The sequence below is a fragment of the Shewanella benthica KT99 genome (assembly GCF_000172075.1).
Lineage (GTDB): Bacteria > Pseudomonadota > Gammaproteobacteria > Enterobacterales > Shewanellaceae > Shewanella > Shewanella benthica_A.
In genome coordinates this window covers 57672-100196 of record NZ_ABIC01000013.1, presented here as the reverse complement: position 1 = coordinate 100196, position 42525 = coordinate 57672, and the positions used below count along the sequence as shown (strand labels likewise).

Below are 42525 nucleotides of genomic sequence, written 5' to 3'. Positions count from 1 at the left end.
CCGAGTAAGTATCTGATCATTCAGCGGGAGTTCAAAGCGCTGTAGGCAAGGCGAATGTTTGAAGCTAATAGTTATTCTCGGCAACAGGCTCCTGCGTTGCTCTACCTCCTGCATCTGACCTCCATGGAAGGAGGAAATGTCTTATTTTGTATGGAACAAAATAGACCATGCAGTCGTATATCGAGAACATTCAACGTAGCATAAAGGGCTTTGCCCTTTGCTTTAAACATCGGCCGTACTGCGTGAGGCTCTCAGTGTTTCCACTTCTGTGTTACATTGACTTAAAAGGGAATAACCATTTCCTCATCAATGTGCCTTGAATTGAAAAAACTGAGAGCCTCTGAACTGACCAGATACTTATATGGAATGGTATTAATCATTAGACATTGGCCTGATAGACAATCATGTCTAATCAGACCACATAGGATCGGTTTATTATGTTTGATTTTAGTACTGAATTTGAACTCAATATCAATACAATAAACTGTATAACTTACGGCGATACTGATTTGCCAGCTGATGTCCCTGACCTAATGCAGTCAAAATTTCCAGAAACAGCTTTTTAACATCACCATTCTCAATCGAAATATCTTTAGATAGAGGAGCAAATAGGAGTGCCAGTGCTTCTTCATCTCTTTTTGCCTGATGAAGCCCCTTAACTAAGTCTAGCAATAGAGAGACATTATCAGGCTCACTATCACAAGCCAGCTGTAATTGACGGATCTCAGGGGTATCGGCAGCATCCAGTGCCAGCGCTAATTTAGCTTTCAGAGTTTGATAGTAGCCGTCCTGATCTGCCAGGCCCACACAGCCTAACAACTCCACCACTAAGGTAAGATCGCCTGCCATCAGCTCAGCATCGGCGTACACTAAGGCGATTTCAGCATTTGGCGATTCGCTATAAGCATCCCTTAACAAGTGAAGCGCCGCTTGAACATCTTCATCCACGAGCAAAGCCTTGGCTTGGTTTAGCTTAAGCTGCCACTGGGCCGGAAGATGCTTATCTAACATCTCGGTGATCTGCCTCTCATCTTGCGTACCCGAAAAACCATCTATTGGCTTGCCTTCGCTGAGCACTAAGGTCGTGGGGATGTCCTTAATTTGAAAATAATTGGCGATCTCCTTCTCGCTGTCACAATCAATTTTTGCTAACACAAAACGGCCAGCTTGTTGCTGGGCCATGGAGACCAATGTCTGACTTAAAGTGATACTTTCCGGACTTTGATTAGACCAGAAACAGAGCACAACAACTTGCTCTGCCGACGCATCGACGATTTGCTGAATATTCTCTTTGGTTATATCTAGAACAGTTTCCATAACAATCCTTTTATCTGTTTATACGGGCACTCATTCTCGTCTCCATAATGCTGACCTTCAAGGAAACGCGTGATAAATGCCGCAGATATAAAAAAGGCAGACCCCTAATACTACCCGAGTACTAGATGCTCTGCCTTCTCAATGATTAGGGCTGATTAATTAAGTTTAGCCAACAACATCTGGTTCATCAGCTTGATGAAGGCTGATGGATCTACCAGGCTACCTTTCTCTGATAGCTGGGCCTGTTGCAATAATAACTCGACCCATTGAGCAAATACGGCTTCATCTTGCTCATCATTAAGACGCGCAACCAGAGGATGCTCAGGATTAATCTCAAATATAGGCTTACTTTCCGGTGCAGCTTGTCCGGCAGCCTCCATCAATTTAATCATCTGAGTCGACATATCACCTTCACTCGCGACGACACACGCTGGGGTATCGGTAAGACGAGTGGTCACTTTCACTGCAGACACCTTGTCACCCAGTGAATCTTTAACACGTTTCACCAAACCTTCCGACTCAGTTTCTAACTTCTCCTGAGCTTCTTTTTCAGCAGCATCTTCGAGATCACCAAGTTCAAGATCACCACGAGTCACCGAGTGCAGCTGCTTACCGTCGAAATCTGTAAGGTGATTGACCAACCACTCATCGATGCGCTCAGACATCAAGAGGACCTCGATACCTTTCTTGCGTAGCAACTCAAGATGCGGGCTATTGGCAGCCGCGTCATGGCTATCTGCGACTATGTAGTAGATCTTACTTTGACCTTCCTGCATACGGCCGATGTAATCGGCGAGAGAAACCGTCGGTGTCGCTTCTTGGGTATGAGTCGATGCGAAGCGTAACAAGCCGGCTACACGCTCCTTGTTTACCATATCTTCGGCTGGGCCTTCTTTTAGCACCTGACCAAATTCAGCCCAGAATGTCTGATACTTCTCAGCATCATTCTTAGCCAGCTTCTCCAGCATGCCGAGTGCGCGCTTAGTCACCGCGGTTCTCAGTGCTGTCGTCACCTTGTTTTCTTGTAAAATTTCACGAGACACGTTCAAGGGTAGATCGTTTGAGTCTATTATTCCCTGCATGAAACGCAGGTAACTCGGCATAAACTGCTCGGCATCATCCATCACGAACACGCGCTGGACGAACAGTTTCAGACCATGCTTACGGTCACGGTTCCACATATCCCAAGGCGCTTTCGATGGAATATACAGTAAGCTGGTGTATTCCTGCTTGCCTTCGACCCGGTTATGGCTCCATGAAAGAGGCCCAGTAAAATCGTGAGAGATATGTTTATAAAACTCCTCATACTCCTCTTTGGAGATATCGCTCTTGTTACGGGTCCAAAGGGCAGTTGCCTTATTCATCGGCTTCCAAGAACCTTCTACTGCGGCCACAGCTTCTTGATCTTCTGACGCTTCAATCGCAGGCGTACCCTCTTCGAACATTTCCACAGGGACTGAGATATGATCTGAATACTTAGTGATGATCGAACGCAGACGATATTCTTGAGCAAAATCTTGCTCGTCTTTGCGAAGGTGCAAGACGATTTCAGTTCCACGAGTCTCTTTAGTGATGTTTTCTACGGTAAAATCACCTTCTCCCGCCGATTCCCACAACACACCTTCATCGGCGCTGTGACCAGCGGCACGTGTACGCACAGTAACCTTATCGGCAACGATGAATGAGGAGTAGAAACCCACACCAAACTGACCTATGAGTTGTGAATCCTTAGTATCATCACCGGATAGGGTATTGAAAAATTCCGCAGTACCCGACTTAGCGATAGTGCCTAGGTTCTCAATCACACTGTCGCGGGTCATGCCTATGCCATTATCGCTGATAGTGATAGTGCCTTTATCTGCATCGGCACTGATACGCACTCTTAGCTCACCATCGCCTTCGTAGAGGGCATCATTAGTCAACGCTTCATAACGCAACTTGTCTGCAGCGTCGGCAGCGTTAGAGACCAATTCACGCAAGAAAATCTCTTTATTGGAATATAAAGAGTTAATCATCAAGTTTAATAGTTGTTTGACTTCAGTTTGAAAGCCATGAGTTTCTTGTTGTGACATGGATTGTTCCTTTATTGTATTTCACCAAACCTAACTCTTTATGGAGTTAAGCTTTATATGACGCAAAGTGTTTTATGAAAATAGAGATGGGGCTGGAATTTTGCATTTCAAGGGGAAAGAGGTAACTGGCGTTTAAATGGCTAAAAAAAACCAGTATTGTCGCAACAAATACTGGATTTATCTGGATCTGAAAACCTAAGACGGGGAATAGCATAAAAATTACAGCGGAAGACGACCATTAAAAGAAAGCGCTAACGTGGTACTATCGACATACTCAAGCTCACCGCCGACAGGGACTCCGTGAGCGATACGACTCACGATAACGTTATGACTCTTAGCTATATCGGCAATAAAGTGCGCCGTCGCATCCCCTTCCACCGTAGGATTGGTCGCTAAAATCAACTCGGCCACCTCACCAGAGGCTAAATGTTCTTCCAACAAAGCTAACCCTAGCTCATCAGGCCCAACACCGTCTAAAGGTGACAGGTGGCCAAGCAGAACAAAGTAACGCCCAGAAAAATGTCCACCGGCTTCGATAGCAAGCACGTCGGCAGGGGTTTCAACCACACAAATCACCTGAGATAGCCCGCGTTTGTGACTGGCACAAATCGGACAATGAACCTCTTCGGTGAAGGTGCGGCAGGATTGACAATGCCCCACATCACTCATCGCCTTTGACAGTGCCTGACTCAGGGATTGCCCCGCTTTTCGATCCCGTTCTAATAACTGAAATGCCATACGTTGAGCGGATTTAGGTCCAACGCCAGGTAAACATTTCAAAGTTTGGATCAACTCATCAACCAGGGGACTAAATTTCATTATCTAATAATACTCAAATTAAAACGGCATCTTCATGTCTGAAGCATAAAGAGCACTGATATGTGCTGATATGTGCTGATATGTGCTGATAAGTTATAAATAGGCATTGCTAAGCATCTCTCATCAAATTTAGCGCTGGATATTATCATAGAACCCTAAGGTTTTGGCCCCTATTTGTCCCTTAGTTAAACATCTATAACCTCTACTTGCTCGTAAAGTACGCCACTTATAGCAAAAGCCTGCAGCCTATTAGCCCTCTCGATACCTGCATACACACTCTAAAAACGAAGTAAGATAATTGGCTTCAAGTTCATAGAGTGTATAAACCTTAAAGATCACTAAGAGGGTAAGGTTAGACACGGAAACCGACTGTATAATTGCGTAACTGTTCTCCCATCTGTGAGAGATTGTCCGCCAGTTCCTGATTATTCGAGGCATTGTCACGAGTTTTCTGCGATGCGTCGGCCACATGTACGATACGCTGATTCATCTCCTCAGCGACACAACTCTGTTCTCTTGAGGCCGTTGCAATATGAGCATTCATCTCATTGATTGCAACAACAGCTTCGACGATTCGCTCTAGGGCATCATCAGCCTCTTGTACGTGCTTGACGCCTATAGATGCCTGCTTCTGGCCAGCGCTAATAGCCTGCACCGCTTGTTGTACTTGGCTTTGAAGTTTCTCAACCATCTGCTGAATTTCACTGGTCGATTTGGCTGTCCGTGCTGCAAGCCCACGCACTTCATCGGCAACTACCGCAAAACCACGACCAGCCTCTCCGGCCCGTGCAGCTTCTATGGCTGCGTTTAAAGCCAACAGATTCGTCTGATCTGCAATGCTGGATATTACATCTAGCACGGTACTAATCTCCTGACTATCGGCATCTAAGGTATGAATCACAGCCCCCACCGCTTGAACCTGCTGATTGAGTTTATCAATGGTTGTGGCTGCTCCGCCCATCACCTCACGTCCACGGTTAGCCTCCTGTTCGGCACGCTCAGTGTAGTCTGAGGCATGGGCACTACTACCCGCTACTTCTTGAATTGTGGCGGTGATCTCATTCATAGCCGTCGAGATCAGCTCGATCTCCTGATATTGTTGATCCATGCTGATGGCATTTTCGGTCGCGGCCCCTTTTAGTTGTAAGCTGGAAACACTTAACTGCTCGCTTGTTCTAACCACATTTATCAACATATCAGAAAAATCGTTTCGTGCCTCGTTATAATCGCGGTAGAGAGCCCCCATTTCATCATCATCATTATCATCCGCAGGTAACCGCTTGGTAAGATCTCCTTTGGCAATCTTCTGCAATCCTTCTCGTAGTGGCAGTAAGGGAGTCAGCAGGTACTTGTGCACATAAAGATACAGAATTCCAGAGAGCAGCATCAACAAGAAAATCAAGCCAAGGATAAGCTGCATCTTGCTAGTCGCACTGGCATTACTGGCTGTTTCCATCATAAGGACAACTTGATTCATTTCCTTTAGCAAAATAGGTGCACGTTGATGGAGCTCACCAATTAAATGACTCCGTTTTTCATTATGCTGATCTTTATCTCCTAGCAGCAGCAACGCTTGAATCCCCTCACGATATTTACTCCACAGTTTATTAACCTTCCCGAGTCGGCTCTTGATCTCTGGGGTCATGGGAGCAGAAATACCACGCTTTGTATCACCATTAAGTAACATGTTCATCGAAGACTCAAACAATTCAATCGCCTTTTTCACCCCTGTATCCCGCCCTACGCCAAACTGCAACAACAGAACTTCTTTGGCTACCAGTTGTGACAACATACGCTGTCGACCTGCAATATTAATGGTCGCAGCATCGGCTTGCATGTCATTGTATATAATCGCCATGGCACTAAATCCGAACAGAGCTAGAATGATATTTAGCATTAATAATTGTGCACTGATGCTCTTGAAGCCCATAGCTTGTAACAATCTTCTAATTATGTTCATTTTCTTTCTCTACAAAATTCTTTATTAATGTCTTCATTTTAGGTGTCGCCACAACATTGCCTTACTGTTCAATACAGTAGACACGAATTTTTCATTCTAATCTTATGGAGCCATCACAAAAAAATAATAATGAAAAAAAGACACGGAATATTTTCATGCTTATGAATAATAAGATCTATTCTGGTCTAATCGAGGTGAATACGAAAAGACAGTACCGCACTTATGCCAAAGAGTTTAAAGAAGAAGCTATCGGTTTCATCACCGAACAAGGCTATAGCGTCCCAATGCACTAAAGAGTACATAGAAATGAAGTTAAATTTAGGTATCTTGTGAAAAATAATGAGTAATACCAAATTAAGAATATAAAAAAGCCCAAGATATACTCGGGCTAATTTTGCCCCCTGTTAGACCCCACAGAATCAAACTAGGATAAGCAGTTGTTTACAAAAACTATTTATTAGAACGGCATCTTCATGCCTGGTGGTAACTGCATGCCACCTGTCACTTCAGCCATTCTCTCTTTTTGGCTCTCTTCGACACGGCGTGCTGCATCATTGCATGCTGCAGCGATAAGATCTTCTAGCATCTCTTTATCATCTTCTAACAGGCTAGGATCGATATCCACTTTACGTACACTGTGAGAACCTGTCATGGTAATTTTCACCAGACCCGCACCGGCTTCACCGGTCACTTCCATACGCGCGATCTCTTCTTGCGCTTTGGCCATTTTGTCTTGCATCTGTTGCGCCTGCTTCATCAGGTTACCCATACCGCCTTTTCCAAACATATCTATTTCTCTTCAATTAAGGGTCGAATAAAGTGGGCTCATCTTACTTAAATAATGTCGATAATCAATCAAAGCCGTACAAACTTATGACTGAGGTAACGCCTTAAAGTTCGACTTATCGATAAGCTCAATGGTATTTCCTTTTAAACTCAATAGCTCAGGTGCATAACTTAAGCTATCGTTTTCAAGCTCTGCTCCCATTTGGCTCATTAGCCATTGGACATTGGTGTCGGTTAACAAGCCTTGGCGCGCCTGTGCTTGGATCTCCCGATGAAAACGCTGACGCACTTCCAGTGGTGTCTCTCTGTCGCCATCGACTCCAACAGATATACTGACCTTAATCTCGGCGCCTAACACCTTGCCTAATGCTTCCTCTAACTGCACTATAGCTATCTCAGCAGCCAAGTGCTTCTGGATAGGTTTTAATAACAGAGACAAGGGCTCGGTAAACTCATGGCACACTGAGTTCACCGCTAATTGACGCACCCTGCCGCCGACATCGATAGCAGACATCAATCGATACCAGTTGAGATCGACCTCATTGCCTGTCACCTCGCCTTCACCCAGCGGGGGAAGCGGGTCAAATGACTGAGCTTGTATTTCAGTTTGTACCTGATCTTGTACAGGTACCTGGGCTTCTACTTGACTAGATACCATTGGATGAGTATCTGTGCCTTGCTCATCGCCACCTGAAGAGGTGGTATTCTCAGTAGCCGCGACTTCGACAGATTCCTCCCAGGGAGGCCTGTCTTCAATGGCTGTAGCTAAAACAGGCTGAGACTGAAGTGCAGCTTTAGCGTCTGACTTAACTTCAACTATAGCCTGACCGCCTAACGAAGACGGTGCTGCATCATCATTCTCGGCTTGAGGTTGGCGCTTAGGAGGGGCAAAATCCTTGCGCTGAACTTCAGGCTTTTTTCCAGCACTCTCCTCAGGCGTTTTGGCCAGATCGGTGAGCAGTGAGTCTCGCGCCGCTAAGACGGCGGCTAATATATCGTCTTCCAACTCAGTTCCAGCTTGAAAATCAGGCCCTTGGCCAGTAAGGCCAGAGCCTACATCTGACTGAGGCGAAGGAGTCACAGTCTGCTGAATAGGCTGTACATCATCGGCTACGGGCGTCTGGTAATCCCCTAGCTCTTGTTCATCTTGTTGAAAACCATATTGAGCATCGAAGTCTGCATCTTGGGCTAGCTGCTCAGGGCTCAACTCAGGCTGAGATAATTCAGATTGATTGCTGCCAGGCGGATTGACCTTACTAGGGTCTTCAGGCGGACTTAACCTTACTGCTTTATCGTCTAAATGAGTGGTCTCGGCTTGGCTATCAGGCTCGGCAGTGTTTAGACTACTCGGCTCCACCCCCTGGCTCGATGCCTGACTTAAAATGAGGGCTTGTTCGCTATTAAGCGCAAGTAAATCATCGGTCTCATCATCTGGCTCAGCTTGAGGAATTACGGCGGCCTCAGGCTTAGAAACAAGCTCAGGAACTGGCTCAGAGACGGGCTCTTTTTGAACTTCAGTTGGCTGGCCATTTGAATTATCTTGACTAACAGGTTTGTCTTTAGCTTCCGGCTGTTGAGGATTATCCTGTCCGGTTACGCGTTCTGGGATGATCACTTTAGCAGGTTTATCCACGACCCAACGGGTCACCGGCGTTTCAGGCACGAAGGAGACGGCCCTAAGCAGCGCCATCTCTAATCCAGATTTTGGGTCTGGCGCATGGGGAAGATCTTTTCTCCCCGTTAACAATAACTGATAATAAAGTTGTACTTGTTCGGGACTGAGTTGCTCTGCGAAAGCCTTAATCTGCTCACTATAAATGGAAAGCTGAGCCGCTGCGGGGGCAAACTGACTTAAGGTTATTTGATGTAATAATTCCAGTAGGCTTCTGAGCACTTCCTCTGGGTCGGCGCCAAAGGATAAAATCTGGCCGATCATCCGCATCAAATTCTCGATATCCCCTTGAACTAAGGCGTTAAACAAGGAAAGTACATGTTTCTCATCGATACTGCCAAGCATGGTCTGTACCTGAGTCAGCTGTACAGTACCGGCACCAAAAGCAATGGCCTGGTCCGTAAGACTCAGGGCATCTCGCATACTGCCATTGGCCGCTTTAGCCAACAGTGTCAATGCAGCGTGATCGAAGGTGAGCTGCTCTTGAGTAAGCACATAGGACAGTTGCGCTGAAATTTCATCCTGAGTCAGGCTTTTTAAATTAAATTGCAGACAACGAGACAGAACCGTCACAGGCAGACGCTGAGGATCTGTGGTCGCTAGTAGAAACTTTACATGCTCAGGTGGCTCTTCGAGCGTCTTTAACAATGCATTGAAACTGCTGCGCGATAGCATGTGCACCTCATCGATGAGATACACCTTGAATCGGCCTCGACTAGGACGGTACTGCACATTATCGAGCAGTTCCCTAGTATCATCGACTTTAGTTCGCGAAGCCGCATCGACTTCGATAAGATCCACAAAACGCCCTTCGGCTATTTCAACACAGCTGGAACATTGACCACATGGAGAGGCTGTGATCCCCTGTTCACAGTTTAACCCTTTAGCGAATAGCCGAGCTAAGCTGGTTTTACCCACACCTCGAGTGCCGGAAAACAGGTAAGCATGATGTAATCTTTGCTGAGTGAGCGCATTGGTTAATGCAAGTAAAACGTGAGACTGACCAACCATTTGTTCAAATGTGGCAGGGCGCCATTTTCTGGCCAACACCTGATATGACATGGAACTCCCCAAAGTGTCGTTGAGTAAATTCGGGAGCACGCTCCTGAGTAATCTGCACCATAACATGCCATGTTAAAAGGCGCTACTGAGGAGCATTTTATAACCAGAACCAAGATGATTAACTTGACCTGCTACCTCTGGAATATCAAGATAAACCAGAAGCAACATGGTTAACTTGACCAGCTACTTCTGGAATATATTGTACGCTGGATTATTCACCATCAAATTCACACAAGGTAACCAGTTTAAGATCCATGGCTTCGAGACGCTTCTCACCACCGAGATCGGGCAGAGAGATAACAAACGCAGCATGGTTAACTTGACCACCTAGTTTACGGATCAACTTGACAGTCGCTTCGATCGTACCGCCCGTTGCAAGTAAATCATCGACCACTAACACTTTATCGTCAGCTGAGATTGCATCGACATGCAGTTCCAGAACATCTTGACCATATTCGAGATCATAGCTCTGAGAAATCGTCTCACGTGGTAATTTACCCGGCTTACGTACAGGTATAAAACCGACACCTAATGCCAAGGCTAAAGGCGCCCCGAACAGGAAGCCACGAGCTTCTGTACCCACTATTTTGGTAAACCCTTGATCTTTGTACTCCTCAGCCAGGAGTTCTATGCTTGCTCTGTAAGCTACAGGCTCTTCAAGCAAACTTGTCACATCTCTGAAAAAGATCCCGGCTTTCGGGTAATCTGGAATTGTTTTTATGCTCTGTTTTATCAATGCTAAGCTGTCTTTGTTCATGACCATCATCTTTTAGTTTGGCCGGCAAATCTCGCCAGCTTTAAAAAAGCCGGCTAACAGCTTATGTGTCTTTGGGCATACTTGCAACAATCTCCCCGACTAATTAGGACAATAATTACGCATTGGGTCACAATTTAGCGATATATTCTAAAGAAAAAGCCGATACTGAGTTTTCTGTATAAAGATGACGTGTAAAAGAGTGTCTGGTATTAATCGTCTAGTTCGGGGATCTGCTTGAGAAAAAAACCTAGGCCGAGGGCGAAGCAAAGCAGCATCAGTTTTACCCATATTAATGGCACTATGGCTATGCTAACGGCAAAACTGAGTCCACTGACAATATAGGCCTTCTTCTTTAGCCCTTTACGGATCCCTCTGTTCTGCGCCCAATCATGCAACGCTTCTGAAAACCAGGGATGAGTCATCAGCCAATTGTGTAGCCGATCGCTAGAGCGAGCGAAACAGAAGGCGGCGAGTAAGATAAAAGGTACGGTAGGTAGTATTGGAAGCGGGATCCCCAGCAAGCCAAGCGCCAAACTGCATAATCCACAAATCAAATAAAAACCACGTTTAAAAGCCATTATTTCCCTTACTCTACTTACTCAAATATTTACTTAACTAGTTTTGTTAAAATCAAAAAAGTCCAAAAAAAACCACTCCAAAGAGTGGTTAGTTTACCCAAACAAGTGCCGGGTATCTAGACTTGTATTACGCTAATTATACCATTCCGAGTAAGTATCTGATCATTCAGCGGGAGTTCAAAGCACTGTAGGCAAGGCGAATGTTTGAAGCTAATAGTTATTCTCGGCAACAAGCTCCTGCGTTGCTCTCGATAATGGCTCCTGCATTATTCTACCTTCACCCGTCCATGGGCTCGTACCTCCTGCATCTGACCTCCATGGAAGGAGGAAATGTCTTATTTTGTATGGAACAAAATAGACCATGCAGTCGTATATCGAGAACATTCAACGTAGCATAAAGGGCTTTGCCCTTTGCTTTAAACATCAGCCGCACTGCGTGAGGCTCTCAGTGTTTTCACTTCGGTGTTACATTGACTTAAAAGGGAATAACCATTTCCTCATCAATGGGCCTTGAATTGAAAAAGCTGAGAGTCTCTGAACTGACCAGATACTTATATGGAATGGTATTAAATTAGTCCGGAAATTTTCAACCAAGCTAAGGTCGCAGGCAACGTTGGGATCATCATGACTAAGATGAAACCAATGAAATAGATGATGTTAAATGGATCTTTAAATGGCTGACTCATAACTTCCTCGCTCAATCACTCGGGTAATTTTATTGATCTAGATCAATTTTTGGCAATATTATAGAGATTTGTCCATAGTTTAGGAAGCAGTATTTAATCTTTTACCGACTTAAGTAGCTTCGATTATGATTTTATTAAGAATAATGATAGCTATTAATGTCAATCAGCTACTCTAGCTTAATGAACCAAGCCAAATCACCTCATTCAAGTCCATTAAGCCAAGTATTGTTTCACCACCCCCTTGGCAGCGAGATCAGCTAACATCTGCCCACAACCTTGAGTTAATACGTCATCAGCCATCTGTGGGTAAGTCTGTTTTAGCCAAGTCAGCAGATGGTCGAAACTGACAGTTTCATGTTGGGACAGGTAACCCAGTACTTGTGCTGTTAAGGGGTTGAGTTGCAAAAAAATCACGACCTCTTGCCCATCGCGATATAAGCAAAATTGCTGCGGACTCTCGGTGGGGGTATCGGGTCGATAATCTTCACTTACTCGCTGAACATCGAAGCTATATTGCAACACTTTAGCCGTATCAGACAAACACAATGCCACTTGCGCTATCGGCCCTTTGATATCTTGGTGCAAGGGATTATCTTTAGCGACGGCCACGACCAACTCCATATATTCATAATGAGCCAGTTCGATAATAAATACAGGATCACGGTCTGTTAACTGATATTCAGACTGAAGAAAAATGACAAATTCATGAGCTATTTCAATAAATATCGGTGTCTGACAATCATGAGTCACAAAAAAATCTTGGATCAGTGTCAACCAGTCTTCTTCAGAGTATAAACTGTGCAACACGGGGAATGCACTGGTGACAAATCCATTGATATTATTGAAAAACAGATCCCGATATATCTTCATCCGCCGGGCTTCTGTGCCCTTAGGTAATGGGCGTGAAGGTTGCTTGATATAATCGATAAATGACTGTTGAATCACATCAAATTTCATCATACGCTCCTTGAAAACTGAGACAAACCTGTCTCTTGGTATCGATGAATTTTATCTATTTCCTTAAGCAACACCTGTGTCTCAGGAATATTAAAATCCCTCTCTAGCAAGGTAGGATGTACTCCGTGTACTTGATAACAGGTTTGAAGTAACTGCCATACAGGCGATACAATATCGGCTCCATGGGTGTCAACTAGGATATCTTTTGCTTCTTCAAAATGGCCAGCTATATGGAGATAGGCGACACGCTCCGTCGGCATGGCTCTTAAGAACTCATCGGCATCGTACTGATGATTAATTGAGTTCACATAGATGTTATTCACATCGAGAAGCATTTTACAATCAGCTTCACCGAGCACAGCAGTGACAAATTCGAGCTCACTCATCTCGGCACCTGGCGCCGTGTAAAAAGAAACATTCTCCAGGATAAGCGGCCTCTCTATAACATCTTCAACTTGCTTTACACGCTTGACAACATGCTTGACCGCCTCCTCGGTAAACGGGATTGGCATAAGATCATACATGTGTCCCGCCCCCGAACAGTAGCTAAGATGTTCAGAGTAAATCTCGATATTGTGCTCGTCCAAAAAGGCTTTCACATTCTTAATGAACTCCATATCTAAGGGTGCAGGCCCACCGATAGACAAAGATAAACCATGACAGAAAAAAGGCTTACTCTCAGTAAGTTGCCTAAGTTGTCGACCATACTTTCCTCCTAATGTCATCCAGTTCTCCGGGGCAACCTCGAAAAAATCGATAGCATCTGCAATAGAGTCGCAAAATTCATCCAACATCTCACGCCTCAAGCCTAATCCCACCTTGGCTCGCTCTGTCATATTCACTCCAAAAAAACTTTGCTGACTATAGAAAATTTCAGTTTTATACTTGGATAAAAACAATTAAGGCCAGTATACACCGGCCTTAAATATCTATTCACTATCGTAAAGGCTAAGCCTCAACAGATAAAATTGACTTACATGTCACCGCCACACTTACCTTCTTTAGCTTTCTGCATGTCGCCGCCACACTTGCCTTCATTGGCTTTCTTCATGTCACCGCCACACTTGCCTTCACCACATTTTCCCTCTTTACCCTTCTTCATGTCACCGCCACACTTGCCTTCATTGGCTTTCTTCATGTCACCGCCACACTTGCCTTCATGGGCTGTCTTCATGTCGCCGCCACATTTGCCTTCTTTGCCCTTCTTCATGTCATCGCCACACTTGCCTTCTTTGCCCTTCTTCATGTCACCGCCACATTTACCTTCGCCATCGACAAGCTGGTAACCCGCTTCCATCTGGCTAAAACCAAATGGGTTGGCCTGAGCTTCACCGGCAAATGCCGAACCCATAACAATAGTACCAAGGGCAGCAGCAACAGCAGTTTTTTTAACTAAATTCATAATGTATTCCTTTAAAATCAATAAAGTAGTTTAGGTTACCAACTACACTGCATGTCAGCTGGCTTGCATAAGTAGACCTGATGTAGCTCAAACTTATTTCAAAAATTTTAACAAGATCACATTTATGCCGCATATTTTAGTAAACTTCAAGTCTAACAATAATAAATAATGCAATAAATTCAATCGATAAGGCTATTGAAGTTAAACAATAAAAACAAGTTTTGAATCCTACCTCATCATAAGCTAAAATGCTGGCCGCGCTAGTTGTAGGACAGATATTTCAACACTCCTTAACCATGCTAGCCAATAAATAAACTGATCCAGTGAACCTAATAACAATGAATCTGACAAGAGCGACAAAATGCGTGTAATACTCGCCCCAATGGAAGGCGTCGCCGATGCGTCTATGCGAGCACTCCTGACCGGTGTCGGTGGATACGATCTGGTGATCAGTGAGTTTATTCGCGTGGTGGATCAACTCCTGCCGGAAAGAGTCTTCTATCGCCTATGCGCCGAATTGGCTAATGAGAGTAAGACTAGGTCCGGCACCCCGGTCAGATTACAGTTGCTCGGCCAACACCCACAGTGGATGGCGGAAAATGCCCTGCGCGCCGTCGAACTTGGCTCCCTTGGTGTCGACCTTAATTTTGGCTGTCCAGCTCCCATGGTCAATCGCAACAATGGCGGAGCGGCGCTGCTAAAAGAGCCTGAGACCATCTACCGCATAGTCAAAGCCGTCCGTGAGGCCGTGCCCGAACCACTCCCGGCAACCGCAAAGATACGCCTTGGTTGGGATGATAAGAGTCGCTGCGTCGAAATAGCTCAAGCGATTGAAGCCGCAGGAGCCACAGAACTGACCGTGCACGCCAGAACCAAGGAAGAAGGTTACAAGCCCCCTGCTCACTGGGAATATATTCGCCAAATAAAACAGGCTATCTCAATACCTGTGATCGCAAATGGTGAGGTGTGGAGCCGTGAAGATTATCTCGAGTGCCAACAAGTCAGTCAGTGTGATGATGTCATGATAGGCCGAGGCGCATTGGCCGTACCTAATCTAGCCCAAGTGATCAAGGGATGCCAAACTAAAATGCCATGGCCTGAAGTCTTACGGCTACTATTACAATACTCGGACGACGAAATCGTCAGCGAGAAAGAGAAATATTATCCTGCTCGAATAAAACAGTGGCTTAAATTCATCGCAAAACAATACAGTGAAGCCGATGAACTGTTTACCCAAGTGAGAGTATTGAAAAAAACGCCGGAAATTCTCTCTTTACTGAGAGCACTCGCATAAGTCTAAAGTACGTAGCAATCAGTAAGAGTCTCTCCCGCCTGATCATACCTCTGATAAAAAGTAGACAAAATTTCCCAGTTCCAGCTTAGTTCTTACTGATGGAAGCACTAAATATGACCTAGAATTGATCTCAGTCATAGTCAAAAAACCTCACCAGTTTAGACTTAATCTCCGAAATAACTTTTCAGGCATATACTCGTGAGCAGATCCCATACCAGACATGAATTGTCACAGCTAGAATCTAATCTAAGGATAGAGATAGGTAAACTTGCCCAGAGTAAAAACATCAGCCTAGATACTCAATCGAGTTCGCGATGCGAACTGATAGTTCTATTAACCCAGGCAGGCTTATGTGAACACCCATTATTTAGCCAAATAACCCAAGTCGATGCCGCAGTATGTCAGCTGGATATTGGCCTATACGGTCTCTGCTCCGATTGTGAGAATGAGATAGAAGCCGAACGCTTAGACATCAATCCCGTAGAGCAGAGATGTACCCAGTGCGCCGAGAGTCATCAACATGAGCACAGACAAGAGTTAAGACTCACACATTAGGCTAGCCTGAGCTAAACAGCTAATACCGATTGGTCTAACTTCATCCCCCCAATATTAGCCCAATCTATTCATCCAAAAGCTACCCATAAAAAAGCCTGCATATGCAGGCTTTTCCGGTGTATCACATCTCAAACGATTAGCCTAGTCGTTGATTTTTCTCGGCGAGTTTATTGAATATTGCGTTAAATGACAGTGATATCCCATGAGCAATTTTATCGGCAAACTTTTTCTTCAACTGATAGCGCACCTTGATCACGGTTCTCTCTCTTGCGAGTTTCATCACCACATCATCACTAGTCGATATGGCGTCGACAAGGCCCAGTTTGATGGCCTGTTGACCATACCAATGTTCACCCGTGGCGACTTTATCAAGATCTAATTCAGGACGATATTTAGCGATAAACTGTTTAAATAACACATGAGTGTCTTCAAGCTCAGCCTGAAACTTCGCCCGGCCCTCGTCGGTGTTCTCACCAAATAGGGTCAAGGTTCGCTTAAAATCCCCTGCCGTATGCTGTTCATAATCGATGTCGTGCTTCTTGAGCAGTTTATTGAAGTTAGGTATCTGCGCTACAACGCCAATCGAGCCAACAATCGCAAATGGAGCCGCATAGATCTTATTCGCCACACACGCCATCATGTAACCGCCACTAGCCGCCACTTTGTCAACACAAATAGTCAAATGAATACCGGCCTGACGCAGACGGTCCAGCTGACTCGATGCTAAACCATAGCCATGAACCATGCCGCCACCACTCTCAACATTGACAATAACTTCATCGTCCGTTTCAGCGATAGTTAGGATGGCGCTGATCTCTTCACGTAGAGAAGCTACTTCACTGGCATCTATGCTGCCCTTAAAATCGACCACAAACACTCTAGGGTCTAATGTCTGTTCATCTTGTTCTTTCTCGGCTTTCTCTTTGATCTTCTCGTCGGCTTTCAGCTGTTTCTTATAGGCTTTGAACTGCTTCTTAGTCAGCAACTCCTCTTTAAGATCATGCTTAAGGTTTTTAAGATTTTCAGAAAGGTTTATCAGCAATAACTCTCCCTTCTCTCCTTTTTGCTTTATCGCAGAAGCAAGCACCACAAGGATGACAGCCATTATCGATATCACTACTGTGATCGCTTTGGCAAAAAACAATCCATATTCGTACAAAAAATCCAAAGTATGCTCCAGCTTATTTATCTTGAATGCAAAATTGAGCTTATTCTAGCAGAATAAGCTCAATAACAAATGTGCTATCGGGTAAATCAGCCAATAAAAACCCAGCAAATGCTGGGTTCAGTTAATGTTTACTCGTTAGAGTAATTCTAGCCACAAGGCAGAAGAACATCGCTATTATCAACTAAGATAGTCGCAAAGCCTTTCCCCGCAGTCAGCGCAAACCCGGCAACTTCTTGCTGCATCTCTACCGTTGCAGCAGTGCCGGAAGTATCAGTAAGGGAGCTATGATGCCCCTCAACGAAGCGAACAGCCCCAGAACCTGCCGTTGTAGTATCGATACACTCTAGACCCAAGGCGGTGATAAGTGGCTCAGTACCCGCAGTAGGAAATCCTTCGACACTGTTTGGCAATACCTGATCTGGCTTATTCTCATCGGTGCCGTCACCCACTATCTCAACCAAGTGTACCGGAAGACCCGTTGCTTTAAGCATAGCAGCATGGTTTATCGGATCGGCGCTGTCCACTGCGGTCTGAACCGCAAAGGCAAAGGCAGGTATGAAACCTTTATAGACGGCTTGAACAAGCGCTGCATATTCTGGCGTACCAGGTTCATAGCCAGCGGTATTGGCTTCATCAACCAATGCTTGGAAGGCATCTGTCGTGACGATATTTTCGAACAACATGGGCGCAAAAGTTGGCGAGCCAATGAATGTTCCGGCTAAACCACCCGAGGGCGCAACCAATGAAGATGCATTCAACGCATAAACGTTTGGCAGTGCAGTACCCGTTTCGGGGTGAACTAAGCCTGTGCTGGCATAGGCTGAAAAGTTGGTATTGACGATAGCACCAAGACTTAAACCTTGTGAGCTGATCTTGCCAATATCAAATATCTGCGGTAACTCCATCTGAGCCAGCTGCATAGATAGGCCTGTCAGTGCCAGACGCACACCCAGATGATCGACAACACTCTGACGGAAATTATCACGCACAGTTAATGTGCTGGCAATATTGATGAAGGCCAATGGATTACCATTGACAAAGGCTTGGGGTTTTCCTATTGCAACACCGAACTCAGGTGCTGACGCCGACACTTCGTAGACACCATCTCCATCAGCATCGAATGAACGTGCACCGTGCAATGGATGATCGATTGCAATCGTCGCGATACCCATAGCCGCATAGGTGCCGGCGAAAGTCATCGCAGTCTCTTTGCCGCCGCCCAAACCATGCAGTGCGATATTCGTCGGCCAACCAGCAGTAGGCGCCACAAAGGGAAGACCTTGAGACTCGTTGAAGGCTGCTAGCTTAGCCGCGTCGGGCAAGGTAATAAATACCGGCACCTTCTCGTAGCCTTTAATGGCCGGAATAGGATTAAACTTGGTCAAATGCTTGGCTTTATCGGCCGCTGTACCATCGTCGAGTAACCAGGTTTTGCCCGCTAAAAGCGCTGGGTTAGCAATGCCCGCAGCTGGGTCAATGTCATAGGCCATGGCTTGCATGCCGTAATTTTGCTGACTCATGGTGCCAGCTTGAAGTGCCAGTAGCACGGAAACTGGGCTATCACCGAACGCTTTCCAGCTACCATTTATCGTAGGCTGCATGTTTTCGTCTAAACAGCCCGCAGAAGAACAATCACCGAAGATAGGCAAGGTTAATTCAGCAGTAAATACATTGGCCATATCAGCCAAGACAAAAGCCAAACCATCGGCTTCTGTTAGCCCGGCTGCAGTGGCTAGGGTATAGCCAAGAGGAGCAGGTGCAACTGAGAATTTTGGCGCATAAGGCGATCCAGGCTGAGCCATCAAGAGTTTCAGTGTTTCATAGACATCTGAGACTGACTGAGTGGTAAACAGACCCGAATAACTGATCGTTTCAAGATCCACACCATGCTCGGCCGCTATGCCTTTCTCATAGCTATTGACCAATGTTTGTAGTATCAGTTGATCTTCGGTCTCGAGTGGATGAGTATCGATATCGAGTTTAAGTAGACCATATGTGCTCGACGGCGCGATGGAGCGACCCGCAGAATCTAGTATTAAATCTGTCGTCACATAAATATATGATTGACTGGCTTTAAGGGGCTTCAATGGAACAATGGCTATGGTGTTACCTGAGCCCTTCGAGACAAAGTCTACACCGAATTGTAGCTCATCCCCTACTTTACAGGCGGAAGCTGATGGGCTGGCTTTACATTCTGGATCGGATGATAGTTCGCCGCCAACAGTGGCCTCAAATACTCTCACCGCACCGGGTTGAAAAACGGATGCCACATCTAAACTTAGAACAGTACCATCATGATCGGTTGCCGGCTCAACTGTGATAGAGATAGGCGCCGTGGTCGACCAACCATCTAATGCGCCAAGAGCCATCGAAGGATCGGTATAATCACTGGAGCCATCGGCCGCTTCGCCAGGGATATTAATCGTGCCATCTATAGTGCCGTTAAAGAGTAAATCATTTGGCAAAGGCACTTTACCATTGGCTGGATCAAATACCATATGAGACTCAGGGATCAGAGGCTCAACCTTATCTTTTAACTCATCGACACTATCTTCACTACAGGCCGTGAGTCCTAGCGCAGATGCAATCACAACACCCAAAAAGAGTCTTTTCATCTTTGTTCCCCAAATCTTATTGTAATAATTTTTGTTTTCCCCAAAAAAATTGGTCACAATAGGCAATACCGTGTGACCAAAGTAGGACTTTTACCCGTCCTTACCCAAGCTCAAGTTAACGTAAAAATATTGACTTAGCTACATTTTTGTTACATACGATCAACGAATACACCCACGATAATTAATCATTTGTTTAAAACCAGTGTTTATCACATCAGTGACTCTAGAGGTGGCGGGGTTTTCCGCCAACAGGAAATATTGACTCATGTTGGAATATCAAGCTGAAAAAGATCTACTTATTAATAAAACTATACTCATAACAGGCGCTGGCGACGGGATTGGACGCGCCGCAGCCATCAGTTTCGCTAAGCATGGCGCCACCGTTATTCTTCTTGGCAAGACAGTGAAGAAATTAGAAGCCGTATATGACCGGATAGTACAAGCAGGTTATCCTAAGCCAGCGATTATTCCTTTGGACTTAAAAGGGGCTACCGAGCAAAACTATGTCGATATGGCTGAGACCATCGAAGAGCAGTTTGGTCACCTGGATGGGGCCCTGCATAACGCGAGCCTGCTAGGTGTTTTAGGCCCATTTGAACATATTTCAATGGATTCGGTGAAAGAGGTCATGCAGGTCAATGTCATCGCCGAAATCATGATGACCAGGGCACTATTACCTATCATGAAGAAGGCACCTAAGGCATCACTGGTGTTTACCTCTAGCGCCGTCGGACGTCAGGGCCGCGCATTCTGGGGCGAATACGCCATCTCTAAATTTGCCACCGAAGGCATGATGCAATCTATCGCCGATGAATATGAAGGCTCCAGCTTGAGAGTCAATAGCATAAACCCTGGTGCGACTCGCACTGGAATGCGCGCTAATGCCTACCCGGCTGAAAACCCAAGCACACTCAAAGAGCCGGAAGATATCATGGCGACTTATCTTTATCTTATGGGTGATGATTCTGCAGATGTTAACGGTCAGCAGCTGAACGCACAGTAAGATAGGAAGTACCTAGGTTCTAGAATCTAGTTCCTAGGACAAGACAAGACAAAGTCCAGACACAGAAAAGGCTGCATCAGCAGCCTTTTCTAATTCATACTAGATAGGTTCCTAGGCACTAAATCCTAGTAATCTAGTCACTTATTTAACCCTTTTTAACTAGGTTCTCTTACGCCCTGGCTTACTTGCTACCGCTTTATGCTTGCGCACTGCACGACGGATCTTAGAACCCTTCACTTTCGAGCGAGCGACGCTGTGCTTATCGGTACCTAGAACGGTACGAGTCTCTTCCTTCAAGCCTGCCGTTTTTCTCAGGTAATTCACCTCTTCCATGGTCAACTCAACCCAACCGCCACGAGGCAGAGACTTAGGTAACTCAATCTTGCCGTAACGAATACGGATAAGACGGCTCACCTGTACCTCTTGAGATTCCCATAAACGGCGAACTTCACGGTTACGGCCTTCGGCAAGTGACACATGCCACCACTTGTTCATGCCTTCGCCGCCAGCCGCTTTCACTTTATCAAAACTCGCCGGGCCATCTTCTAAGGTAACGCCGGTTCTCAGGCGTTGAATACAAGCATCGGTGACTTCACCGAAGGTACGCACTGCGTACTCACGTTCGACTTCATTAGATGGATGCATCAAGCGGTTTGCCAACTCACCATCTGAGGTAAACAGCAACAGACCTGAGGTGTTGATATCGAGACGACCGACAGCCACCCAACGTGAATCACGTGTCTTGGGCAGACGGTCGAACACCGTAGGACGACCTTCCGGGTCTTTGCGACTACAAATCTCGCCCTCAGGCTTATGATAGGCAATCACGCGACAGATAAGATCTTCTGCCGATTTAATCGAAATGGCTCGACCATCGATACGGATCTTTACATCGGCTTCGATGCGATCACCAAGATTTGCTATCTCACCATCTATACTAATTCGACCTGCAGCAATCCATGCCTCCATCTCACGACGGGAGCCATGGCCTGCACGGGCCAAGACTTTCTGCAACTTTTCACTCATTAGTAGACTCTTCTGTGTTTAATGTATTTTCAGACCCAGTCTCTTCATTTGAATCCGAGCTTGAATTCACATTTGAAAAGAGGGCCTCTAAGGACTCAGTATCGGTTAGCGGCGGTAAGTCCGCTAGACGTTCTAAGCCAAAATAGGCTAAAAAATCGGTGGTAGTCGCATACAACGCCGGTCTACCCGGTACTTCTTTATGCCCCACCGTTTTAATCCATTGTCTGTCAGTCAAACTTTTTATGGTGTGACTACTGACTGCTACGCCCCTGACAAACTCGATATCACCTCGAGTCACAGGTTGACGGTATGCAATTACGGCCAAAGTTTCTAAGGTTGCCCGTGAATATTTTGCTGCCTTCTCCTGCCACAAGGGCTGCAGATAAGGACTTAAAGCTTCGATAGTTTGAAATCGATAGCCGCCGGCGACGCTGACTAGCTCAACACCTCGCCCCTGATAATCTTGTTGTAACTCTTCTATCGCAGCTTTAATCTTAACCCGAGTGACACTGAAGCTCACTAGCACAGTCTCTTTCAGGCTCTTTATGCTGACCATTTTTCCTAAAACGAACAGGCTCGCCTCGATCAACTGCTTAAGTTGGTCGGGATTTATCTGCAGTTTTTGCTTCTTCTGGCTAGACAATCAATACGCCCTAACATGTATGGTTGAAAATGGGTCACTCTGCACCAGCTCGACCAATAACTCTTTAACCAGTTCCATCAAGGCTAAAAAACTGACTACCACACCACTGCGCCCTTCTTTGGCATCAAAAAGTGCTTCAAATGGTAAGTATTCCTCACCATCTAGCTTGGCCAAGATCTGTGTCATTCGTTCACGCGTCGACAAGACTTCACGCCTGACATGGTGATGCTCTGTCGCCTCGATTCGCTTCATGACGGCACCAAATGCCAAGGCGATCTCAGTCAGGGACACTTGAGGGGGCACTAGCACAGGCTTGATATCCGCTGCGGGTGTGACCTTAGCCTGAAACACATCTCGCTCGAGTCTGGGCAAATCATCGAGTTGCTGCTGCGCCTCTCTAATCACCTCATAGGCCTTAAGCTGACGTATTAGCCGAGCACGAGGATCTTCCTCCTCTTCAACTTCGGTCACGGGTCTAGGCAGTAATAAACGAGACTTAATCTCAGCAAGGGTGGCTGCCATGACTAAATAATCGGCGGCAAGCTCGACTTTTGCGCCTTGCAGTAGCTCAATATACTCAAGATATTGCTTAGTCACAGGCCATATTGGCAGCTCTACAACATCGAGTTTCTGCTTACGGATCAGATATAAGAGTAAATCTAACGGGCCTTCAAACGACTCAAGAAACACTTCCAGTGCTTCTGGCGGAATAAAAAGATCGGTGGGAAGCTGATTTATCGGCTCGCCTCTGACAATCGCCAAGGGCAAACTTTTTTGAGACCCTTGCATCGCACTCCTCAGCTTAAACCAGTCTAACACTTTGATTATACTCTTGTTTACAGCCAGTCATAACCGCATAAAACAAAACCTTAGGCGGCCCATTGAGCCCTTAAATAAAGGCGAGCAAACGAACCAGCGCGCGATTATACCTTGTTCACCATGAGTTGCACAGATAATTAGCCGATATGGCTGGCGGATATGACGAGAGTGAAACGCCCATAGCGGGCGTCGACTGAAGGGAGTTAACTAATTGGAAGCTAGATAAAGGGGCTGATATCTCCGGCGCCTTCACGGATCACTACCATATCGCCATCTGACATGTCGATCACTGTCGTTGGCTTCTCACCTAGGTAGCCGCCATGTATGATCGCATCGACCTGATGTTCCAGAATATCGCGAATATGCTCAGGATCTGACTCGGTAAACTCTTCACCAGGTAGAATCAAACTGGTCGACATCAAAGGCGCATCCAAGGCTTCAAGCAGGGCTAGCGCGATAACATTATCCGGCACCCGGATACCAATGGTCTTTTTCTTAGGGTTCTGCAGACGCTTGGGTACCTCTTTACTGGCCTTAAAAATAAAGGTGTAAGGTCCCGGCGTATGATGTTTGAGCACGCGATATGCCTGATTATCGACCTTGGCATAGGTCGATAATTCAGACTGATCGCGACACATGAGGGAGAAATTATGATCGTTATCAATCTGACGAATACGCGCCATACGGCTCATGGCATCTTTGTTACCCAGCATGCAACCCAAGGCATAACCCGAATCTGTGGGGTAAACTATGACTCCGCCATTCTTGAGGGCATTGACCGCCTGATTAATCAAACGCGGCTGGGGATTTTCTTCGTGTACGTAAAAAAACTGACTCATATACTCTATTTCCAATACTTCAAATCTGTGGGGTTTAGCTCGGCTAGGTTCTAAGAAAAGCTCTCAAGCAAGTTCTCGAAAAAGTGCTCGAGAAAGCCGGGGACAAATGCGCCTAGGCTTGAGAGACAATTCGCGCACCATTCCAACCGTCCATCTGCCACACCCAATTAACACCCTTGGGCTGAAACATACTCTTGCCAAGCTCAATAAAACTGCCAGTAAAATGAAAATCACTGCCAAGAGAGGCGGCTAACTCATTTTGCAGGCTTAATGCGATTAAGTTATTACGATCTTCTATGGTCTGACGACTGCCAACCACTTCCATGGCATCACCACCGGCCTCTTTAAATTCCCGCACCAGACGTTTCACCCATTTAGCCGACAACTTATAGCCACTGGGATGAGCTAAAATTGCGACACCGCCAGCCTGGTGTATCTTGTCGATAGCCGTGGCCATATCTGACCAGTTATTAGGCACGTAGCCCGTTTTACCGCGCGCCAGGTATTTCTTAAATACATTTGCCATGCTGGTAGCATATTCATTATTGGCCAGCCAACGTGCATAATGCCCTCGGCTCAATGCGGCGCCCCCAGCCAAGGCTTTCGCCCCGTCATAGGCCCCTTCAATGCCAGCTTTAGCTAGCCTTATGCCTATCTCTTTGGCTCTGAGTTCACGCAAGTCTCTCTGGTTTGCCAGAAAAGCTTCGAAGCCTTCATCTCGTAAGCTCACATTGAGGCCCACAATATGAATATCGTGATTATGCCAGCGCGTCGAGATTTCGACACCATTGATTAAGGTTAAAGGGGACTCATGATTTTGATTATAGGCGTGAGCTTCGGCTAATCCTGCGGTGGTATCGTGGTCGGTGATCGCAAACATCTGCACACCATTTACAATCGCTCTTTCAATCAGTTCGCTGGGGCTGAGTTGACCATCTGAAGCCTTGGTGTGGCTATGGAGATCGATTAATAATATTTCATCTGTCATGGACTTATTCTACTTGAGTTTGTTAGCAAAAGGGGAATAAACATAAATAAGATCAGATATAGAAATATTCAATTGACATCATTGACTCGCTAATGCTTTTATATAGCTATCGAATGCACTTTTATCTAGTAACTGATGGCATTTAACTTTTACATGTTCTCACTCTAACAAGAGAAACAATTTCCAGATGAAGACACTTTTTCAAGCACAAAACATCAATTGGTGGTGGCACTTCCCAACTTAGCGGGTGGTGTGAAATTCTGTGCTCATGTAAAAGAGACAAGATTCAACAAGCAGCCCGCACAAGATGCGGGCTTTTTTGTACCCGATTTTGAGTAAAGTAAAAATAACCAATTAGAAACAAGCCGATATTTAAGCGCTTATATAAAGAATTGAACACAGAAGAGAGACAACAGATGAAACTAGCTCAAGTCACCACGAGTAAGGAGCGGATCTCCTACCCGGATGATCCTTTAAGTTTATATCAGCATCTCACCCAAGATGCGCCTCACACCATGTTGCTAGAATCTGCAGAAATTGAGAGCAAGGATAATATTAAGAGCCTGATCCTCACCGATGCCGCCCTAATGATACGTTGTGAAGGTTATCAACTGACCTTCACCGCCTTGACCGACAATGGCCAATCTCTGCTGTCACCGATTCAAACCTTCTTTCATAGTGCCCGTTCAAACTTAGAAAAAAATAGACTCAAGCTGACATTAGCCAAACAAACCGCGCAGCTAGATGAAGATGCCAGACTCAAATCCACTTCTCCCTTAGATGGTCTGCGCGCTTTAGTTAAAGAGATTGATTGCGGCACCAGTCCGGCATTTGAAGATCTCTTCTTAGGTGGCGTACTGGCCTACGATCTTATCGATACCGTCGAGCCCCTGCCCCAGGTGCCCTATGGTGCAAACACTTGCCCGGACTATCTGTTTTACCTGGCCGAAACCCTCATCACAGTCGACCGTCAGCAAGAAACCGCCAATATCGTCACCCATAACTTTATCTCTGAGCCTACGCTCAAGGCTGAATATGCCAAGGTACTCGCCAACCGCGTCGATTCAGTCAAGGCGCAAATTGAACGGGTCGCGGCCGCTGCCGAATTCATCCCGGTCACCGCCGAAGTCTCGGTGGATATCTCGGATGAGACGTTTAAAGACACGGTCAATGCGCTTAAGTGTCATATTGTCGCCGGTGATATCTTTCAGGTGGTGCCGTCACGCAGTTTCAGCTTGCCATGTCCCAACACACTCGGGGCTTACCGCGCCCTCCGACTGACGAACCCTAGCCCGTATATGTTCTATTTCAGGGGCGATGATTTTACCCTGTTTGGCGCATCCCCCGAGAGCGCGCTCAAATATGAGACCCAATCCAATCAGGTGGAGATTTACCCCATTGCCGGCACCCGTCAACGGGGCAAGACAGCCGATGGCCAGATAGATGCCGATCTCGATAGCCGTATCGAACTCGAGCTGCGTCTGGATAAGAAGGAGCTGTCCGAGCACTTGATGTTGGTTGACCTGGCCCGTAATGATGTGGCGCGTATCAGCCAAAGCGGCACCCGCAAGATCCCTGAGTTATTGAAAGTAGACCGATACTCCCATGTGATGCACTTAGTCAGTCGCGTCACAGGTCAACTACGTACCGATCTCGATGCCCTGCACGCCTACCAGGCCTGCATGAACATGGGCACATTGACCGGCGCACCTAAGGTCAGCGCATCGCAACTCATTCGCGGTGTCGAGAAAAGTAGGCGCGGCAGCTATGGCGGCGCGGCTGGTTACCTCAATGGCCTTGGCGACATGGATACCTGTATCGTCATCCGCTCTGCCTTCGTAAAAGAGGGCATCGCCCATATCCAGGCTGGAGCTGGCGTGGTATTTGACTCAGATCCACAGGCCGAAGCCGACGAAACCCGTCAAAAGGCGCAGGCGGTGATAAGCGCAATAAAAATTGGAGGCGGACTATGAAAATTTACCTGTTAGATAATTTCGATTCGTTCACCTACAACCTGGTGGATCAATTCAGAAGCTTAGGCTTCGAGGTGGTTATCTATCGTAACGATCTTAGCGCAGACTTTATCGCAGAAAAACTGCTAAACGAAGCAGACAAGGCGACCCTGGTACTCTCGCCCGGACCCGGCGCGCCCCATGAAGCGGGCTGCCTGATGGCGCTTATCGGCAAACTTGCCGGTAAGGTGCCTATGTTGGGCATTTGTCTCGGTCATCAAGCCATGGTTGAGCACTACGGCGGAAAAGTAGAGCGCGCCCCACAGGTGGTTCACGGCAAGGCCAGCCCGACCTTCCACGATGCAGTCGGGATCTTTGCCGGCCTGCCCTCGCCGCTGCCTGTCGCCCGCTATCACAGTTTAGTGGCTACTCAAGTGCCCGATTGCCTCGAGGTGATAGCCACAACCGAAGAGATGCCTATGGCTATCTCCCATAAGCGTCATAAAGCAGTCGGTTTTCAATTTCACCCTGAGTCAATTTTAACCACACTCGGCAGCCAACTGTTAACGCAAACCCTGAACTACTTAACCGATGAAGGTGCCAGTGCCTCAACAAAAACAGGAGATGCACAATGAGCCAGCTTCAACCTCTGTTAGATAAGCTCTATGCAGGCCAAAGTGCAACCCGCGCCGAGGCAAAATCTCTGGTTGACGCCATTATTCAAGGTGAGATGAGCCCAGTCGCCATGGCCGGCATGCTTATCGCCATGAAGATGCGCGGCGAGACTATCGAGGAGATCTCAGGCGCGGCCGATGCCCTGCGCGCAGCGGCGAGACCATTTCCATCCCCGAGTGATGCGACACGTGCTCAAGGCATCGTCGATATCGTCGGTACCGGCGGCGATGGCCACAACACCATCAATATCTCCACTACCGCAGCCTTCGTGGCCGCGGCAGCGGGGGCCAAGGTGGCCAAACATGGTAATCGTAGTGTCTCGAGCAAGTCCGGGTCATCGGATCTACTTGCCCAGTTCGGTATCGACTTGACCATGGCGCCGGAAACCGCGCGAGATTGTCTCGATGAATTCGGCCTGTGCTTCCTGTTTGCCCCTCATTATCATGGTGGCGTGCGTCACGCGGTACCTGTGCGTCAGGCACTGAAGACCCGCACCCTGTTTAATGTACTCGGTCCACTGATCAATCCATCTCATCCTGATTTCATCTTGCTCGGTGTATACAGCAGTGAACTGGTTAAGCCCATCGCCGAGGTATTGAAGGCATTAGGCATGAAGCGCGCCATGGTGGTCCATGGCAGTGGCTTGGACGAAGTGGCCATCCACGGTGACACCTTAGTCTGTGAGCTGGTTGACGGCGAGATAAAACAATATCGGCTCACCCCGGATGAGTTAGGCATAACCCCGGCTGAGCTTAAGGATCTCGAAGGTGGCACACCCGAACAGAACGCAAAATTCACTCGCGCCATACTGCAAGGGCATGGCCAAGCCGCCCACAGTCACGCGGTTGCCGCCAACGCAGGTTGCGTGCTTTACATCTCAGGCGTGTGTGACTCAGTCAAATCGGGCACAGCCTTGGCACTCGAGACCCTAGCCAGTGGTAAGGCCTACGGTTTACTCGAGCAGCTTGCCAGCGCCAGTGCAGCAGCCAAACCAGATGAAACACAGGATGAGGAGTCATAGCGTGAGCAGTTCAATAGCAGATATTAACACTAACAGTAGAGAAAGCGGTGACAGCCAACAGAGCCCTGCTGAAACCAGTAACGTATTGACCAGAATCGTCGCGACTAAGGCTGCGCATATAGAAGCACTGAAACTGCGCTTCCCGGAAGCTAGCCTTAAGCCCCAAATATCGGATCGCAGCTTATTCGGGGCATTACGCGCTCCCAATGCCGGTTTTATCTTCGAGTGCAAGAAAGCCAGCCCATCCAAAGGCCTTATCCGCGCAGATTTCGATGTCGAGGCCATTGCCGATGTCTACAATGACTATGCTGCGGGGATCTCAGTGCTCACCGACGAGCAATTTTTTCAGGGCGACATGGACTATATCCCTAAGGTTCGTGCCCGGGTTAAGCAGCCGATTCTCTGTAAAGACTTCTTCGTCGACAACTATCAAGTTAAGCTCGCCGCTCACCAAGGCGCAGATGCCATTCTATTGATGTTGTCTGTACTCGATGATGACCAATACCGCGCGCTAGCCTTTGAGGCTGCCAAGTACCAGCTCGACATACTCACAGAGGTGAGCAATGAAGCCGAGCTCGAGCGCGCCATCGCACTCGATGCCAACATCATAGGCATCAATAACCGCAACCTGCGTGACTTGTCTACCGACTTGGCCACCACAGAGAAACTCGCACCACGTATCCCGGCGGATCGCGTGGTGATCAGCGAGTCAGGGATCTACAATCAGGCACAAGTTCGCCGCCTGAGTCCACTGGTCGATGGCTTCCTGGTCGGCAGCTCATTGATGGCAGCGGATGACTTAGACCTGGCTTGTCGTACATTGACGCTCGGCCACAACAAGGTCTGCGGCCTCACATCGGTTGAAGATGCCAATGCCGTCGCCGATGCTGGCGCCATCTATGGCGGACTCATCTTCGCCGAAAAGTCTCCTCGCTATATCACGCCAGACAAGGCTAAGTCTCTGCTAACGGCTCATAGAGCCTCGGGTAAGCAGCTCAATTTTGTCGGCGTCTTTGTTAACGAGTCGGCAGCAGTGATCGCCGAACTCGCGTCGTCCCTCGAGCTGTTTGCGGTTCAGCTTCACGGCAGTGAATCTGAGTATGATATCGCCCAAGTGCGTAGCGCCTTAGCAGCCGCGGGCAGCCAAGCAAAAATCTGGAAAGCCGTGGCGGTTAATCTTGATTCAGAGCAAACCGACAGTGAGCTTGCAGTCCCAACGAATGCCGATCGCATCTTGTTCGACAGCAAACGCAGCAAAGCAAAAGGCGAACAATTTGGTGGCACCGGCCTTAGCTTCGACTGGCAACGGTCCCTGCCGAATAAACAAGACGCCATGCTCGCCGGCGGCTTAGATGCAGACAATGCCAATGACGCGAGCAAACAAGGATTTTACGGCCTGGATTTCAACTCAGGTCTAGAGAGCGCACCCGGGGTGAAAGATCATCAACTGATCCAATCAACCTTTGCAGCTCTTAGACTGTACTAAATTGATAAAAGGCGCTAAGCCTTTGACCACAGTTAATTTACGCCACGCAGTGGCATCGATAGAGATGCGCAGCAGATCTATTTAAGGATAACACTATGACCAAACTCGACCCTTACTTCGGCGAATATGGCGGTATGTACGTACCGCAGATATTGGTGCCGGCACTGAAACAGCTCGAAACGGCGTTTATTGAAGCACAAGAAGATGAGGCCTTTCAAGCCGAATTCAGCGACCTGTTGAAAAACTATGCCGGTCGCCCAACGGCGCTGACCTTGACCCGTAACTTGAGTCCCAATCCCCTGGTAAAAATCTACCTCAAGCGTGAAGATCTGCTTCACGGCGGTGCCCACAAGACCAACCAGGTTTTGGGTCAGGCCCTGCTTGCCAAGCGCATGGGCAAGAAAGAGATCATCGCCGAAACTGGCGCGGGACAACACGGCGTTGCAACCGCTCTTGCCTGCGCCCTGTTAGGCCTTAAGTGTAAGGTGTACATGGGCGCCAAAGACATGGAACGCCAATCTCCTAACGTCTTTAGAATGAAGCTGATGGGCGCGGAAGTCATTCCGGTCACCTCAGGCTCAGCGACCCTTAAAGATGCCTGTAACGAAGCCATGCGCGACTGGTCAGGTAGCTATGAAAAGGCCCACTATCTACTGGGCACCGCTGCCGGTCCACATCCCTTCCCCACTATTGTGCGTGAATTTCAGCGCATGATTGGCGAAGAGACCAAGAGGCAGCTATTTGAACGTGAAGGCTGTCTGCCCGACGCGGTTATCGCCTGTGTCGGGGGTGGATCAAATGCCATCGGCATGTTCGCCGACTTTATCGACGAAGAAAGTGTACAACTTATCGGTGTCGAGCCTGCGGGTCTTGGCCTCCATACCTCCATGCATGGCGCGCCACTTAAACACGGCAAGACAGGCATCTTCTTCGGCATGAAAGCGCCCTTGATGCAAGACAGCGAAGGTCAGATCCAGGAGTCATATTCAATCTCGGCGGGGCTCGACTTTCCATCTGTGGGTCCTCAGCATGCTCACCTTGCCGCTACTGGCCGCGCGACTTATGAGTCAGCAACCGATGATGAGGCGCTGGACGCCTTCCAGCTACTGGCTCGTTGTGAAGGGATTATCCCGGCGCTGGAGTCATCACACGCCATAGCGTATGCACTCAAGCTGGCAGAAAAAGCCACCAAGGAAACCATCTTAGTGGTGAACCTATCGGGCCGAGGTGATAAAGATATCTTCACCGTCGCTGATATTCTGGAACAGCGAGAGAAAGCGCAACAAAATGAAAGCGAGAAAGCGCAGCAAAGAGAGGAGAGCGGCGATGACCGAATCTAAACAAGCAGGCCGTTACCAGGCAGTATTTGCCGCATTGAAACAAAAAAATCAGGGCGCGTTTGTGCCATTCGTGACCTTAGGCGATCCAAGCCCAGAGCTATCACTGAAGATCATCGACTGTTTAGTCGAAAATGGTGCCGATGCCCTTGAGCTGGGGTTCCCCTTCTCAGATCCATTGGCCGATGGCCCGGTCATCCAGGCCGCCAACCTGCGCTCACTCGAGTCCGGCACCACGCCGACTCAGTGTTTTGAGATGCTCACGGTAATTCGCGCCAAATACCCAGAACTGCCCATCGGCCTCTTGCTCTATGCTAACTTGGTTTATACCAAAACTATCGATAACTTCTACGCTAAGGCCCAGGCTGCCGGCGTGGACTCTGTGCTTATCGCCGATGTGCCGGTAGAGGAAGCCGAGCCCTTTATCGCTTCGGCCAAGGCCCACAATGTTGCCCCTATCTTTATCGCACCACCCAATGCCGATCGTGACACGCTAAAAATGGTGAGTGAGAAAGGCGAAGGCTACACTTACTTGCTTTCACGCGCCGGCGTCACGGGTACAGAATCGAAAGCCGGTATGCCCATCGGTGAGATCTTATCTCGCCTCAAAGAGTTTAACGGTGCGCCGCCACTGCTGGGGTTCGGTATCGCAGAGCCTGCGCAAGTCACAGCGGCCATAGAAGCGGGCGCTGCCGGTATTATCTCAGGCTCGGCGGTAGTGAAGATCATCGCGGCTAATAAAGATGATGAAACCGCACTGTTAGCTAAACTCGGTGAGTTTACCCGTAATATGAAGGCGGCGACCTAGCCTTCATACTGTACTTAGGACGAATTAATTACTAGTCGTATAACGTAGCGCCAGCAGTAAAAAGTTGGCGCTTTTTCTATGTGTCATTGAGAAATGGTACCAACTCCTATTATATTTATTTTTTTATCCCAACCTGCCTTCATAAGCGATATGCCGATCACACATAGAAGAAACGGCTAGCGACAGCACGTCTAGAATCGAATCAACGTGACCTCAATCACATCTACCCCATTGATTTAATGCATATACTCTAGCACGTAAATTGTGAGTCATTTGTATTTAACAGATCACAGTATTAACCATTAACCCAAACTCAGAAAATCTCAGCCTAGATCCCCTCGATCATTCAAGATATTTCTACTTCAATCACTCGGTAACAGCGACTCAATAACGCCTGTTTGCAGGTCTAACAATTTTGAGATTAACTATGTGGCACACATTTAAAGAGCAATACCTGATCCGGTTTTGGTCACCCACTCCGGCGGTGATCGCCATGGGAGTTTTATCAGTCTACTTTTTTGGACTAACAGGCTCCACTTGGGCTGTCACCGGGGAGTTCACCCGCTGGGGCGGTCACCTATTGCAGATGCTCGGTTTTGAGCCTGAGAAGTGGCAGTACTTTCAGTTAATAAAACTCGAGGGGACACCGCTGGACCGCGTAGGTGGTATGATGATTATGGGGATGTTTTCAGGCTGTTTTTCCGCAGCGCTTTGGGCTAATAATGTCAAACTGCGCATGCCAAAAAATCGAATAAGGATAATGCAGGCACTAATTGGCGGCATTATTGCGGGTTTTGGAGCGCGGCTTGCGATGGGCTGTAACTTAGGTGCACTGTTTACCGGTATTCCACAGTTTTCACTGCATGCCTGGTTCTTTCTTATTGCCACCGCTATTGGTTCCTATTTTGGCGCCAGAGTGAGCTTAATGCCATTTTTCAGGACCCCTATTAAGCTGAAAAAGGTCTCAAAACCAAGCAAACTTAGTCAAAATACTAGCCGCACTCGACGTCACTTTGTTTTAGGTATGCTTGTCTTCTTCGGTGCTCTTGCCAGCGCAATGTTTCTGATGTTTGATTCTCCACGTCTGGGCTTTGCCCTGCTGTTTGGACTCGCCTTTGGTCTATTGATTGAGCGTGCTCAGATCTGTTTCACCTCAGCCTTTCGCGATATGTGGATCACCGGCCGAACCCATATGGCCAAGGCGATTATTATCGGCATGGCAGTCAGTACCATAGGGATTTACAGCTACCTGCAACTGGGTATGTCTCCTAAGATCTTATGGGCTGGTCCTAACGCCATCATTGGCGGGCTACTATTTGGCTTTGGCATAGTGATCGCTGGCGGTTGTGAGACCGGCTGGATGTACCGCGCCGTTGAGGGGCAAGTTCACTTCTGGTGGGTGGGCGCAGGTAACATAATAGGTGCAACGATATTAGCCTATCTGTGGGAGGATATCGCCGAGCCTTTGGCAACGAGCTGGGACAAGATAAATATGCTTAACCAATTTGGTAATATTGGTGGCCTGCTGCTGACCTATTTGATGTTAGCCATCAGTTTCGCCTTTGTGCTTTTCTGGGAGAAGCGTTTTTTCGCCCGACGCGCCCGCAACAAGGGGCACCAACCCCCAAACGAGCACTTTAATACAATTGAAACTAATTTAACCAAAGCTAATACAGCATTGGCCAAGGAGCCTGTATGACAGCTCAAACTGATCCACAACTAGATACCGCTAACATTATTCCCGATTATAATTTAGAGATATTTGGCGAGTCTTGTCCCTATCCAGCCGTCGCAACGCTTGAAGCGATGGAGTCACTTAAAAAGGGCGAGATACTTGAGGTGGTGACCGATTGTGGGCAATCTATCAATAATATTCCACCGGATGCGAAAAACCATGGCTATACCGTGCTCAGCATCGAACAAAATGGTCCACATATTCGTTACCTGATAAGGCGTTAATGACTCTGTTCCATAATCACAGCGATGAATAAACAAAAAAACGCCGAGCATGCTCAGGCGTTTTTGTTGTTAGCGGTAAGCAATGATGCTATTAAGCGTCCTTCTTAACCGCCTCGAGATTAGCTTTATGATCTAACTCATTCGCTGGCATCTCTTTACCGTTATTCTTCAGGTAATGGTCCATCCAACGCATCATGCGCAGGTGATAGTCGTACTGAGCGGCAGCCTTGCGGTTACCATGGCCTTCACCCGGGTAATACACCAGACGTACAACCTTGCCCTGCACTTTCATGTAGCGGTATAGCTCCATGGACTGAGCCGGGTGAACCCTAGGGTCATCCTTACCATGCATAATAAGCAGTGGCGTTTCAGACTGACCCGCCCAATAGATTGGGCTGCGTTCCAGGTACCACTGCCACTTATCCCAAGGGTAAGAGCGTGCGTGAACCAGATGCATCTCGTTTGAGATGTCCGTCGTACCAAACTTAGATAGCTGGTTGGTCACACCGACAAACATCACGCTGGCAGCGAAATGCTTAGTCAGTTTAGTCGCCGCCCAAGCCGAGGCATAACCACCGTATGAACCACCGGTAATACCGACCTTCTTGCTATCGACTAAGCCCATATTAACTAAATGGTCTTTAAACTCGACTAAGTCATCGAACTCTTTACCCGCATAATCATTCTGACCAAGCTTAGAATAATCGACGCCCTTGCCTGTGCTACCACGGTAGTTCGGATAGAAGACGGCGTACCCTTGGGTCGCACCCAGCTGACCAGGACGTGAGTAATTAGTCAACCAACCGTCTTTATCATGACTTTCAGGGCCGCCGTGAACGGACATGATAAGCGGATAACGCTGCCCCTTTTTATAGTCGAGTGGGTAGATAAGTACACCAGCGATCTCGACGCCATCTTTAGCCTTGAAGGAGATAGATTCTTGTTTAGCGAGACGCTTCTCATCGAGCCAAGTGTTCGAGTTACTCAAGCGCGTCGCCTTATGCTTACTGCCTCTGAGCATGTAGACTTCGTTCGGATGCTGAGCCGTATTGGCCCTTAGTGCAATCGTCTTATCAGAATCTGAGATGCTCAGCTGTGAAGCGATAAACTTACCCGCTTTAACCACCACCTCGTAATCATTGCTGCCAGGCTTGATTAAGCCAAGCACAGAGTCGGTGTCGATATTAGTGATAAAATAGAGCTCGTTTTTATCATTTTTCCACTCAAAATCACTCACATGACCTAAGTGATTTGGCAGCCACTCGCTGATCTTGCCCGTTTTAGTTTCCGCAAGATATAGACGGCCAGCAGCTGGGTCGTGCATATCTTCTGCACCTAGAATGGCGACATACTGACCATCATGAGAAAACTCGGCACCCCCTAACTTACCTTGAGTAATAAATGAGGTAACCACCTTCTGGCTCACTACATTGACGATATGCCACTGTGACTTCATGTACTTATCATCGATCAAGGCCGTTAGCTGAGTTTTCACTAACAGCTGCGAGCCATTAGCTGACCACTGCACATCCGAGACATAATCTTCGATGTTCCAGGCAATCGGCGTGAGTGGCTTATCGGTTACCGCCAGATCGATAACGAACAGCTGATTATTCTCAAGATTCTCTTCGTAAACTTCGGCCATAAAACCGAGTTTTTCAAGATCTTTAACGCTTTTATCTTTAGCAGGCTTGGCAATGATGGCGATCTGCTTACCGTCATGACTTAAGGCATAGCTAGCAAGATCCGTCTCTTTCAGTCCTAAGGTCTTTTGCGCCTGACCACCGTTAAAGGGGATCTGGTACAGCGAGGTGTGCTTATCTTCGCCCATCTTGGCAAGGAAATAGATCAGGCTGCCATCGGCAGACCACTGAATGTTATTCACCGTCACTTGGCCCGTGATATAAGGACGCTCGACCCCCTTGTCATCGACAAGATACAGCTCAGCCCAGTGCAAGCCATTCTCTTCCTTGTATAGCTCTCTGGGAACATTACGGGTAAAGGCCACATGATCACCCGATGGGCTAACTTGCGCCTGAGCGACTTGCTGTAAGCCTATCACCTCTTCTGCGGTTAAGGTGTCACTTGCATGCGCTGCAACACTCAACAAACCTATCGACAAGGCCACGGCCTTTTTAACAGCGTTCAACTGTCTCTTCATATTTTGTAAAACTCCAATCTGTTAACTATCTTGTTATTCTCACCCTGCATTAATACCGCATTATAGATTTGTCGGTAACAAAACGGAAACAAATCACCAAGGGGCTTAACCTTATAAACTTTCACTATGAATTGAGCCTGAAATCTATACTTTTTCCAACTTGCTTAATTCGCAACCGCCTCTTATGCTTTAAACTCATTCAAATGCGTTGATTATACTTATGTTTAATGCGTTTTATCGACTCAATGAAAACCCTTGCCTAAGAGCTGGCGCCCCTTACTAGCAGCAACTAACTAACTTCACAGCGTCATCTAAGGCTAACTCTTCATCAGAACCGAATGCGAGTGAGTCACAGCCACTCAATGAGGAAGATGGGAACCGCTTGAGGGTGTTAAAAATCACCTTAGATGCAATAGACATTACCGACTTCAGCCTCATTTCATCTACATCATCTATGCTTTATCCCAGCTAGGCCAAGCCGCTAATGCTACTTGTTTAACCCGCCGCCCGTGTTAAACTCGGGCTCTCATTTTTGAATCGCCATTTAGATAATATTCCTATGAAACAACTGCTCGATTTTCTGCCTCTAGTCATCTTTTTTGCTGTCTATAAATTATTCGACATCTATGTAGCCAGTGGTGCCTTGATCGCCGCAACAGCGCTGCAATTGATCATCACCTATGCCCTGTACAAGAAGATAGAGAAGATGCATCTGGTGACCTTCGTGATGGTGACCTTTTTCGGTACCCTCACCTTAGTGTTTCATGATGACACCTTCATCAAATGGAAAGTAACCGTCGTTTACGCACTTTTTGCTATCGCTCTGGCAGTCAGCCAGTTCATCAATAAGCCGATCCTAAAGAGCATGCTAGGCAAAGAATTAATCGTCGAAGACAGAATTTGGGCCCATGTCACCTGGTATTGGGTGACCTTCTTCATCGCCTGCGGCCTGATCAATATTTATGTGGCCTTCAGCTTGTCTCAGGAAACTTGGGTTAATTTCAAAGTATTTGGCTTAACCGCGCTTACCCTATTGAACACCGTAGTTACCGTATTTTATCTATTTAAACATATGCCTGAAGAGCATAAGAAAGAGTTAACTAAGAAGTAGCCCGGCACTGATAATGAGTCACAGGACATCAGGTATGGGCGTTTAGCTAGCCTAATAAAAGGAACTAAAACCATGTGGTATATGATCTCATCACAAGATGTTGAAAACAGTTTAGAGCAACGCCTTGCCGCTCGCCCGGAGCATCTGGCACGCCTACAAGAATTGGCCGATGAAGGGCGTCTGCTAGTGGCAGGTCCTCACCCGGCTATCGACAACGAAAACCCGGGGCAAGCGGGCTTTACCGGTTCACTGGTGGTTGCCGATTTTCCCTCGTTAGAAGACGCGCAAGCCTGGGCCGATGTGGACCCTTATATTGCCGCTGGCGTGTATGACAAGGTGATCGTTAAGCCATTTAAGCGCGTATTGCCATAACATACGTGTAGAGAAGGACTCTGAATAGATGAAAATAGTTTCTTTTAATATCAATGGTATTCGTGCCAGACTGCATCAACTTCAGGCGTTAATTGACGCCCACCAGCCTGATATCATAGGTCTGCAGGAAACCAAGGCACACGATGATGTGTTTCCGGCTGCCGATGTCGAAGCCATGGGTTACAAGGTACACTACCACGGTGGCAAGGCCCATTACGGCGTTGCCATGTTATCTAAGCTCGAACCTGTCAAGGTGCAAAAAGGCTTCCCAACGGATAGTGAAGATGCCCAGCGCCGTATGATCATAGCAACCTTCACCCAGGAAAATGGCCGCCCTTTAACGGTACTCAATGGCTACTTTCCTCAGGGTGACAACGTCAGCCACGAGACCAAGTACCCGGCTAAGCGTCAGTTCTATAAAGACCTGATGACCTACCTGAACGAGAACCATACGCCAGATGAAGATATCGCCATTATCGGTGACATCAACATCTCACCTGTGGATCTCGACATAGGCATAGGTGAACCGAACGCTAAACGTTGGCTAAGAACCGGTAAGTGTAGCTTCCAGGTGGAAGAACGTGAATGGCTGAAGACCCTGATGGATTGGGGATTACTCGATACCTTCCGCGAGCTGCATCCCCAGCGCACCGAGCGTTACTCCTGGTTCGATTACCGTAGCAAGGGTTTCGTGGATAACCGCGGCCTGCGCATCGATGTGGTACTGGCGACTAAGTCACTCAATGAACGTCTGGTAGAATCCGATGTGGATTACGATCTGCGCGCTATAGAGAAACCATCGGATCACGCCCCGATCTGGAGCTCGTTTAGCTAGCGCTATCGGTAGCTCTTATCGAGCCGACTTATTACGACAAAATTTAAACGCCCATTGCCGCTCTACGCTGCAATGGGCTTTTTTGTTCCCCTCATAACCCCCCACTTCATCACTCACCATTCACCATTGAACATTGAACAGCAATAGAGTTTTTGCTCAGCTATAGCTGAGCTTGCAAGCTAAGGATACTAATTTGTCATCTTTAGTCATTATCGTTCACTTATCATTCTCTAAAAAGTAAGTAATAGTCGAGAGGCAACGGCTAAATAATCGCTAATAAAAACTAAAATACGCGAAGTGTTAACTAGTCTCACTAGAAAACAGCAACGCGAACAAGCATTGAGGCAAGTATGGAAGCATCGTTTTGGAATGGTAAACGCGCCCCTGGGATCTCTGATTCCATCGACTTAGAACAATACGGCTCGGCTATTGACGCCATCGAAGAGGCCTTTATCAAGTACGCAGATAAACCGGCATTTACCAGCTTGGGGCACACTCTTAGCTATCAAGAGATTAACCATTACAGCGCCGCATTTGCCCATTACCTGCAACATCAAACCTCACTCGTCCCGGGTGATGCTATCGCCATTCAGATGCTCAATACCCTGCAATACCCCATTGCCGTATTTGGTGCCTTGCGGGCGGGACTGCGCATCGTCAATACCAATCCCTTGTATACCGAACCTGAGATGATCCATCAGTTTAACGATTCGGGTGTCAAAGCCCTTCTGTGCATGGATATTTTCGCCAAGTCGGTTGAGAATATCCAGAAAGAGACCAGTCTCGAATTGATCATCACCACCAGCCTCGCCGATATGCTGCCCGCGGTGAAACGCGTATTGATCAACTCCACCGTCAAGCATATCAAGAAGATGGTCCCCAATTACCATCTTCCTCAGGCGGTATCATTTAGAAAAGTGCTCAAACAGCATCTGGGCAAGGGGTTTACCCCAGCCCACCTCGATAAGCCAGACGACACCATAGTTCTGCAGTACACAGGCGGCACCACAGGTGTTGCTAAGAGCGCCGAGCTCACCAATACCAATATTATCGCCAATATGCTCCAAGCTGGCGTGGTGACACATCAGCATGATGAACATGGCAAGCCTCTGCTTGGAGAGGGCCAGGCGATCATGGTCGCCCCCCTTCCCCTGTACCATATCTACTCGTTTACCGTGCACCTGATGGCATTTTTCAGACTGGGTCAGCACAGCATACTTATCGCCAATCCCAGAGACACTGAGACCTTCATCAAGGCGATGAAACCTTTTAAGATAAACGGCCTGATGGGGCTTAACACCCTATTCGTTTCCCTGATGGAGAGCCCGAGTTTTAAGCTGCTCGACTTTAGTGAGCTGAAATTCACCCTCTCCGGTGGCACAGCCCTGATGGACGACACCGCCAAGCGCTGGAAAGCACTCACAGGTGTTGGCATCTCCGAGGCTTATGGTCTGACCGAATGTTCACCCGCCGTATGCATGAACCCGATTAACGGTTTAGAGCGATTAGGTACCGTAGGGCAGGCGCTGCAACACACGGCGCTCAAGTGCATAGATGCACTCGGTGACGAAGTGGCGATTGGAGAGCGCGGCGAGCTCTGCGTCAAAGGCCCTCAGGTGATGAAAGGCTACTGGAATCGTCCCAAGGCCACTCGAGAGTCCTTCACCCAAGATGGGCAATGGCTGCTCACCGGTGATATCGCCATTATCGATGCAGATGGTTTCGTTAGCATAGTCGACCGGGTCAAAGACATGATCATAGTCTCTGGCTTTAACGTCTTTCCCAACGAAATTGAAAGCGTGGTCGCGACTCACCCTGATGTGGTTAACTGCGCCGCTATCGGTGTTGAAGATGCTAAGACTGGTGAGGCGATCAAGCTCTATGTTGTCATACAAGACAATGCCTCCCTGACAGGAGAAGAGATCAGGGCGTTTTGTAAGAGCAAGCTCACCGGCTACAAGATCCCACGTCAATTTGAATTCAGGAGTGAACTGCCCATGTCGCCCGTGGGGAAAATTCTTAGGCGTAAGCTAAAAGATGACAATTGTGCCACAGAAGAAGCGAGAAAACGGAGCGCTTAGCAGCTTGCTATTTACTTGCACTTGTATTGGTCGTTCTGAAGCGCCCCGGCGCTTCGCCCGTCCAACGTTTAAAGGCTCGCTGAAAAGCAGTAGGTGAGCCAAAACCTAACAGGTAAGCAATTTCACCTAAAGTTAACGCCGTATCCTGTACATAGCTTATGGCTAAGGTTCGGCGAGTATCATTCAAGGTTTGTTGAAAACTGCCCCCCTCCTCCACGAGTTTGCGCCTGACGGTCCAGGGAGCCATGCTCAGCTGCTGCGAGACTTGTTCCAGTGTCGGTGTGCTCCCGTCAAGCAGAGGGCCTATCACTCGGCTGACCTTCTCATGAAAACTCAATCCCAAACGCACTTTTTCCAGCTCTTCATCTGCGCCTCTTCTGAGTAACTCAAAGGTTGGCGCACTTCGATTGATACAAGACCAAGCTAATGCTTCGGCTTTGATGACGATATAGTTACTCGCTTGTTCAAACAGTACCGGGCAATTAAACAGTTCATGGTATTTTTTTGCATAAACCGGCGCTGGAAATTCGAAGCAAACCTTCTCAATCCCATCATCACAGCCACTCAAATCTTTAATTATCTGGCACCAACCAGACAAGACGGAATCGACCACGAAATAGTTGTAATCGTTATAGGGCTTGATGGAATAAAACATCAACACCCCTTGGCCTTCCTCCACGCCGTACTCTCGACTCAGCGCCCGGCACTTATCCTGATCCATACCAAACGCCTGACTCACAAAGAATTGCGATTGACCTCTGGAATTATATTTATTGAGCAGCTCGAAGGTGGCTATCTGCTGGCAGGCTTGCCTGAGATCTTGGGCAGACAAGGCCAATAAGCCTGCAATACCCAAATTGGTCACAGTGGTAACCTCTCCCATGACCAGCCCAAGCCAAGGTAACCCACTGGCTTGTATACAATCGTGACCCAGACGCATAAATTTAGGGATACTCACCCTAGCATCGGGGGAAGATAAAGATGTTGAATCGATAGAATATTTATCCAATATTTCATCGACCTCGACCCCAAGGTGCGCCATCGCCTTGAGCATGATCTCGATATAAGAAACAGAAATATCACCTAGTTTCATAAGAAGTCACCATGCAAACAACAGTCATCAATTTGTAATCTTTAGTCATTGGCCAATCCTATCATTCGCTCTATCTTTAACCAAGAATAAATAATAAAAAGGCACAGAGATGAACAACTCCTATCCACATTTAATGGCACCACTAGATTTAGGTTTTCGTACCATTAAGAATCGTAGCTTGATGGGCTCGATGCACACTAACTTAGAGGAAGCCCCCAACGGGTTCGAGCGCATGGCAGCCTATTACGCCGCGCGGGCCGCTGGCGGCATTGGTATGATAGTCACCGGTGGTTTCGCCCCCAATATCGAAGGCGGCGGCATGCCCAATGCCACCATGATAGCCACAGATGAAGATATCGAGAAACACAAGTTAATCACCCAAGCCGTGCATAAAGAAGATGGCGTGATCTGTTTGCAAATCTTGCATACCGGACGTTACGCCTATCAGCCTAAGCTGGTGAGTTGCTCACCGCTGCAGGCCCCCATCAACCCATTTGTTCCCAGAGAACTAGATGAAGCCGGCATAGAGAAACAGATCCAGGACTTCGTCAACTGCGCACTTAACTCCCAGAAAGCGGGTTACGATGGCGTCGAGATCATGGGTTCTGAAGGTTAC

The 42525-nt window shown here is 47.5% G+C and carries 37 protein-coding genes and 1 other annotated feature (1 of these 38 cut by a window edge); of the genes, 17 read left to right on the top strand and 20 right to left on the bottom strand.

The window, feature by feature from the left end; translation table 11 throughout:
• Positions 1 to 471: 471 nt before the first annotated feature.
• The 4 genes from KT99_RS08490 to KT99_RS08475 all read right to left on the bottom strand — a co-directional run bounded on the left by KT99_RS08490 (position 472) and on the right by KT99_RS08475 (position 6168).
• A complete protein-coding gene (locus KT99_RS08490; protein ID WP_005498975.1) occupies positions 472 to 1317 on the bottom strand; it encodes a tetratricopeptide repeat protein in 846 nt (281 codons plus the stop codon).
• 155 nt (positions 1318 to 1472) lie between these two features.
• Positions 1473 to 3389 (bottom strand): molecular chaperone HtpG, encoded by a 1917-nt coding sequence (gene htpG / locus KT99_RS08485; protein ID WP_005498974.1) that lies wholly within the window; start codon positions 3387 to 3389, stop codon positions 1473 to 1475.
• A gap of 219 nt (positions 3390 to 3608) precedes the next feature.
• On the bottom strand, positions 3609 to 4208 hold the full coding sequence (gene recR, locus KT99_RS08480; protein ID WP_005498972.1) for a recombination mediator RecR: 600 nt from the start codon (positions 4206 to 4208) through the stop codon (positions 3609 to 3611).
• Between the two features lie 352 nt (positions 4209 to 4560).
• The gene (locus KT99_RS08475) at positions 4561 to 6168 is read right to left on the bottom strand and encodes a methyl-accepting chemotaxis protein (protein ID WP_040571760.1); all 1608 of its coding nucleotides are present in this window, start codon (positions 6166 to 6168) and stop codon (positions 4561 to 4563) included.
• A 155-nt stretch (positions 6169 to 6323) separates the two neighbouring features.
• On the opposite strand from KT99_RS08475, the gene KT99_RS21960 reads away from it, so the two are divergent.
• Entirely contained in the window at positions 6324 to 6461 is a 138-nt protein-coding gene (locus KT99_RS21960; protein ID WP_157752191.1) for a hypothetical protein, read from the top strand.
• Between the two features lie 164 nt (positions 6462 to 6625).
• Here KT99_RS21960 and KT99_RS08470 read toward each other — a convergent pair whose 3' ends face one another.
• The 7 genes from KT99_RS08470 to KT99_RS08440 form a co-directional block, all read right to left on the bottom strand.
• The gene (locus KT99_RS08470; protein ID WP_005498969.1) at positions 6626 to 6955 is read right to left on the bottom strand and encodes a YbaB/EbfC family nucleoid-associated protein; all 330 of its coding nucleotides are present in this window, start codon (positions 6953 to 6955) and stop codon (positions 6626 to 6628) included.
• 84 nt (positions 6956 to 7039) lie between these two features.
• Positions 7040 to 9688, bottom strand: a complete 2649-nt coding sequence (dnaX, locus tag KT99_RS08465; RefSeq protein ID WP_005498961.1) for a DNA polymerase III subunit gamma/tau — start codon at positions 9686 to 9688, stop codon at positions 7040 to 7042.
• 211 nt (positions 9689 to 9899) lie between these two features.
• The gene (apt, locus tag KT99_RS08460; RefSeq protein ID WP_198402007.1) at positions 9900 to 10451 is read right to left on the bottom strand and encodes an adenine phosphoribosyltransferase; all 552 of its coding nucleotides are present in this window, start codon (positions 10449 to 10451) and stop codon (positions 9900 to 9902) included.
• A 203-nt stretch (positions 10452 to 10654) separates the two neighbouring features.
• Positions 10655 to 11023, bottom strand: coding sequence for a YbaN family protein (locus KT99_RS08455; RefSeq protein ID WP_005498958.1), 369 nt, complete (start codon positions 11021 to 11023; stop codon positions 10655 to 10657).
• Positions 11024 to 11922: 899 nt separating this feature from the next.
• Complete coding sequence (locus tag KT99_RS08450; protein ID WP_005498955.1) at positions 11923 to 12666, bottom strand: HvfC family RiPP maturation protein; 744 nt, start codon at positions 12664 to 12666, stop codon at positions 11923 to 11925.
• Positions 12666 to 13502: an HvfB family MNIO-type RiPP peptide maturase gene (locus KT99_RS08445; RefSeq protein ID WP_005498954.1), complete on the bottom strand. Its 837-nt coding sequence runs from the start codon at positions 13500 to 13502 to the stop codon at positions 12666 to 12668. The genes KT99_RS08450 and KT99_RS08445 overlap by 1 nt, the downstream gene beginning before the upstream one ends.
• A 137-nt stretch (positions 13503 to 13639) precedes the next feature.
• Positions 13640 to 14068, bottom strand: a complete 429-nt coding sequence (locus tag KT99_RS08440; RefSeq protein ID WP_005498953.1) for an HvfA family oxazolone/thioamide-modified RiPP metallophore — start codon at positions 14066 to 14068, stop codon at positions 13640 to 13642.
• Between the two features lie 361 nt (positions 14069 to 14429).
• Here KT99_RS08440 and dusC point away from each other — a divergent pair, with 361 nt between their 5' ends.
• Both dusC and KT99_RS08430 read left to right on the top strand, forming a co-directional pair.
• Complete coding sequence (dusC, locus tag KT99_RS08435) at positions 14430 to 15362, top strand: tRNA dihydrouridine(16) synthase DusC (protein WP_040571759.1); 933 nt, start codon at positions 14430 to 14432, stop codon at positions 15360 to 15362.
• A gap of 198 nt (positions 15363 to 15560) precedes the next feature.
• Positions 15561 to 15917 (top strand): TraR/DksA family transcriptional regulator, encoded by a 357-nt coding sequence (locus KT99_RS08430; protein ID WP_005498951.1) that lies wholly within the window; start codon positions 15561 to 15563, stop codon positions 15915 to 15917.
• Positions 15918 to 16053: 136 nt separating this feature from the next.
• On the opposite strand, the gene sohB is transcribed toward KT99_RS08430, so the two are convergent.
• Positions 16054 to 17085: a protease SohB gene (sohB, locus tag KT99_RS08425; protein WP_040571758.1), complete on the bottom strand. Its 1032-nt coding sequence runs from the start codon at positions 17083 to 17085 to the stop codon at positions 16054 to 16056.
• Positions 17086 to 17231: 146 nt separating this feature from the next.
• Positions 17232 to 19700, bottom strand: coding sequence for a VolA/Pla-1 family phospholipase (locus KT99_RS08420; RefSeq protein ID WP_005498949.1), 2469 nt, complete (start codon positions 19698 to 19700; stop codon positions 17232 to 17234).
• Between the two features lie 265 nt (positions 19701 to 19965).
• On the opposite strand from KT99_RS08420, the gene KT99_RS08415 reads away from it, so the two are divergent.
• Positions 19966 to 20703 carry a YciK family oxidoreductase gene (locus KT99_RS08415; RefSeq protein WP_005498948.1) on the top strand — a complete coding sequence of 246 codons (738 nt, stop codon included), beginning with the start codon at positions 19966 to 19968 and terminating at the stop codon, positions 20701 to 20703.
• A gap of 159 nt (positions 20704 to 20862) precedes the next feature.
• Here the strand turns inward: KT99_RS08415 and rluB are convergent, their stop codons facing one another.
• From rluB to rnm, 5 genes are all read right to left on the bottom strand, one after another.
• Positions 20863 to 21729 (bottom strand): 23S rRNA pseudouridine(2605) synthase RluB, encoded by an 867-nt coding sequence (rluB, locus tag KT99_RS08410; RefSeq protein ID WP_005498947.1) that lies wholly within the window; start codon positions 21727 to 21729, stop codon positions 20863 to 20865.
• Entirely contained in the window at positions 21722 to 22348 is a 627-nt protein-coding gene (gene scpB / locus KT99_RS08405; RefSeq protein ID WP_040571767.1) for an SMC-Scp complex subunit ScpB, read from the bottom strand. The genes rluB and scpB overlap by 8 nt, the downstream gene beginning before the upstream one ends.
• A 24-nt stretch (positions 22349 to 22372) precedes the next feature.
• Positions 22373 to 23161: a segregation and condensation protein A gene (locus KT99_RS08400; RefSeq protein WP_005498943.1), complete on the bottom strand. Its 789-nt coding sequence runs from the start codon at positions 23159 to 23161 to the stop codon at positions 22373 to 22375.
• A gap of 248 nt (positions 23162 to 23409) precedes the next feature.
• Positions 23410 to 24030: an L-threonylcarbamoyladenylate synthase gene (locus KT99_RS08395; protein WP_005498942.1), complete on the bottom strand. Its 621-nt coding sequence runs from the start codon at positions 24028 to 24030 to the stop codon at positions 23410 to 23412.
• Between the two features lie 112 nt (positions 24031 to 24142).
• Positions 24143 to 25018: an RNase RNM gene (gene rnm / locus KT99_RS08390; RefSeq protein WP_005498941.1), complete on the bottom strand. Its 876-nt coding sequence runs from the start codon at positions 25016 to 25018 to the stop codon at positions 24143 to 24145.
• 214 nt (positions 25019 to 25232) lie between these two features.
• Positions 25233 to 25341 (top strand) — a sequence feature (Trp leader region).
• Between the two features lie 93 nt (positions 25342 to 25434).
• Between rnm and KT99_RS08385 the strand changes: the two genes are divergently transcribed.
• The 8 genes from KT99_RS08385 (at position 25435) to yedF (ending at position 34256) form a co-directional block, all read left to right on the top strand.
• Entirely contained in the window at positions 25435 to 26991 is a 1557-nt protein-coding gene (locus KT99_RS08385; protein WP_005498940.1) for an anthranilate synthase component 1, read from the top strand.
• Positions 26988 to 27605, top strand: a complete 618-nt coding sequence (locus tag KT99_RS08380; RefSeq protein WP_005498939.1) for an aminodeoxychorismate/anthranilate synthase component II — start codon at positions 26988 to 26990, stop codon at positions 27603 to 27605. Before KT99_RS08385 ends, KT99_RS08380 begins: the two co-directional genes overlap by 4 nt.
• Entirely contained in the window at positions 27602 to 28666 is a 1065-nt protein-coding gene (gene trpD / locus KT99_RS08375) for an anthranilate phosphoribosyltransferase (protein ID WP_005498938.1), read from the top strand. The genes KT99_RS08380 and trpD overlap by 4 nt, the downstream gene beginning before the upstream one ends.
• Positions 28653 to 30152: a bifunctional indole-3-glycerol-phosphate synthase TrpC/phosphoribosylanthranilate isomerase TrpF gene (gene trpCF, locus KT99_RS08370; protein WP_040571756.1), complete on the top strand. Its 1500-nt coding sequence runs from the start codon at positions 28653 to 28655 to the stop codon at positions 30150 to 30152. The genes trpD and trpCF overlap by 14 nt, the downstream gene beginning before the upstream one ends.
• A gap of 95 nt (positions 30153 to 30247) precedes the next feature.
• Positions 30248 to 31492 (top strand): tryptophan synthase subunit beta, encoded by a 1245-nt coding sequence (trpB, locus tag KT99_RS08365; RefSeq protein ID WP_005498935.1) that lies wholly within the window; start codon positions 30248 to 30250, stop codon positions 31490 to 31492.
• A complete protein-coding gene (gene trpA / locus KT99_RS08360) occupies positions 31479 to 32297 on the top strand; it encodes a tryptophan synthase subunit alpha (protein WP_005498934.1) in 819 nt (272 codons plus the stop codon). Before trpB ends, trpA begins: the two co-directional genes overlap by 14 nt.
• A 427-nt stretch (positions 32298 to 32724) precedes the next feature.
• Entirely contained in the window at positions 32725 to 33996 is a 1272-nt protein-coding gene (yedE, locus tag KT99_RS08355) for a selenium metabolism membrane protein YedE/FdhT (RefSeq protein ID WP_005498933.1), read from the top strand.
• Positions 33993 to 34256: a sulfurtransferase-like selenium metabolism protein YedF gene (gene yedF / locus KT99_RS08350; RefSeq protein ID WP_005498930.1), complete on the top strand. Its 264-nt coding sequence runs from the start codon at positions 33993 to 33995 to the stop codon at positions 34254 to 34256. Before yedE ends, yedF begins: the two co-directional genes overlap by 4 nt.
• Positions 34257 to 34347: 91 nt before the next feature.
• Here the strand turns inward: yedF and KT99_RS08345 are convergent, their stop codons facing one another.
• On the bottom strand, positions 34348 to 36417 hold the full coding sequence (locus KT99_RS08345; RefSeq protein ID WP_005498919.1) for a S9 family peptidase: 2070 nt from the start codon (positions 36415 to 36417) through the stop codon (positions 34348 to 34350).
• 559 nt (positions 36418 to 36976) lie between these two features.
• Between KT99_RS08345 and KT99_RS08340 the strand changes: the two genes are divergently transcribed.
• From KT99_RS08340 to KT99_RS08325, 4 genes are all read left to right on the top strand, one after another.
• Positions 36977 to 37528, top strand: coding sequence for a septation protein A (locus KT99_RS08340; protein ID WP_005498917.1), 552 nt, complete (start codon positions 36977 to 36979; stop codon positions 37526 to 37528).
• Positions 37529 to 37600: 72 nt separating this feature from the next.
• Positions 37601 to 37900: a YciI family protein gene (locus tag KT99_RS08335; RefSeq protein ID WP_005498915.1), complete on the top strand. Its 300-nt coding sequence runs from the start codon at positions 37601 to 37603 to the stop codon at positions 37898 to 37900.
• Positions 37901 to 37928: 28 nt separating this feature from the next.
• Positions 37929 to 38735 (top strand): exodeoxyribonuclease III, encoded by an 807-nt coding sequence (xthA, locus tag KT99_RS08330; RefSeq protein ID WP_005498913.1) that lies wholly within the window; start codon positions 37929 to 37931, stop codon positions 38733 to 38735.
• A gap of 350 nt (positions 38736 to 39085) precedes the next feature.
• Positions 39086 to 40816 (top strand): AMP-binding protein, encoded by a 1731-nt coding sequence (locus KT99_RS08325; RefSeq protein ID WP_005498911.1) that lies wholly within the window; start codon positions 39086 to 39088, stop codon positions 40814 to 40816.
• Positions 40817 to 40823: 7 nt separating this feature from the next.
• Here KT99_RS08325 and KT99_RS08320 read toward each other — a convergent pair whose 3' ends face one another.
• On the bottom strand, positions 40824 to 41909 hold the full coding sequence (locus tag KT99_RS08320) for an AraC family transcriptional regulator (protein ID WP_005498902.1): 1086 nt from the start codon (positions 41907 to 41909) through the stop codon (positions 40824 to 40826).
• Between the two features lie 109 nt (positions 41910 to 42018).
• Here KT99_RS08320 and KT99_RS08315 point away from each other — a divergent pair, with 109 nt between their 5' ends.
• Positions 42019 to 42525, top strand: the 5' end (the start) of a protein-coding gene (locus KT99_RS08315; RefSeq protein WP_005498900.1) for an NADPH-dependent 2,4-dienoyl-CoA reductase. The gene runs 1512 nt beyond the window's last position; the window shows 507 of its 2019 coding nt (coding positions 1-507); the start codon lies at positions 42019 to 42021; its stop codon lies beyond the right edge, outside the window.

What these genes read in the sequence shown, in the direction of transcription:
- KT99_RS08340 (WP_005498917.1), top strand. Translation starts at nt 36,977, where the DNA reads ATGAAACAACTGCTCGATTTTCTGCCTCTAGTCATCTTTTTTGCTGTC.
- KT99_RS08400 (WP_005498943.1), bottom strand. Translation starts at nt 23,161, where the DNA reads ATGCAAGGGTCTCAAAAAAGTTTGCCCTTGGCGATTGTCAGAGGCGAG.
- KT99_RS08470 (WP_005498969.1), bottom strand. Translation starts at nt 6,955, where the DNA reads ATGTTTGGAAAAGGCGGTATGGGTAACCTGATGAAGCAGGCGCAACAG.
- trpB (WP_005498935.1), top strand. Translation starts at nt 30,248, where the DNA reads ATGACCAAACTCGACCCTTACTTCGGCGAATATGGCGGTATGTACGTA.
- KT99_RS08440 (WP_005498953.1), bottom strand. Translation starts at nt 14,068, where the DNA reads ATGAATTTAGTTAAAAAAACTGCTGTTGCTGCTGCCCTTGGTACTATT.
- KT99_RS08490 (WP_005498975.1), bottom strand. Translation starts at nt 1,317, where the DNA reads ATGGAAACTGTTCTAGATATAACCAAAGAGAATATTCAGCAAATCGTC.
- xthA (WP_005498913.1), top strand. Translation starts at nt 37,929, where the DNA reads ATGAAAATAGTTTCTTTTAATATCAATGGTATTCGTGCCAGACTGCAT.
- KT99_RS08420 (WP_005498949.1), bottom strand. Translation starts at nt 19,700, where the DNA reads ATGAAAAGACTCTTTTTGGGTGTTGTGATTGCATCTGCGCTAGGACTC.
- rnm (WP_005498941.1), bottom strand. Translation starts at nt 25,018, where the DNA reads ATGACAGATGAAATATTATTAATCGATCTCCATAGCCACACCAAGGCT.
- KT99_RS08475 (WP_040571760.1), bottom strand. Translation starts at nt 6,168, where the DNA reads ATGAACATAATTAGAAGATTGTTACAAGCTATGGGCTTCAAGAGCATC.
- rluB (WP_005498947.1), bottom strand. Translation starts at nt 21,729, where the DNA reads ATGAGTGAAAAGTTGCAGAAAGTCTTGGCCCGTGCAGGCCATGGCTCC.
- KT99_RS08395 (WP_005498942.1), bottom strand. Translation starts at nt 24,030, where the DNA reads ATGAGTCAGTTTTTTTACGTACACGAAGAAAATCCCCAGCCGCGTTTG.
- KT99_RS21960 (WP_157752191.1), top strand. Translation starts at nt 6,324, where the DNA reads ATGCTTATGAATAATAAGATCTATTCTGGTCTAATCGAGGTGAATACG.
- dnaX (WP_005498961.1), bottom strand. Translation starts at nt 9,688, where the DNA reads ATGTCATATCAGGTGTTGGCCAGAAAATGGCGCCCTGCCACATTTGAA.
- KT99_RS08380 (WP_005498939.1), top strand. Translation starts at nt 26,988, where the DNA reads ATGAAAATTTACCTGTTAGATAATTTCGATTCGTTCACCTACAACCTG.
- KT99_RS08415 (WP_005498948.1), top strand. Translation starts at nt 19,966, where the DNA reads ATGTTGGAATATCAAGCTGAAAAAGATCTACTTATTAATAAAACTATA.
- KT99_RS08450 (WP_005498955.1), bottom strand. Translation starts at nt 12,666, where the DNA reads ATGAAATTTGATGTGATTCAACAGTCATTTATCGATTATATCAAGCAA.
- KT99_RS08345 (WP_005498919.1), bottom strand. Translation starts at nt 36,417, where the DNA reads ATGAAGAGACAGTTGAACGCTGTTAAAAAGGCCGTGGCCTTGTCGATA.
- trpCF (WP_040571756.1), top strand. Translation starts at nt 28,653, where the DNA reads ATGAGGAGTCATAGCGTGAGCAGTTCAATAGCAGATATTAACACTAAC.
- recR (WP_005498972.1), bottom strand. Translation starts at nt 4,208, where the DNA reads ATGAAATTTAGTCCCCTGGTTGATGAGTTGATCCAAACTTTGAAATGT.
- yedE (WP_005498933.1), top strand. Translation starts at nt 32,725, where the DNA reads ATGTGGCACACATTTAAAGAGCAATACCTGATCCGGTTTTGGTCACCC.
- yedF (WP_005498930.1), top strand. Translation starts at nt 33,993, where the DNA reads ATGACAGCTCAAACTGATCCACAACTAGATACCGCTAACATTATTCCC.
- KT99_RS08320 (WP_005498902.1), bottom strand. Translation starts at nt 41,909, where the DNA reads ATGAAACTAGGTGATATTTCTGTTTCTTATATCGAGATCATGCTCAAG.
- apt (WP_198402007.1), bottom strand. Translation starts at nt 10,451, where the DNA reads ATGGTCATGAACAAAGACAGCTTAGCATTGATAAAACAGAGCATAAAA.
- KT99_RS08385 (WP_005498940.1), top strand. Translation starts at nt 25,435, where the DNA reads ATGAAACTAGCTCAAGTCACCACGAGTAAGGAGCGGATCTCCTACCCG.
- KT99_RS08455 (WP_005498958.1), bottom strand. Translation starts at nt 11,023, where the DNA reads ATGGCTTTTAAACGTGGTTTTTATTTGATTTGTGGATTATGCAGTTTG.
- trpA (WP_005498934.1), top strand. Translation starts at nt 31,479, where the DNA reads ATGACCGAATCTAAACAAGCAGGCCGTTACCAGGCAGTATTTGCCGCA.
- KT99_RS08335 (WP_005498915.1), top strand. Translation starts at nt 37,601, where the DNA reads ATGTGGTATATGATCTCATCACAAGATGTTGAAAACAGTTTAGAGCAA.
- trpD (WP_005498938.1), top strand. Translation starts at nt 27,602, where the DNA reads ATGAGCCAGCTTCAACCTCTGTTAGATAAGCTCTATGCAGGCCAAAGT.
- KT99_RS08445 (WP_005498954.1), bottom strand. Translation starts at nt 13,502, where the DNA reads ATGACAGAGCGAGCCAAGGTGGGATTAGGCTTGAGGCGTGAGATGTTG.
- KT99_RS08325 (WP_005498911.1), top strand. Translation starts at nt 39,086, where the DNA reads ATGGAAGCATCGTTTTGGAATGGTAAACGCGCCCCTGGGATCTCTGAT.
- dusC (WP_040571759.1), top strand. Translation starts at nt 14,430, where the DNA reads ATGCGTGTAATACTCGCCCCAATGGAAGGCGTCGCCGATGCGTCTATG.
- htpG (WP_005498974.1), bottom strand. Translation starts at nt 3,389, where the DNA reads ATGTCACAACAAGAAACTCATGGCTTTCAAACTGAAGTCAAACAACTA.